The sequence below is a fragment of the Aeromonas sp. R7-4 genome, assembly GCF_040908055.1.
Lineage (GTDB): Bacteria > Pseudomonadota > Gammaproteobacteria > Enterobacterales > Aeromonadaceae > Aeromonas > Aeromonas sanarellii.
This window is the reverse complement of record NZ_JBFODA010000041.1, coordinates 1-54,143: the sequence shown is the minus strand read 5'-3', so window position 1 is coordinate 54,143 and position 54,143 is coordinate 1. Positions and strand designations below refer to the sequence as shown.

At 58.0% G+C, this 54,143-nt stretch carries 55 protein-coding genes, 1 other RNA gene and 5 pseudogenes; 22 read left to right on the top strand and 39 right to left on the bottom strand.

Going from position 1 to position 54,143, the window contains the following annotated elements:
- Nucleotides 1–760: 760 nt before the first annotated feature.
- Nucleotides 761–2,806, bottom strand: coding sequence for a ParB/RepB/Spo0J family partition protein (locus AB5Y72_RS11515; RefSeq protein ID WP_047337396.1), 2,046 nt, complete (start codon nucleotides 2,804–2,806; stop codon nucleotides 761–763).
- Between the two features lie 79 nt (nucleotides 2,807–2,885).
- Nucleotides 2,886–3,716 (bottom strand): DUF932 domain-containing protein, encoded by an 831-nt coding sequence (locus AB5Y72_RS11510; RefSeq protein ID WP_047337395.1) that lies wholly within the window; start codon nucleotides 3,714–3,716, stop codon nucleotides 2,886–2,888.
- A gap of 592 nt (nucleotides 3,717–4,308) precedes the next feature.
- On the opposite strand from AB5Y72_RS11510, the gene AB5Y72_RS11505 reads away from it, so the two are divergent.
- Nucleotides 4,309–5,118, top strand: a complete 810-nt coding sequence (locus AB5Y72_RS11505) for a hypothetical protein (protein WP_047337394.1) — start codon at nucleotides 4,309–4,311, stop codon at nucleotides 5,116–5,118.
- 70 nt (nucleotides 5,119–5,188) lie between these two features.
- On the opposite strand, the gene radC (AB5Y72_RS11500) is transcribed toward AB5Y72_RS11505, so the two are convergent.
- Nucleotides 5,189–5,695: a DNA repair protein RadC gene (radC, locus tag AB5Y72_RS11500; protein WP_047337393.1), complete on the bottom strand. Its 507-nt coding sequence runs from the start codon at nucleotides 5,693–5,695 to the stop codon at nucleotides 5,189–5,191.
- A 358-nt stretch (nucleotides 5,696–6,053) separates the two neighbouring features.
- Between radC (AB5Y72_RS11500) and AB5Y72_RS11495 the strand changes: the two genes are divergently transcribed.
- Complete coding sequence (locus tag AB5Y72_RS11495; RefSeq protein ID WP_047337392.1) at nucleotides 6,054–8,702, top strand: AAA family ATPase; 2,649 nt, start codon at nucleotides 6,054–6,056, stop codon at nucleotides 8,700–8,702.
- Here the strand turns inward: AB5Y72_RS11495 and AB5Y72_RS11490 are convergent.
- From AB5Y72_RS11490 to AB5Y72_RS11465, 6 genes are all read right to left on the bottom strand, one after another.
- Complete coding sequence (locus tag AB5Y72_RS11490) at nucleotides 8,665–9,375, bottom strand: hypothetical protein (RefSeq protein ID WP_047337391.1); 711 nt, start codon at nucleotides 9,373–9,375, stop codon at nucleotides 8,665–8,667. The two genes, AB5Y72_RS11495 and AB5Y72_RS11490, sit on opposite strands and share 38 nt — an antisense overlap.
- Before the next feature lie 7 nt (nucleotides 9,376–9,382).
- Nucleotides 9,383–10,666 carry a hypothetical protein gene (locus AB5Y72_RS11485; protein WP_058142533.1) on the bottom strand — a complete coding sequence of 428 codons (1,284 nt, stop codon included), beginning with the start codon at nucleotides 10,664–10,666 and terminating at the stop codon, nucleotides 9,383–9,385.
- A gap of 13 nt (nucleotides 10,667–10,679) precedes the next feature.
- The gene (locus AB5Y72_RS11480; protein ID WP_058142534.1) at nucleotides 10,680–11,498 is read right to left on the bottom strand and encodes a TIGR02391 family protein; all 819 of its coding nucleotides are present in this window, start codon (nucleotides 11,496–11,498) and stop codon (nucleotides 10,680–10,682) included.
- A 22-nt stretch (nucleotides 11,499–11,520) separates the two neighbouring features.
- Nucleotides 11,521–11,823, bottom strand: coding sequence for a DNA-binding transcriptional regulator (locus AB5Y72_RS11475; protein ID WP_047337388.1), 303 nt, complete (start codon nucleotides 11,821–11,823; stop codon nucleotides 11,521–11,523).
- Entirely contained in the window at nucleotides 11,807–12,190 is a 384-nt protein-coding gene (locus AB5Y72_RS11470; RefSeq protein ID WP_047337387.1) for a type II toxin-antitoxin system RelE/ParE family toxin, read from the bottom strand. The genes AB5Y72_RS11475 and AB5Y72_RS11470 overlap by 17 nt, the downstream gene beginning before the upstream one ends.
- Nucleotides 12,191–12,329: 139 nt before the next feature.
- Nucleotides 12,330–13,529, bottom strand: a complete 1,200-nt coding sequence (locus AB5Y72_RS11465) for a site-specific integrase (RefSeq protein WP_047337386.1) — start codon at nucleotides 13,527–13,529, stop codon at nucleotides 12,330–12,332.
- A gap of 173 nt (nucleotides 13,530–13,702) precedes the next feature.
- Here AB5Y72_RS11465 and AB5Y72_RS11460 point away from each other — a divergent pair.
- Both AB5Y72_RS11460 and AB5Y72_RS11455 read left to right on the top strand, forming a co-directional pair.
- Nucleotides 13,703–15,520: pseudogene (locus tag AB5Y72_RS11460) on the top strand (restriction endonuclease subunit R); the annotation flags it as partial.
- Nucleotides 15,520–16,233 (top strand): M48 family metallopeptidase, encoded by a 714-nt coding sequence (locus tag AB5Y72_RS11455; RefSeq protein ID WP_005331303.1) that lies wholly within the window; start codon nucleotides 15,520–15,522, stop codon nucleotides 16,231–16,233. The pseudogene AB5Y72_RS11460 and the gene AB5Y72_RS11455, both read left to right, overlap by 1 nt.
- An 18-nt stretch (nucleotides 16,234–16,251) precedes the next feature.
- On the opposite strand, the gene AB5Y72_RS11450 is transcribed toward AB5Y72_RS11455, so the two are convergent.
- The 15 genes from AB5Y72_RS11450 to AB5Y72_RS11380 form a co-directional block, all read right to left on the bottom strand.
- On the bottom strand, nucleotides 16,252–17,190 hold the full coding sequence (locus tag AB5Y72_RS11450; RefSeq protein ID WP_171269279.1) for a restriction endonuclease: 939 nt from the start codon (nucleotides 17,188–17,190) through the stop codon (nucleotides 16,252–16,254).
- A gap of 203 nt (nucleotides 17,191–17,393) precedes the next feature.
- Entirely contained in the window at nucleotides 17,394–17,798 is a 405-nt protein-coding gene (locus AB5Y72_RS11445) for a type IV toxin-antitoxin system YeeU family antitoxin (protein WP_080988641.1), read from the bottom strand.
- A gap of 2 nt (nucleotides 17,799–17,800) precedes the next feature.
- A complete protein-coding gene (locus AB5Y72_RS11440; protein ID WP_368199028.1) occupies nucleotides 17,801–18,115 on the bottom strand; it encodes a hypothetical protein in 315 nt (104 codons plus the stop codon).
- A gap of 89 nt (nucleotides 18,116–18,204) precedes the next feature.
- Nucleotides 18,205–18,501 carry a hypothetical protein gene (locus tag AB5Y72_RS11435; RefSeq protein WP_124240608.1) on the bottom strand — a complete coding sequence of 99 codons (297 nt, stop codon included), beginning with the start codon at nucleotides 18,499–18,501 and terminating at the stop codon, nucleotides 18,205–18,207.
- A 30-nt stretch (nucleotides 18,502–18,531) separates the two neighbouring features.
- Nucleotides 18,532–18,873: a hypothetical protein gene (locus tag AB5Y72_RS11430; RefSeq protein WP_124240609.1), complete on the bottom strand. Its 342-nt coding sequence runs from the start codon at nucleotides 18,871–18,873 to the stop codon at nucleotides 18,532–18,534.
- Between the two features lies 1 nt (nucleotide 18,874).
- Nucleotides 18,875–19,417, bottom strand: a complete 543-nt coding sequence (locus AB5Y72_RS11425) for a hypothetical protein (RefSeq protein ID WP_290019779.1) — start codon at nucleotides 19,415–19,417, stop codon at nucleotides 18,875–18,877.
- 79 nt (nucleotides 19,418–19,496) lie between these two features.
- Nucleotides 19,497–19,859, bottom strand: coding sequence for a hypothetical protein (locus tag AB5Y72_RS11420; RefSeq protein WP_043170869.1), 363 nt, complete (start codon nucleotides 19,857–19,859; stop codon nucleotides 19,497–19,499).
- The gene (locus AB5Y72_RS11415; RefSeq protein ID WP_029303599.1) at nucleotides 19,856–20,071 is read right to left on the bottom strand and encodes a hypothetical protein; all 216 of its coding nucleotides are present in this window, start codon (nucleotides 20,069–20,071) and stop codon (nucleotides 19,856–19,858) included. The genes AB5Y72_RS11420 and AB5Y72_RS11415 overlap by 4 nt, the downstream gene beginning before the upstream one ends.
- Nucleotides 20,071–20,565: a hypothetical protein gene (locus tag AB5Y72_RS11410; protein ID WP_016349978.1), complete on the bottom strand. Its 495-nt coding sequence runs from the start codon at nucleotides 20,563–20,565 to the stop codon at nucleotides 20,071–20,073. The genes AB5Y72_RS11415 and AB5Y72_RS11410 overlap by 1 nt, the downstream gene beginning before the upstream one ends.
- An 84-nt stretch (nucleotides 20,566–20,649) precedes the next feature.
- Nucleotides 20,650–20,841 (bottom strand): hypothetical protein, encoded by a 192-nt coding sequence (locus AB5Y72_RS11405; protein ID WP_043170870.1) that lies wholly within the window; start codon nucleotides 20,839–20,841, stop codon nucleotides 20,650–20,652.
- A complete protein-coding gene (gene radC / locus AB5Y72_RS11400; protein ID WP_368199027.1) occupies nucleotides 20,838–21,335 on the bottom strand; it encodes a DNA repair protein RadC in 498 nt (165 codons plus the stop codon). Before radC (AB5Y72_RS11400) ends, AB5Y72_RS11405 begins: the two co-directional genes overlap by 4 nt.
- A gap of 88 nt (nucleotides 21,336–21,423) precedes the next feature.
- Entirely contained in the window at nucleotides 21,424–21,723 is a 300-nt protein-coding gene (locus tag AB5Y72_RS11395) for a hypothetical protein (RefSeq protein ID WP_171276707.1), read from the bottom strand.
- A complete protein-coding gene (locus tag AB5Y72_RS11390; RefSeq protein ID WP_257119763.1) occupies nucleotides 21,698–22,126 on the bottom strand; it encodes a hypothetical protein in 429 nt (142 codons plus the stop codon). Before AB5Y72_RS11390 ends, AB5Y72_RS11395 begins: the two co-directional genes overlap by 26 nt.
- A gap of 10 nt (nucleotides 22,127–22,136) precedes the next feature.
- Nucleotides 22,137–22,562, bottom strand: a complete 426-nt coding sequence (locus AB5Y72_RS11385) for a DUF2787 domain-containing protein (protein ID WP_368199026.1) — start codon at nucleotides 22,560–22,562, stop codon at nucleotides 22,137–22,139.
- Nucleotides 22,563–22,601: 39 nt separating this feature from the next.
- Nucleotides 22,602–23,162, bottom strand: coding sequence for a lecithin retinol acyltransferase family protein (locus tag AB5Y72_RS11380; protein WP_029303605.1), 561 nt, complete (start codon nucleotides 23,160–23,162; stop codon nucleotides 22,602–22,604).
- A 96-nt stretch (nucleotides 23,163–23,258) separates the two neighbouring features.
- Between AB5Y72_RS11380 and AB5Y72_RS11375 the strand changes: the two are divergent.
- Nucleotides 23,259–23,372: pseudogene (locus tag AB5Y72_RS11375) on the top strand (transcriptional regulator); the annotation flags it as partial.
- 1 nt (nucleotide 23,373) lies between these two features.
- Here AB5Y72_RS11375 and AB5Y72_RS11370 read toward each other — a convergent pair.
- The 4 genes from AB5Y72_RS11370 to AB5Y72_RS11355 all read right to left on the bottom strand — a co-directional run bounded on the left by AB5Y72_RS11370 (nucleotide 23,374) and on the right by AB5Y72_RS11355 (nucleotide 28,871).
- Nucleotides 23,374–24,312, bottom strand: coding sequence for a hypothetical protein (locus AB5Y72_RS11370; RefSeq protein WP_099992308.1), 939 nt, complete (start codon nucleotides 24,310–24,312; stop codon nucleotides 23,374–23,376).
- Nucleotides 24,309–25,310 carry a YqaJ viral recombinase family protein gene (locus tag AB5Y72_RS11365; RefSeq protein ID WP_113738893.1) on the bottom strand — a complete coding sequence of 334 codons (1,002 nt, stop codon included), beginning with the start codon at nucleotides 25,308–25,310 and terminating at the stop codon, nucleotides 24,309–24,311. The genes AB5Y72_RS11370 and AB5Y72_RS11365 overlap by 4 nt, the downstream gene beginning before the upstream one ends.
- 96 nt (nucleotides 25,311–25,406) lie before the next feature.
- Complete coding sequence (locus tag AB5Y72_RS11360; RefSeq protein WP_029303612.1) at nucleotides 25,407–26,360, bottom strand: DUF932 domain-containing protein; 954 nt, start codon at nucleotides 26,358–26,360, stop codon at nucleotides 25,407–25,409.
- 471 nt (nucleotides 26,361–26,831) lie between these two features.
- Nucleotides 26,832–28,871 carry a hypothetical protein gene (locus tag AB5Y72_RS11355; protein ID WP_202007334.1) on the bottom strand — a complete coding sequence of 680 codons (2,040 nt, stop codon included), beginning with the start codon at nucleotides 28,869–28,871 and terminating at the stop codon, nucleotides 26,832–26,834.
- A 177-nt stretch (nucleotides 28,872–29,048) separates the two neighbouring features.
- Between AB5Y72_RS11355 and AB5Y72_RS11350 the strand changes: the two are divergent.
- From AB5Y72_RS11350 to AB5Y72_RS11325, 6 genes and pseudogenes are all read left to right on the top strand, one after another.
- Nucleotides 29,049–29,372 (top strand): annotated as a pseudogene (locus AB5Y72_RS11350) (transposase DNA-binding-containing protein); the annotation flags it as partial.
- 98 nt (nucleotides 29,373–29,470) lie between these two features.
- Complete coding sequence (locus AB5Y72_RS11345) at nucleotides 29,471–30,892, top strand: IS66-like element ISKpn15 family transposase (protein WP_032495448.1); 1,422 nt, start codon at nucleotides 29,471–29,473, stop codon at nucleotides 30,890–30,892.
- Between the two features lie 9 nt (nucleotides 30,893–30,901).
- Nucleotides 30,902–32,020, top strand: a pseudogene (locus tag AB5Y72_RS11340) (IS4-like element IS50R family transposase); the annotation flags it as partial.
- A gap of 476 nt (nucleotides 32,021–32,496) precedes the next feature.
- A complete protein-coding gene (locus AB5Y72_RS11335; protein WP_005329116.1) occupies nucleotides 32,497–33,237 on the top strand; it encodes a glycosyltransferase family 2 protein in 741 nt (246 codons plus the stop codon).
- Nucleotides 33,238–33,325: 88 nt separating this feature from the next.
- The gene (locus AB5Y72_RS11330; RefSeq protein ID WP_041206328.1) at nucleotides 33,326–33,691 is read left to right on the top strand and encodes a lipid-A-disaccharide synthase N-terminal domain-containing protein; all 366 of its coding nucleotides are present in this window, start codon (nucleotides 33,326–33,328) and stop codon (nucleotides 33,689–33,691) included.
- Nucleotides 33,681–35,369 carry a glycosyltransferase family 39 protein gene (locus tag AB5Y72_RS11325; protein WP_041206327.1) on the top strand — a complete coding sequence of 563 codons (1,689 nt, stop codon included), beginning with the start codon at nucleotides 33,681–33,683 and terminating at the stop codon, nucleotides 35,367–35,369. The genes AB5Y72_RS11330 and AB5Y72_RS11325 overlap by 11 nt, the downstream gene beginning before the upstream one ends.
- A gap of 83 nt (nucleotides 35,370–35,452) precedes the next feature.
- Here AB5Y72_RS11325 and AB5Y72_RS11320 read toward each other — a convergent pair whose 3' ends face one another.
- Nucleotides 35,453–36,451: an NAD-dependent epimerase gene (locus AB5Y72_RS11320; RefSeq protein WP_005329119.1), complete on the bottom strand. Its 999-nt coding sequence runs from the start codon at nucleotides 36,449–36,451 to the stop codon at nucleotides 35,453–35,455.
- Nucleotides 36,448–37,809 (bottom strand): UDP-glucose/GDP-mannose dehydrogenase family protein, encoded by a 1,362-nt coding sequence (locus AB5Y72_RS11315; protein WP_041206324.1) that lies wholly within the window; start codon nucleotides 37,807–37,809, stop codon nucleotides 36,448–36,450. Before AB5Y72_RS11315 ends, AB5Y72_RS11320 begins: the two co-directional genes overlap by 4 nt.
- Nucleotides 37,810–38,112: 303 nt before the next feature.
- On the opposite strand from AB5Y72_RS11315, the gene AB5Y72_RS11310 reads away from it, so the two are divergent.
- Nucleotides 38,113–38,721, top strand: coding sequence for a YitT family protein (locus AB5Y72_RS11310; RefSeq protein WP_005329125.1), 609 nt, complete (start codon nucleotides 38,113–38,115; stop codon nucleotides 38,719–38,721).
- 249 nt (nucleotides 38,722–38,970) lie between these two features.
- Here the strand turns inward: AB5Y72_RS11310 and AB5Y72_RS11305 are convergent, their stop codons facing one another.
- The gene (locus AB5Y72_RS11305) at nucleotides 38,971–39,771 is read right to left on the bottom strand and encodes a heme ABC transporter ATP-binding protein (RefSeq protein WP_041206322.1); all 801 of its coding nucleotides are present in this window, start codon (nucleotides 39,769–39,771) and stop codon (nucleotides 38,971–38,973) included.
- A gap of 265 nt (nucleotides 39,772–40,036) precedes the next feature.
- On the opposite strand from AB5Y72_RS11305, the gene AB5Y72_RS11300 reads away from it, so the two are divergent.
- From AB5Y72_RS11300 to AB5Y72_RS11280, 5 genes are all read left to right on the top strand, one after another.
- Nucleotides 40,037–40,288 (top strand): AlpA family transcriptional regulator, encoded by a 252-nt coding sequence (locus AB5Y72_RS11300; RefSeq protein WP_099994259.1) that lies wholly within the window; start codon nucleotides 40,037–40,039, stop codon nucleotides 40,286–40,288.
- The gene (locus tag AB5Y72_RS11295; protein WP_368199025.1) at nucleotides 40,266–41,846 is read left to right on the top strand and encodes a YfjI family protein; all 1,581 of its coding nucleotides are present in this window, start codon (nucleotides 40,266–40,268) and stop codon (nucleotides 41,844–41,846) included. The genes AB5Y72_RS11300 and AB5Y72_RS11295 overlap by 23 nt, the downstream gene beginning before the upstream one ends.
- Nucleotides 41,847–42,285: 439 nt before the next feature.
- A complete protein-coding gene (locus AB5Y72_RS11290) occupies nucleotides 42,286–42,972 on the top strand; it encodes an inovirus Gp2 family protein (RefSeq protein ID WP_111896691.1) in 687 nt (228 codons plus the stop codon).
- A complete protein-coding gene (locus AB5Y72_RS11285) occupies nucleotides 42,923–43,270 on the top strand; it encodes a hypothetical protein (RefSeq protein WP_162624614.1) in 348 nt (115 codons plus the stop codon). Before AB5Y72_RS11290 ends, AB5Y72_RS11285 begins: the two co-directional genes overlap by 50 nt.
- A 345-nt stretch (nucleotides 43,271–43,615) precedes the next feature.
- Nucleotides 43,616–44,020, top strand: a complete 405-nt coding sequence (locus AB5Y72_RS11280) for an H-NS family nucleoid-associated regulatory protein (RefSeq protein ID WP_010673971.1) — start codon at nucleotides 43,616–43,618, stop codon at nucleotides 44,018–44,020.
- Nucleotides 44,021–44,082: 62 nt separating this feature from the next.
- Here AB5Y72_RS11280 and AB5Y72_RS11275 read toward each other — a convergent pair whose 3' ends face one another.
- The 3 genes from AB5Y72_RS11275 to smpB form a co-directional block, all read right to left on the bottom strand.
- The gene (locus tag AB5Y72_RS11275; RefSeq protein WP_010673972.1) at nucleotides 44,083–45,321 is read right to left on the bottom strand and encodes an integrase domain-containing protein; all 1,239 of its coding nucleotides are present in this window, start codon (nucleotides 45,319–45,321) and stop codon (nucleotides 44,083–44,085) included.
- Nucleotides 45,322–45,485: 164 nt separating this feature from the next.
- Nucleotides 45,486–45,845, bottom strand: a transfer-messenger RNA (tmRNA) gene (gene ssrA, locus AB5Y72_RS11270).
- A gap of 106 nt (nucleotides 45,846–45,951) precedes the next feature.
- Nucleotides 45,952–46,440 carry an SsrA-binding protein SmpB gene (gene smpB, locus AB5Y72_RS11265; RefSeq protein ID WP_042076889.1) on the bottom strand — a complete coding sequence of 163 codons (489 nt, stop codon included), beginning with the start codon at nucleotides 46,438–46,440 and terminating at the stop codon, nucleotides 45,952–45,954.
- 169 nt (nucleotides 46,441–46,609) lie between these two features.
- On the opposite strand from smpB, the gene AB5Y72_RS11260 reads away from it, so the two are divergent.
- Both AB5Y72_RS11260 and AB5Y72_RS11255 read left to right on the top strand, forming a co-directional pair.
- Nucleotides 46,610–47,044 (top strand): SRPBCC family protein, encoded by a 435-nt coding sequence (locus tag AB5Y72_RS11260; protein WP_042076890.1) that lies wholly within the window; start codon nucleotides 46,610–46,612, stop codon nucleotides 47,042–47,044.
- Nucleotides 47,037–47,396 carry an RnfH family protein gene (locus tag AB5Y72_RS11255; RefSeq protein WP_325782519.1) on the top strand — a complete coding sequence of 120 codons (360 nt, stop codon included), beginning with the start codon at nucleotides 47,037–47,039 and terminating at the stop codon, nucleotides 47,394–47,396. The genes AB5Y72_RS11260 and AB5Y72_RS11255 overlap by 8 nt, the downstream gene beginning before the upstream one ends.
- A gap of 69 nt (nucleotides 47,397–47,465) precedes the next feature.
- Here AB5Y72_RS11255 and AB5Y72_RS11250 read toward each other — a convergent pair whose 3' ends face one another.
- The 4 genes and pseudogenes from AB5Y72_RS11250 to AB5Y72_RS11235 all read right to left on the bottom strand — a co-directional run bounded on the left by AB5Y72_RS11250 (nucleotide 47,466) and on the right by AB5Y72_RS11235 (nucleotide 50,118).
- Nucleotides 47,466–48,101 carry an NAD(P)H-binding protein gene (locus tag AB5Y72_RS11250; protein WP_325782518.1) on the bottom strand — a complete coding sequence of 212 codons (636 nt, stop codon included), beginning with the start codon at nucleotides 48,099–48,101 and terminating at the stop codon, nucleotides 47,466–47,468.
- Nucleotides 48,102–48,214: 113 nt separating this feature from the next.
- Complete coding sequence (locus tag AB5Y72_RS11245) at nucleotides 48,215–48,553, bottom strand: outer membrane protein assembly factor BamE (protein ID WP_005325779.1); 339 nt, start codon at nucleotides 48,551–48,553, stop codon at nucleotides 48,215–48,217.
- An 84-nt stretch (nucleotides 48,554–48,637) separates the two neighbouring features.
- Nucleotides 48,638–49,126 (bottom strand): annotated as a pseudogene (locus tag AB5Y72_RS11240) (iron-containing alcohol dehydrogenase); the annotation flags it as partial.
- Between the two features lie 137 nt (nucleotides 49,127–49,263).
- Nucleotides 49,264–50,118 (bottom strand): hypothetical protein, encoded by an 855-nt coding sequence (locus AB5Y72_RS11235; RefSeq protein WP_209793493.1) that lies wholly within the window; start codon nucleotides 50,116–50,118, stop codon nucleotides 49,264–49,266.
- Nucleotides 50,119–50,871: 753 nt separating this feature from the next.
- On the opposite strand from AB5Y72_RS11235, the gene udp reads away from it, so the two are divergent.
- Nucleotides 50,872–51,627 carry a uridine phosphorylase gene (gene udp / locus AB5Y72_RS11230; RefSeq protein WP_368199024.1) on the top strand — a complete coding sequence of 252 codons (756 nt, stop codon included), beginning with the start codon at nucleotides 50,872–50,874 and terminating at the stop codon, nucleotides 51,625–51,627.
- Between the two features lie 97 nt (nucleotides 51,628–51,724).
- On the opposite strand, the gene AB5Y72_RS11225 is transcribed toward udp, so the two are convergent.
- Nucleotides 51,725–52,489 carry an RluA family pseudouridine synthase gene (locus tag AB5Y72_RS11225; RefSeq protein ID WP_368199023.1) on the bottom strand — a complete coding sequence of 255 codons (765 nt, stop codon included), beginning with the start codon at nucleotides 52,487–52,489 and terminating at the stop codon, nucleotides 51,725–51,727.
- 159 nt (nucleotides 52,490–52,648) lie between these two features.
- Between AB5Y72_RS11225 and rihA the strand changes: the two genes are divergently transcribed.
- Nucleotides 52,649–53,584, top strand: a complete 936-nt coding sequence (gene rihA, locus AB5Y72_RS11220; protein ID WP_368199022.1) for a pyrimidine-specific ribonucleoside hydrolase RihA — start codon at nucleotides 52,649–52,651, stop codon at nucleotides 53,582–53,584.
- Nucleotides 53,585–53,613: 29 nt separating this feature from the next.
- Entirely contained in the window at nucleotides 53,614–54,090 is a 477-nt protein-coding gene (locus tag AB5Y72_RS11215) for a hypothetical protein (protein ID WP_042076899.1), read from the top strand.
- The last annotated feature ends 53 nt before the right edge of the window (nucleotides 54,091–54,143 follow it).

Sequence of the window (54,143 nt, the reverse complement as noted above, 5' to 3'; positions counted from 1 at the left end):
CCGCTTGCGGTCGAAGCGCAGCGGAGAGCCTGGAAGCGAAAAGAATTTGTCCCGCGAGGAATGCGCGCAGCGCAGGGGAAATTGTTTTCGCTGGAAGGTTGCGACCATCAAGCCCAAGGCGCAGCCGCGCCCCCGCCAGGATTCACAACAAGACAAGGACGTACAGGCCGACCGCCCCCGAATGGAGACATGGCCGACTCGGCATCCCCGCGCGACGGCTTCACCGGCTTGCGCCCTGACGCGGGCAAGGCCAACCACCAAGGACAAGGGCGAGAACGCGCCTGCCGTCGCAGGCGGCAACGTGCTTGAGGCGTGGCGTGGAAGCTCCATAGGCATGGCCGTGCGGCGTGTCGGTGAACCGTCCTTCGTGACGACCAGGCAGCGAACTGCCAGCGTCGGGGACGGCACGCTTTCGCACAACCTGCCGCAGCAAACCTGAGCGTAGCCCTACAAGCCTCGCCCATTGCAGCGGGGCGCTGTCTAAGCACCGGCGGCGCGATGCGCCGGCGCACTTGCCGGCTTCTTGGGTTTCTCGCGCACAAGGCTGCTTGTGCGCGGCCCCTTCGCCGCCTGCCCGAAGGCGGCGAAGGGGCGTTTTGGCTTGGGCCTTGAATCCGAGCGCGGCTACCGCCGCGCCCGGATTCTTGACCGCCAGCTCCAAGGCGGAACGGCCTGGAGCTGGTGCGAATGGGGGGAGTCCTTCGTTTCGACAGCATGAAGCGCCCCGGTCGGAACCGGAGCGCCTATCTGCGGTGCAGGGTCACGCGGCCAATGCCTCGGCCGGTTCATCCGCCACGGCGGCAGCTTCTCCCGTACCGTCCTGCTCCGTGCCTGCTTCCGGCATTACCTCTTGCGGGCCTTCGGTGCGGAAGATGGCGGGCATCCAGCCGGTGCCATCGGCCAGCCGTTCGGCTTCGCTGGCACTGTCGGCCTTCTTCAACTTCGCCAGCCGGGTCACATGCTCCGGTGCAAACTCGCCCACGGCTTCCAGAATCGCGGCTTTCGGCACATGCCGGAAATAACCCTCATTGGTGGGCTTCCACCATGCGGCTATGTCCAGCCCCACGGCCTGCGCTAGTTCCGCGCCGGGTTGCAGCGTGGTGGCGCGGAGCGTCACCACGTCTACCGTGGGTGCCACGCACACGGCCAGCAACCGCACCAGTTCATCCTGCGACTTCGCCAGCAGCACGGCGAACAGTTCGGCACTGTCCTCCGGCAAGGCGTCGCCTGCTACCTGTTGCAGTTCGCGCAGCGCGACGGCGGCGGGCGATTCTGGCCAGTCCGGGGCCATGCCTTCCAGTCGGTCTTGCACCTTCAGGCTCACGCCCAATGGCAGGTCGTGGCCGTAGTGGCTTTTCTGCAAGACGGTCTGCACCATGCCATGCACCAGCGCAGCCAGCGCCACTTGCGGACGCCGGGCGACTTCGATTTGCAGCACGGCGGTGCGGTGGGCGCTCAACCGCTGTGCCAGCCGGTCGGACATGGCGGCGGCCTTGGGCTGCTCGTCGTCCTCGGCTTTATCCTCGTTTTCAGCGTCTGCGCCACCGAAACCCTGCCGAAAGCGTTCCAGCGTGCGCAGCGCCTTGGCTTCGGCTTCGCGCATCAGGCCGCGATGAATCACGGCTTCGCCGCTGCGGTCGATGGTGACGATGGCACCGGCTGCGGCCTTCACGTTCGGGCTGTAGTCTTGCAAACTGTCCTCGATGGCCTGCAACTGTTCGCCCAAGGCTTCGCCTTTCTCCTGCAAGACACCGGCCTTTTCCTCGTCGTCGGCATCCAGCGCAGCATCCACGGCTTCTGCCAGGTCGTGCAGCTTGGCTTGCAGCTTCTCGATGCGGGCAGCTTCGCGCTTGTTCGCCGCAAGGCGTTCCCTCGGGACGCGTTGGAAGGCGTGCAAGTCGGCATGGGTCACGCTCGGCGTGGCATCCACCCATGCCCAGCCTTCGGCCTTCACCTCGGCGGCAATACCGGCCAGCTTGTCTTGCGCCAGCTTCTCCAGTAGCGCGGCATCGGTCAGATACACACCTGCATCATCATCCGCGAACAGGTCGCGGCGGATGCCGCCGCCTGCAGCTTCGTAGGCATCCAGCCCTACAAAGCGAACCAGTGGATGCCGATAGGCGTCAATCTCACGCTCGGTAAGGCGGTCGCGCAATTGGGACGGGTGCCGCTGCCACGTCGGCGCATCGTAGAAGGCGGTTTCCTGCGCGGCGTGATCGTCGGTGATGGCAAGGGCCATCAACTGGTCGAGCGTGACGGCATCGGCGCGATAGTCGGCCATCAGACGCGGCGATACGTTCGCCAGCTTCAAGCGGCGCTGCACCACCAACGGCGTAACGCTGAAATCCGCTGCAATGTCCTCGATGGGCCGGCCTTCGGCCACCAGCGCGGCAAAGGCTTCAAACTGGTCTGCCGGGTGCATGGCTTCGCGCTGCACGTTCTCGGTGAGGCTGGCCGTGCGGGCGGTGCCATCGGCCACCAGCAAGCAAGGCACTTCCCATTCTTTGCTGATGCGGTGCTTCTTCGCCAGCAGCTTCAACGCGGCAAGACGACGGCCACCGACGACGACTTCATAAGGTTCGTCGTCAGCGGTCGCGGTGACGATGAGGTTTTGCAGCAGGCCGACACGTTGGATGCTCGCGGCCAGCTCGGGGATGGACATGCGCGGGGTCTTGCGCACGTTGCGACCAGTCGGGCGCGACACCAGCCGCGACAGCGGAACCAGAATCAGGTTCTTGGTCGGGTCGACAGTTTCCAGCGCGGGGACTTGGATGGCGCGGGCTTCGCTTTGGGGGATGGCGTTCATGGTGATAACTCCTTGCGGTGAGGAATGCAGCAGCGAAAGAAGCGGCAAGGGCTGCTGCCGGCCCCTGCCGCGTGGGGATTCAGACTTTCAACTGGCGCAGGCCATCGGCCAGCATCCAGAGGGCGCGGTTCAGGCGCACATCGGAGTCAATGCCCTGCACCGGGCGGGTTTTCTGGCGGCGACCATTGGCGCTGCGGCCATGCAATCCGCCTTTGGTCAGGTTTTCTTGGGTGCGATTGAACACGCTCCACAAGTCCGGGCGGCGGTCGTCGAACCGGCGCGGCATCAGGATTTGCGATTCGGTGATGGGCGCGGGCTTGTTGCCGGTGGGGTCGTACTTGAGGGCCAGCGCGGCGCGGGCGAACACTTCGGCTTCGCCTTCATCCAGCGTGATCGCGCGCATGGCATCGCGGGATTCCTTCACCCGCTCGAAGCCCTGCAAGACTTCGTAAGCGCCTTCGATGACGGAACCGGCCACGTCGCCTTTGTGCGGCACGCGCACATCCGCCACGGTGTCGCCGCACACAAGGCCATTGCTGCACACGAACCGGAACATCCCGGCCAGCATCTGATAGCTGCTGGTGCCGTCGTGCGAGTTCAGCAGGATGATTTCATTGGCTTCCGCGCCGTTGATCTGGCTGGCGTGGCGCAAGCGCAGCATGTGCTTGGTGTGTTCGCGCTTGCCTTCGTCGCGCACGCGGGTTTGGCACGCCATGAACGGCTGAAAACCCTCTTTGCGCAGTTCGGCCAGCACGGCGGCGGTGGGAATATAGGCGTACCGCTGCGAACGGCTTTCGTGCGGGGCCTCCGCGAAGATGGACGGGGCCACGCGGTGAATCTGGTCATCGGTCAGCGGGTAGTCGCTGCGCAGCGACGGCGAACGGGAAGCAAAACGGGATGCGAGTTGCATGGTCTTTCTCCTGACGAAAAGGGTTTGCTGTTCAAACCGCACACCGGATTCCTAGATTCGGAGCCCAGCCTTTCGGCTGTTCTGTGCGGTCGGCACGAGGAACCCGGTTGGCCCTGTTGCCACCGTCTTTCCTGAGTTCATCGCCCGCGACGGTCAGGAGCACGCGGACGGGAGCCGTCAAGGAAACAAGCGCAGGGTTGGTGCGGCCCGCAGGCGCAGCCGAGGACACGGCCCTGCGCGCCTTGACGGCACACGGACGCGGGCTACAGTCGCGGACAAGGTGATGAGGTCAGGGAAGACGGCTGTACATGGCAACGGCCCCCCTCGTGTGCTGAACCGCACGAAAGCGAAGCGCGCAGGCCCGGATCGAGGAATCCGGGCCGGAGGCGTCAGCGATGGAAGCCCGAAGGGGGCGAGACTCGTGCAGCGAGGCTCGATGCGCAGCACGACAGCGCGACCGGCCGTTTCCTGGCCGGGGACGCCCGGATCGCATGAGGTACCTGAAAGTCAGCCGATAGACGAAGACTCGGGTACCGACAAGCCCGCCTTGGTTAAATACGCTGCAAAGCGTCTTCAACATCAGGAACGGAACATGAGTTCACCGCAGACGACAAGCCCGCAGCAAGCCTGCGAAGCCATCCTCATCGAAGGAAAGCGCTACAACATCGAGCACGGCATCCTGCCCAGCGAGAATGCCGTCGCCGACCGTCTGCTCGCCCGCGGCGTCGAGCTGAGGGAGGCCTACGGCGAGTTGTACGAAAAACTGCAGCCGCGTCCGCCGGCACTCAAGGTTTTCCTGGACCTTCTGCTGAGCACGGCAGCGTTCTGGAGCCCGGAGAAGATCGCCGAGGCGCGCGTCGCCCGCGACGAACTGGCCGGCGTCAACCGGCAGATCGCACGGAAGGCCGAGGAACTGGCGGAGCTGCTGGAGCGCCGCACCGAGTTGAACAACACCTCCGGCTTCAGCAGCGAAACGCACTATCACGTCTGCGACGTGATCGAAGCGGCATCCGAGCACAACTACTTGTTCAACTCCTGGGTCAAGGATCGCCTGGATGCCCTTCGCGGCCAGTTCGATCTGAAATACTGGCCATCGCTGGATCAGTTCCTGCGAGAACTGGCTGCCGATGCGGAGAACGCCGGCATGGAAGCCACAGATCCTTTGACTGCGGCGGCCACCGTGGCGTCGCGCCCGTCACGGGCCGACTTCTTCAAGGCCCTGTTCGCCGCCATCGAGGAAAACAGCGCACGAAACTACGGGCTGCTACCCACGGGCTTCAAGCTTACCGACGGCACCCTGGCCTCGTTGGCGAACTGCGCATTGGATCTTGGGCCAGACGAGCTGGCGGACAGCACCTATGTGAAGCGGCTTCGCCAGCGCGAACGCAACGGCGGCAAGTGACGACGTGCCGTCGCCAGCAAAACGCAATCTCCCCTGATGCGCAGCAAAAAGGGGGCCGAAGCCCCCTTCGTCACAGCCAGCCGAGTTCGGCGAATGCCGTCGTCTGGTCGCCTGCAACGATGATGTGATCCAGCGTGCGCACCTCAACCAGTGTCAGCGCCTCCTTGAGCCGCTGGGTCAGTGCCCGATCGGCCGCGCTCGGCTCGGGATTCCCGCTCGGGTGGTTGTGCGCCAAGATCACCGCCGCCGCATTGTGCTGCAGCGCTTCCTTGACCACCTCGCGCGGATACACCGATGCCTGGTCTATGGTGCCGCGGAACATCTCGACGTACTCGATCAGCCGATGGCGCGTGTCGAGGAACAGGATTGCGAAGACCTCGTGCTCGAAGCCTGCGAGCTTGGTGCGCAGGTACTCCTTGACCGTCGCCGGCGAACTAAACTCGGTACCGCGCTGCATCTTCTGGTCGATGACCCGACGCGCGGCATCCAGGATCTGGTCGGCCGACGCCGGCCGATAGCGGCCACGGCCGTCACGCACCAGCAGCGAGGCATCGGAAGAGAGGGAAAACTGCGACATGATCGTGCTCCGGTTGCTCGGGCGGAATTGCCCGGAACCGGCGCCAGCACGGCGCAGCGCAAGCAGTCAGGGGGCGAAGCCGGCCGCCAGGACGCCAGCGCGCAACGCGCGCGCCGCCCTTGACGGCGAGAACGCCGTGGTACGGTGAAGGGAAACAGCAAGACCGCTCCATGCCATACACGCCCCCCGGCAAGTGGAGCGCGCAGGCCCACCAGGGCCGGAGGCGTTAGGGATCAAAGCCGGATGGCCACAACTCGATACGAGGCGCGGGGCGTGACCCCCAAGCCCAACGGCGAAACGCAGAGACGCACAAAATGAAAAAATCGGGTAAAACTTGCAACAAAGACTGGAGGGGGCTATGTCGATACTGCAAGAAATTCTGGCTTGGACTCAGGGATTGCCAGCTTGGCAAAGCGATGCCGTCGCACGCCTGCTGGCGAAGCAGACATTGACGATGGATGACAACGAAGATCTATTCGCGCTGCTTAAGCTGGCACATGGAATTCCCGATCCGAAGGGCCGTCAGCCTAAACCCCTAACGGCCGACCAGATTCCTGCGCCCGTTGCGGTGGCGACGCACATCGAGCTGGTCGCAATGAAGAACATGAGAAACGTCAATGCGATTGCAGAGAATCAGCGCTTGCCTTTCAATGCAACAGGTATGACCGTCATCTACGGAGATAACGGTTCTGGCAAATCAGGATATTCGAGGGTGCTCAAGCGCGCCTGCCGCGCTCGCGACCGAACTGAAGCGATCCATCCCAATGCCCACCTCCCCGCTGGTCAAGCCGGCGTCCCAGAGGCGACCTTTGAAATCTTGGTGGACGGTGTTGCGAAGGACGTGCAATGGACGCATGGCAAGGTAGCTCCCCCTGAATTGTCGTCATTGGCAGTCTTCGACACGCGCTGTGCACGCGCCTATCTGGACAGTGAAGACGATTTCTCTTACGTACCTTACGGGCTCGATGTATTTGAGGCGTTGGCGAAAGTCTGCAAGCAGTTGAAGGCTATGGTCGAAGCTGAGCAGATGCAGTCCGCTGCCGACCTTACTGCATTTTCCCCGTTGCAGGGCGATACTCTGGTCGGCAAGCTGATTTCCTCACTGTCCGCAAAGACAACTCAGGCCCAGATCGACGCGCTAGCCAACTTGACCGCAGAAGAATTGGCGCAGCACGCCGAATTGGAAAAGAGCCTGCAAGAGAACAATCCGAAGGATAAGGCAGCTCAACTGCGCTTGCAGGCTCGCCGTGTCACAACCATCGCGACAAGCGCGACCAGCAAAGGCGCGCTGGTAGACCATCCCGTCGTCGAAAAGCTGCGCAGTTTGGCGGACAGCTATCGCACAGCGCAGGCAGCAGCCGCGCTTGCTGCCAAAGAATTCAAGGAAGGCGAAGATCTTCTGCCGGGCACCGGGGGAGAGGTTTGGCGCGAGCTGTTCGACGCCGCTCGCAAGTTTTCCGTCGAGTCACATCCGGACAAGGCGTTTCCCGACCTAGGCACAGATGCACCTTGTCCGCTATGCCAGCAGCCCTTGGCCGAAGGCGCTACTCGCTTGCTGCGTTTTGAGGCATTCATCCAGCAAGAAGCCGAGAAGACTTCACAGACACGTCGGGCCGCACTGTATGCAGAGTACAAGCCTTTCATCGCGCAGAACCTGACGTTGAATCTCGACGATGTGACCTATGGAGAGATTGAAGCGTTGGACCCGAAGTTGGCAGCGGACGTCAAGGCATTCGAGCCGCTGCTGGCAGCCCGCCAAGAGGCTATCAAGGCGGCTGTGCTCTCACACCAGTGGGAAGGCGTTGCTCAAGCCCTAGAAAATCCCGCGCCGCGACTTCAAGCGCTGGCCGACAAGCTGAACACTGCGGCAGAAACATTGGAAAAGGCCTCAGACGAGAAGGCCCGCGCTACCCTCCAGAAGCAGTTCATGGAGCTGAATGCACGGGTCAAGCTGCGAGAGGTCAGAGACGCGGTGGTCACGGCCGTGGGCAAGCTCAGCCATCAAGCGAAACTTGCGCAGTGCCTATCCGCTGTTAAGACCAATGCCATCTCGCTGAAGGCATCGGACATGGCCGAGAAGGTTGTTTCCAAGGAACTCGCCGAAGCGCTGAATCGCGAGTTCAAGGCATTGGGGGTTGGTGCGTTGAGCGTATCACTGCAGAGCCGCGCCGACAGAGGCAAGGCGTTGCACAAGCTGAAATTGGAACTTCCTCAAAGTCGAAGCCCCGGTGACATTCTGAGCGAGGGCGAACAGCGCGCCGTGGCGATCGGCTCCTTCTTGGCTGAAGTCGGGTTGAGCGGTGGCAAAGGCGGCATCGTCTTTGACGATCCTGTGTCATCGCTCGACCATCGCAGGCGAGAGCGCGTAGCAAAGCGCCTGGCCACCGAAGCCGCGTATCGTCAAGTTGTAGTGTTCACCCATGACATCTACTTCTTATGTCTCTTGGTGGAGGAGGCCAAAACTGCCGGCGTGGCGATTTCGACTCAAAGCCTGATTCGCCGCGCTGAGGGGTTTGGCGTCGCCGATCCAGAACTCCCGTTTGAAGGGAAGAATGCAAGTAAGCGGATCGGCGCGCTAAAGGCCCAACAGCAGTCCATCGCCAAGCTGCACAAGGATGGTGAGGAGCAAGAACACCGAAAGCAAACAATCGATGCCTATTTTCGTTTACGCATGGCGTGGGAGCGTGCTGTCGAAGAAGTCTTGCTGCGTGAAGTGATCCTCCGATTCCGTAAGGGCGTGGAAACGCAAAGGCTCGCTGGCGTCGTGGTCGATGACGACGACTATGCCCAAGTCAATGCAGGCATGACGAAATGCTCGAACTATGCACATGACAAGGCGCTGATGGGTGGAATCGCAGTCCCCGATCCCGATGAGCTTCTCGCCGACATCACAGCGCTGGAAATGTGGCGGGCGCAGATTGAGAAGCGCGGTGTGGAGACGGCTAAGAAGCGCAAGGCTGCTCCAACCGTTAGTGGGGCGCCCGCAGTGGCCGCAACACCTGGGTGAGTGGAGTTTCACGAAATTCCCACATGTGCGAATCGTCATGGATAAAGATGGTATCGAACACTGAAAAAGCGCCCATTTCAGCAAGAAGCGGGGCCAAATACGATGCCGCTTTGGAGCAGTTGATGGCTGGCAGCGGCCAGTTGTCATACACGATCAACCAGTTGGCGGGGTATCGAACGAAGCCGTCGGCCGTCGCCTTCGGCATCTTTTCTTTGACGTAGTGGGCCATCGCGGCGGCCCATTCGCGCTCCGGCGAATCGCCACACCACCCTGGGCCTGACTCGTCGGCCTCGATCTCACGGCGGAGTTCACCGGCCGTCTTTCTGGGTTCCCCAGGCAACACATGGGGAGTGAAGTAGACGTCCGGCCCCAAGCCCTCCTTTTCACGGAGAAAGTCAGCGCGGGCGATGTTCTCCGGCACAGCTTCAGTGTGCTCGATTCCCACATCGGCCCGGAACATCGCCAAAAGGAAATCCGGCTTGTCAGAATGGGTCAAGGTCAGCGGGAACGAGAGCTGTTCAACCGGTAGCGTCGCAAGCAGATGCGCGATGCAATAGCGCTCTGCATGGTGGTTCCGGCGCCCCTCCGACCGCGGGGGAACATCGATGTCCAACTCGGCTAGCCTGTCCTTTAGCTCCGCTGGAGTATTTGCCCGCAGGATGATTTCCGACATGGGATGGTCATGCCTCCTGGTTGGTTGCTGCGTGATTGCGATGCAGGTCCGACACCACTGCGATCAACCTGTTGATCGGTTCGGCCAGCCGCTTCGGCAATACGCGGTGCTGGGTATGAGTTTTCAGGTCGGCGATCCAGCGATGCGCAACCCACACATCTTCTTCGGGGTGGTTGTTGTTCACGCCATTGCAATACTTGTAGCCAACGAGCGCATCTGTGTGCGACAGCAGGATGCGCGCCATCGTCATGTGGAAGCGATGGGCCTGGATATCCGCTGGACCTTTGGGGCGCGGCACGGTCAACCGTAGGCATCGCTGGCTGTTGAACTCACTCCAGTCGGGGCCAACGACCTGTCCCGCGCGTTCCAGCATTTTGCGCGACTGTTCGTTCTTGCCATTGACCAGAGCAACGGCGACCGTACCTTTCGGGTACTCCAGCTTTTCGGCGAGCAAGTTCATCCAGCGCACCAGCTTATTCAGTGTCTCATCGTCGGCAAACACAAGGAACTGATGGCGTTGCTCGTCGTCCAGAAACGCCGGCAATTGCGCGTAGAGGGGGTACAGCAGGTCGTGGATATAGATGTAGGTCTGCCGGCGTCCTTGCTCGTGGCTCCGCGTGGTTGCGGTCAGTACCCGCTGTGCCCACTCAGGCGTAAGTTCGTCCAGCGTCATCTCGGTGATGTCGATGGAAATCAGCGGAAATCCGAGCGACTTCCCGATCAGCGCCTTGCGCCCGTCGAAGGCGTGGCCGAGTTCGATTTCAACGCCGCCCAGCACCATCGGCTCGACCTGGACCGGCGGCCCGAGCACAGCCACGTCGAGCCGGAATTTGCTGCCAAACGGCGTCTCCAGGGGATGCTCGGTTGCCACCCGGTCGGCGCCGAGCAACAAGTTGCCTTCCAGCGGATAATCCGACGCATCCGCATCCTTGAACGCCCACGGCATCGCAAGCCCGGCATTCAAGCGTCGGGAGAGTTCGGCCGCGACACGTTCTTTCGCCCGCCGGTGTTCGGGGCTTTCCTGCACGGCGCGCCACCGACTGGCTTCTTCATCGTCGAAGTGTGCTTTGGGGTTGAAGGTGTGCTGGGCAGGAAGCACCCGAAAATGGGATCGCCGACGCAGCTTTCCGCTTTCAAAGGAGGGGCTGACCCATGTCACCATCTGTCGTGATGCGTCTGGAGATACCAGGGGCCACAGTTTGCGCGCATGCTCCCGGCTGCGAACGTCGCGGGCGGCGATCGTGGTCTGAAAAATCCCTTTTCGAGAGAAGACAACGATCGCCTCGTCCATTCTTGGCCTTCCCTTATGGCGATACGGTCGCTAATTTCGTGGTGTCATCCAACTTGCGGTGAATCAGCGATACCAGCGTCAGGATGTCCAGTGCATCCTGTTCGGACATGGGCCAATTCGTCTTGGGTGCATGGGCCAGCGGATTGCGCACGGCGCCAAACAGGCCGATCAGAAGATTGGCAAAGCCTTTCTGCTCGCTCTTCTCGGACTCTGTGGTGAGCGGCCCCAAGGCCAGAACGGGCTGCTGGCCTGAGAATGCCTTGTTCACCAGCTCAGCGCCATCGCCGCTCAGGCCCGAAAGCAGGCGAATCCGCTCCGCAACGCCTTTCGTTGCCTCGAACACGGCATGGAAATAGTTTTCGTCCAGCAACTCCGCGCGGCAGTAGTTCAGCACTTCCGCGTGGACGACACGGCTTTCCAGAGCAGCCCTGAGTCGCCCCGCTCGGGCCCGCGCGGCATCGAGCGTCGTGGTCTTATCGGCGTGCGCGACCTTGCCATCTTCGCGCACGTAGAAACCGGAGAAGGCAAGCACGACGTTGAGTTCGTCGCGCCGCCAAGCGAACGTCGCAGGTTCGCGGGCGTAGTTCACAGGGTTCATCGCGCGATTGATGAACATGATGAGATGGTTACCGACCTGGTGCTGATTCTGTACGCCGGCCAGCGCATTGAACAATCGCTTCCACTTGGTCATGCCAGGCGACGTGTCGGCAACCTCGATTTCGTGCAGCAGGCGTTCTATCTGTGTGCCACTCAGGCCGCGCTCGGTATCGGCGAGCACGCGGCAAGCGGCTTCAAGATGCTGTGAGCTGAAAGGAGGAATTCGCGTCGCCACTGCCTGTCTCCGTTGTCAGGCATCAGATGATGGCCTGCAAGCCCTTATCGGCAATGATGTTCAGCAGTTTGAGTGCAGGTCCTGTGGGATGGGTCTCGCCTTGCTCCCACTTTCGCACGGTCGAAGCCGTGGTGTGCAAGTGAAGCGCGAACACCGGCTGGCTGAACTTCAAGGTTTCGCGCAGGCGTTTGATGTCGGCCGCGCCGAACTCCCGCACGGGAGGCGGGCAAATCGCGTCGAACTCGCGCATCGTCACCTTGCTGATCGCTCCCGCTTCATGAAGCGCAGCCAGGTCACCTCGCAGGGATTCAATGATCTTGCTCACAATGCACCTCCAATAACAGACCGGACTGCAACGCCATCGACAAGGCTTCGGCAGACAGTTCCATGAACACCTTGCCGGCGAATTGCAGTGCCTTCTTCTCGTCCTGTGTGACGTTCGCCTTATCGCTCTTGGAAAACCCGTGCAGGAACACATAGCGGCTACCTATCCTGGCTGACAGCAGCGTGCGGTAGCCGCCGCTCTTACCGCCACCGGGGCGAGCCACCCGCTTCTTGTAGAGGGAGCCGCCCAAGTCCGCATCGATCAGACCGTTTTCCATCTCCTGAACCGCTTTGCACAAGGCAGCATCGGGCAGCTTCTCACTCGCCTGCCACCGCGCGAAGTCCCTGCGCTTGAGGATGCTCGTCATGTCGACCTCCAAACTATACCCGTAACGGGCATGTTTTTCAAACCTTCGCCGTGAAGCCGCCCTGGAAGGGGGGGCCTGCCCGATTCTCGTGACACCAACACGACAATCGGAACAGGCAAGGCGGGGTGCTGGCCGCTGCTCATGCAGTGGCTTCCGCCGGGCGCGAGGCACCCGTGATCGCCAGCCGCCGGCTTGCCACCAGCTCGGCCGCGTCGCGCACCGGCTTGTCCTCGGTGTGGACGTAGTGCATGAACATCGCCACGGTCTTGTGACCCGTCAGCCTCATCCCCACCTTGGTCGGCACGCCCGAATTGGCAATGTCCGTCGTGGCGCGGTGGCGGATGCCGTGCGTGCCGACATGCGGCACGCCGGTAGCCTTGAGCACGCGCTTCCAACCTCCATAGTGCTCGCCAAAGGTCAGGTGTCGGGTCGGATCATTGGGTGACGGCAGGACATAGGGGCAACCCTCCCGGCGCGGCGCAGTCGAAAGCAGCCGATAGGCTTCCTCGCTCATAGGCTTGGAAACGCCTCCGGTCTTGCTGTCGGGCCAGACGACGCGGCGCTTCTCCAAATCTACCCAATCCCATTCCAACGGGCAGATTTCGGAGCGGCGAGCAGCGAATTCGAATTGCAGGCGGATCGCCAGCGGGATGACGTAATTCTCCAGCCCTTCCGCCTCCAAATGCTCCAAGTGACGGAAGATCCGTACCAGCTCATCGTCCACGATGAGCCGGGTTTCCTTGCCCGGCGGGTACATCGGGACGTGACGGCATGGATTCGTGCCGTCCGGGCGCAGGCCCCATACTTCGGCCAGATTGAACATCTTGCGCAGCACGCCGAAGGTGCGGTTGGCCTCGGCCGGCTTGTAGGCCAGCTTCTTCATCAACGCGGCCACGTCCGGGCGCTTCACGTCCTGCACCTTCATCCGGCCCATGATGGGGATGATGCAGCGGTCGATGACCCCCTGGTAGCCTCGCTGCGTGCTGGGCTTATTGCGCTGCCTGGAGTAGTCCTCCATGAAGGTGTGGCAAAACTCCTTCATGGTCGGAGCCTTACGGGCAGCGTTCTTGGCCGCGCTGGGGTCGCCGCCCTTGCGCACCTCGGCCAGCCACTCCTGAGCCATCGTGCGTGCCTGATCGACTGTCAGCTCGCCGTACTGCCCCAGGGCGGGTTTGCGGCGTTCGCCGGCGTTCGTGCGGTACTGGAGCATGAATACCTTGCGGCCAGCAGGGGTGATCTTGCATAGGAAGCCGGGCACCACGGTATCCCGGAGCTCGATGGCCTTGGATTGAGGTTGTGCCGAGTCGACTACGGACTTGGTGAGCTTGATTTTCGCCATGATGACTCCTCGGAAAGCCCGGTTTCCAAGAGCCGCATGGGAGCCACGCGAGGGGAAGCCGGGTCAAATTTCGGAAAGCACCGGCATATGTTGAACTCGCTTAAGTGGTTGATAAACCTGCTGTATCTAGCCCTGGCGTAGTCCAGCGAATTGCGATGCTGGAGTCATCGTGAAACAAAAAAAAGTCCATCGAGGTCTTTGGCCCCTACATTCACACCTACAAGTTCAACGAGGCGGTGAGTGATGGCGTGGTGCTGGATCTGCGCTACGAGGCGCGGGATATCGATCAGCGGGTCAAATCCCAGAAAAAAGTGGATGAGTGGTTCGATACCAAGACCAAGGATCTCTCGCGGCTGGGCAAGCAGCAGCTTAAACAGAAGTGGGCCTCAATGCAGAAGCTGCTCTCCAGTCGTTCGCGGCTGGAGCAGATAGTGGCCGATATTCTGCTCGACTTCGAGCGCAAGCCCCGGCTGGCCGATGGTCGTGGCAATGCCATGCTGGTCTGCGCCAGCGTCTATCAAGCCTGCAAAAGTTACGAGATGTTCAGCCAGGCCGGTTTTGCTGGCAAGTGCGCCATCGTCACCAGTTACCAACCCAATGCCAGCGAGATCAAGGGCGAGGAGACGGGCGAGGGGCTGACGGAGAAGCTGGCCAAGTACAACATCTATCGCAAGATGCTGGCCGACTATTTCGAGCAGCCGGAGGATGAGGCGGCTAAGCGGGTCGAAGAGTTTGAAAAACTGGTCAAGCAGCGTTTTATCAAAGAGCCGGGCCAGATGCGGCTGCTCATTGTCGTGGATAAGCTGCTGACCGGTTTTGATGCCCCCTCTGCCACCTACCTCTATATCGACAAGAAGATGGCTGATCACAACCTGTTCCAAGCCATCTGTCGGGTGAATCGGCTGGATGGTGACGACAAGGAGTACGGCTACATCATCGATTACAAAGACCTGTTCAAGTCGCTGGAGAAGACGGTCAACGACTATACGGCCGAGGCCTTCGCGGGTTATGACAAGGAGGATGTGGCCGGGCTGCTCAAGGATCGACTGGCCCAGGCCAAAGAGGATCTGGATAACGCTCTGGAAGCCGTCCGTGCCTTGTGTGAGCCGGTGAAGGCGCCCAAGTCGCAACTCGATTATCAGCATTATTTCTGTTGTGAGCCGGGAGCCGATGAAGAGACCCTGAGCGAGAAAGAGGCATTGCGGCTGACCCTCTATCAGTTGGTGGCCAAGTTGATCCGCGCCTTTACCAATCTGGCGGGTGAGCTGGAGGAGGCGGGTTACAGCGCCTCGCAGGCCGCCTCGATCAAGCAGGAGGTCGAACACTTCGCCAAGGTCCGGGATGAGATCAAGCTGGCCAGTGGTGATCTGGTGGATATGAAGCAGTTCGAGCCGGGCATGCGCCAGATGCTGGATCTGTGGGTGGATGCCGACCCCAGCGAGACGCTGATGGACTTTGAGGAGCTGGGGCTGCTGGAGCTCATTATCCAGCGCGGCCCCGAGGCGCTGGATGGGTTGCCCAAGGAGATGCGCGACAATCAGGAGTCGATGGCCGAGGCGATTGAAAACAACGTGCGCCGGACCATCGTCGATGAGAACCCGGTCAACCCCAAATACTACGAGAGGATGTCGGTGCTGCTCGATGAGCTGATCGATCTGCGCCGCCAGCAGGCCATCTCCTATCAGGAGTATCTGGAAAAGGTCCGCGAGCTGGCCAAGCAGGTGAAATATCCACAGAGCCATAGCCAGAGCGCCTACCCAGAGAGCATAGACACGGCAGCCAAACGGGCACTCTATGACAATCTGGGCAAGGATGAGCTGCTGGTGGCCAGGATTGATACCGCCGTGCGTTATACCAAGAAGGCCGATTGGTATGGCGATCGCTTCAAGGAGCGGGAGATCGCGTTTGCCATTGCCGAAGAAACCAAGGGATACGATGTGACCGTTGCCGAGGTGATGGAGCTGGTGAAAGCGCAGCAGGAGTACCACTGATGCCCCTGATCACCATTGGTGAGCTCACGCTGGAGTTGCAGCATAAGGGGATCAAGAACCTGCACATCAATGTGCTGCCCCCTGATGGTCGCGTGCGCGTCTCGGCCCCGGCGTCGCTGTCACAGACGGCCATCAGAATGGCCGTGGTCAGACGCTTGCCGTGGATCCGGCAGCAACAGGCCCACTTTCAGGCGCAGCCACGTCAGAGCGAGCGCCAGATGTGCAGCGGCGAGACGCACTACCTTTGGGGACGGGGCTATCGATTGGAGGTGATCCCGGTTGAGGGAGCGCACAGCGTCAAGCTACAAGGGGGGTGGATCCGGATGCGGGTTCCCGCTCATTATGACGCCGCGAAGCGAGAAGCCTTGCTACTGGGCTGGTATCGCCAATTGCTACGCCAGCGGCTGCCGATATTGATGGCCAAGTGGCAGGCCTTGCTCAACGTCACCCCTTCGTTTGTCGGTATCAAACGGATGAAGACCATGTGGGGGAGCTGCAAAACAGATACATCCCGCATCTGGATCAACCTCGAATTAGTCAAGAAGCCCCCTGAATGCCTGGAATTTATTGTGGTGCACGAGCTGGTTCACCTGTTAGAGCGCAAACATAACCAGCGATTTATCACACTGATGGATACCCATCTGCCCAACTGGCGCGAGCATCGCGAGAAGCTCAACAAGATGCCGCTGGCATTTAATCGGTGGGGGTATTAGGGCTGGTTTAGCCACGATTTATTCTTCCAAAAAGTAATCTGAATCCAGGGTTTTAATGGTGAGGGTCTGGCGGGTAGTGACGCCGACGCCGTATTCGATCATCAGGGCGGCAAGACGGGCACCGTCGATCAGCACGATGCGCTTCTCAATCAGTCCGACATACTCCTGCGCCTCACGGCTAAAGCTGGAGGTGGTGATAAAGACCCCCTTGCGGGCCTTGTGCAGATCCAGCGCCCCCGCGAAGGACTGGATCTCGGGACGCCCCACGGTTTTGTCGGTGTAGCGCTTTGCCTGCAGGTAGATGGAGTCGAGCCCCAACCGGTCTTCCTTGATGATGCCATCGATGCCGCCATCGCTTTGGTAACGGGTGGTGCGGGCGGCATCCTGCTGGCTGCCGCCATAGCCCATGGCCACCATCAGATCGACCACCAGCTGTTCAAAGAAACGAGGGGAAAGGCCCAAGATCTCGGCAAGCAGGTCATCGGCAAGGGAGCGATTGATGGCAGATAGTGCCTGCTCAATCTGCTCTTGAGGGGTGCTGGCCTGCTCTGGTGTTGGCGTGTCTGTCGGGATCGCTATGGCTTGTTGCGTATTGCCTGCGCTCTCACTGGAGGCCAGGGTAAACGCCACGAACTCGTTGAATTGGGCCAGATAGCGGTTGTCGATAGTATGTCCCGAGACTAGCGCCGCCTTACCCCGTTCGGTGATAAGGCAAATGCCCCGCTTGGGTTGCTCGATGAGTCCTGCCTTGACCAGATAGGTCTTGGCCCAGCCAACCCGGCTGCGCAGCGTGGTTTGGCGACCACTGGGCAAGGTGTCAGCCAACTGCTCCGGAGTAAAGGCGTAGTGCTGGCAAACCCGCTCGAATACCTCACGTAGAGAGCGGGCGACACCATCGGCCAATACCTTGAGCACGGCAGGCATCATGGCTTCATAGCTGGGCAGGGTTTCTTTCATCGGGCAACCAGATCGAGATAAAACAGGGGCTTATCTTGTCACAGCGACCTACTTGGGGCCAGTTGGTATCGAAGTCACTGGGAGCAACCTCAAAAAAACAGCGTCACCAAAAAAAGGGAAGGTCATGAATTGGCCTTCCCCAAGACCCACCCACTTATCACGGACGAGTAGGTTTAAAAATGTTACCACAAGCGGATGTGTGGTCACGCCTTGCGGTCAGGATTGGCGTCCATGCTCGCCGCAGGGTAAATACAGATATAGACATAGCCATGGCTACCGAGGGTGTCGGCTTCGCAGGTAAAGCCGCCGTGCTGGATAGTGATGCAGTGCTGACGTTGAGCATCCAGCTCGCCGGTTAGCAGCTTGGCTTCCAGAGCCTTGATGATCTCCGGGAAAGCCAGGTCGAGCTTGGCTATCTGCGTCTCACTCCATTCACCGATCAGACTGGCCCGATCGGATAGAAAATCGAGCCGGTAGCGACTCTGTATCAGACGAGCGCCAAAGCGTGGCGTCACGGTATGGGGCAAACCCCACTGTGCAAAAATCCGAGTGGGGTGGTCTGGCGCTACGGGGTGTTGGTTGTTGGTGTGGGTGGTTGTCGTGGTCATGATTAGCGATACCTCAGTTGAATGTCGATGCAGGTGCCGGGCACGTTGTGGCGCTGGCGTAGTCTGGTCAGGTGCTCAGGGAGTTCGGTCAGGTTTGTCAGCCGCCCCCGGTAGAGCCGAGAAAGATTGATGTAGTCGGGATGGCTCACGGTGATGGTCACCTGATGCCCCGGCTGCCAGCGGCCAAGCAGGCGTGCCTTGGCTTCCTTGATGGTGGTGATGCCGGGGGCGGGTAACGTCTGCCGGTTGCGCAGATGCAGTTTGTTGAGCTCGGGGGCGTAGCGATGCACCTCGAGCCCGGTGATAAGACGGGTCATGTTCGGTGACTCCAATGATGCAAAGGGCCAGCCTGTGATGGCTGGCCCTTTATGTTGTTTGTTGATGAGCGATGAGATGTTCGCGGTGGCTAGCCGTTGTAAAACAGGATGTAGTTCACACCAGCTTGCTGGGCGGCAGTGAGCAAGGGTTGCAGTGCTGGTGGAATGGCATCGAGCTCCATGGCCAGGTTCAGGGTGAACTCATAGGCGGAGTCATCTTTCACACCGACATGTTCATGGGAGGCCCTTTGCTTGACCCATTGCCATTCCGGCACCAGATCTGCGTCATCGTAATCGCCGATGATGGAACTCATGGCGACATCCAGCATCTGCATCACCGAATGGCCTGCCAGTGGGTTCGTTGTTGCAGGTAGGAGGTTAGTCATTGAGCGGTTCCTTGTTGTCTGGGCTGTGGGTTACATCTGATTGATAACCGGCTTGCAATTAAGGCGGTCAAGCAGGTGCAGTGAGCCGTATTGGGCTACCAGTCGGTCTATGGCCATTTGGGCGCAGTCTGTTCTGCTGGGCTTATTCTCGGGTATGGCGTAACGCGCAGTGAGCCAGCCACCGAGCAGCGCAATGCGATAGCCGCTCGGGATGTGGGTGAGTGAGGTGCCGATGCCCCTCCCGTGAATGAGGAAGGGCACGGCTTGGCCACCGATGTCGATATCCATGCGCTGGCCCTTGAGTTCGAAGGTGGTGAGCTCGCCGGTTTGCGGATGTTTGCCGGGCACCTTGATAGTGATGTGTTTGGCCATTTCACACCTCCGGTTTGGCTTCAAAATGGCGGGTCACCACACCCGCCTCCGGGTCGATGCTGATAAACGCCGGGGCTTGTGGGTGGTACTGGTAGAGCCGCGCCAGTTCGGCTCGAAACGCCTCGACATTCGGCGCAATCACATGACTAGTATCCCCTTCGGCATAGGTAAAGGTCTCGAGCTTCTCGGTGTGAATCCAGATACCGAAGTACCACGCATCTTCTTCGGTATCGTATTGCTGCCAACCTTGAGCCAGTAGTGTGCGGTCGTAGTAGTAACGGTCAGCCTGATGGCTGCCCCGGTCGATGCGGCAACCCGTCACGGTGAGCTCGAACGGGATACGCCCTGCCTTCAGAGCCTTCTTGACCCGGCGCAGCAGCTTGAGGGCTTTGGCTCTACTACGGCCATTACCGAGTGGTTGCTGCTGCCTGGCCCGCAATCCCAGGTGGGTCATTATCTTCGGCGCGGTGTTGTGGTTGAGCTGACCGATGGCAGTGGTGATCTGCCGAGCGGTCAGGGTCTTGTAATCACGCAGGTCGTGCATGGTTGGGCTTCCTTCAAATGCATACAGCCCCTCGGAGTGAGGGGCTGTATGGGGTCTTGTGTGTGCTGGTGGCCGTGGCTCAGGTGTGACTACTCCAATCCGGCTTGTCATTACTACCGTGGTTGACGTAGGCCCCGACAATTACCCGTTGCCACTCACCGACCGGCTGACCCGCTGCATTACAGGCGCAGCGAAAGCGGGCGAAGTTAATCTCTCGTGGCAGGTGCTCACGCATATCCCGTGGACTGACAAAGAGCGTGGTCTTGTGCAACACAGGGTTGGGGGCCACCAGCGGGCCACCAATACGTCGCCCCTCCACATCGTGGGCATAGGCAAAGCCCGGCAGCATCAACTGCTGACTGATGAGCTTGGCAAGCCCTGAGTGAGCACACATGGCCTCCGCTACGGAGGCCTGGCTAAAGCTGTCGTTGAATTCGATCATGGGTGTTTCTCCTTTTCCTCCGGTGAACGGTAAGCAGCTGCCAGCAGCGCAAACTGTTCGACCAGATAGCTGATACTGATGCCCAGTTCATCGCTCACCCCATCCCCTAGACGGTGATGCAGGTGTGCCATGTCATCGGCGACACGTTGGGCTAGGTGGGCCATTGAACTCGGTGGCGAGCTTGCCACTGTCAGGGTGATGTAGAGATCCATCACATCTCTCCCCAGGGTGCTTGCTCCCACAGTGACAGCCGGGTCAGCACGTCTTGTGCGAGAGCCTGTTGCAACTGCTGTAGTACCTTCACAAGCCGTGGGGCCTGCTCAGGGCTCCCGGTCCATTCGCTCGATTGGTACAGGGCGCAGCAGGTGAACTTGTAGAGGGCCACCAGCTCGCTATCGGTGAGTGGAGCCTGGTGGTAACGGTGGGCAGGTTTAAGCGGACTCAGCTTGGTAGAGCGGTGCTGAAGTGGTTGATGACGCCCCAGCTGATAGCGATGCCAGACTGCACGCCGGTTGGCGAGCATCATCAGTCGCACTAACCGATCTACCCGCCACGTCCAGGTACTGGTCGTGTCTGCTGGCGGCAGCCACCAGAGGGTGCGCAGTAGCTCCAGGGTGTAGTGCGGTGGCAACGGGCCATTGCAAAAGCGGTGTAACTGCACGGCAAAGGTCAGGTAGTCCTGGCGATCGATCATGAAGGCAGACATGGGCTAGCTCCTTGAAATGCAAAAGGCCACCTGCAGTGAGGTGGCCTTGTGGGTGATGGTGTTGGACCTGATGATCCGGATTGGCTAATCGCGCAGCTGATGTAGCAGCACATCAATGACCTCGATGCAGTCAGCCTGGGTGAGCTGGTAGCCGTTAGGCAGGTGGGCCACGATGGCGGGATCTGCCTGCATCTCGACGTTGTCTGCCAGCCAAAAGCGCAATTCGAGGAGGATATCGAGGGCGGTGAGGTGTGATGTGCCTGGGACCAAGTTCATAGCTGACCTCTCTCTTTCAGGGATACCACACCCTCAGCACCGACCACCAGATGGTCAAGCAACCGGACATCCACCAGCGCCAAGGCCTCTTTGAGGGCTTGGGTAAAGACCCGGTCAGAGTAGCTGGGTTCCGGGTTACCACTGGGGTGATTGTGGACCGCGATAATGGCCCCGCTGTTAAGCAGCAAGGCCCGCTTGACCACTTCCCGTGGGTAGATGCTGGCACTGTCCAAGGTGCCACGAAACAGCTCCTCAAAAGCCAGTACGCGATGCTGGGAGTCGAGGAACAGTGCCCCAAACACTTCATGCTCCCGGTCCTGCAGCAGGGTTTGCAGCCGCTCGGCGGCCTCAGTGGTACTGGTAATGGCAGTGCCTTTGGCCAGGCGTTTACGGGCAATCTGATTGGCAATACGCAACATGTCTTGCTCGGTCACCGGTTCGGTGACGACATAAGTGCCGGGGCATTCTCCGGCTTTGAGTTTGTGGTAACGCATATTGGGTCTCCAAATAAGCAAAACCCCGGCACGCAGGAAGCATGTCGGGGTCAAAGATAGAAAGGTTGTTGGTTCTCTTTGAGGGGGGTCAGTTGACCGTGGTGGGGCCTGTTGTAGCTGTGGGCTCTCGCTTCACCGGCATCAGCGATTCGGGGACCAGCATGGTGAGCGGGACGGCCAGCGCCAGGCTCAAGCGCTCTGCCAGTTCGTAAGCTGGGCCGATAGTGTCGTAGTCAGCTACCCAGGTAGCCAGTGCCAGCCCGCTGGTCTCTACCGCCCGTAGGTAGACGCTGTAGCCTTGAACTGTCAGGCCACTGTCGCGCACCACCTGCGTCTCGCCATCTCGATTAATCGCTTCAAGCTCAACGGCGATCGGTTGGTTGGGCATCGTGTGTCTCCTCTTGGGGTAAGGGGTCACTCTCTACTCGATAACCGTGATGAGTGCAGGTACGCTGCAGGTCAGCCAGGAAACTTGCCAACACACGGGGTTGCTCGCTGAGAGAAACCGGTCCTGCTTGGCTGCGCCAGAAACAACGACGCTTAGGGTCAACGCAGATTTCATCCACGGGATGGCTCATGGTGCGCCAGTCCTCGGCATTGGTGAGGGAGAGCAGTTGCCACTGCCCCCCATACCAGCGCAGGTGCAGTGTAACGGTGCGAGCGTTTGGGCTACCAGGAGTCAGATGCAGCAACCAGCGCTCGCCCTGGTGAGTCGGCTGCAGTTTGGCTTTGGCCGCGACCAGGCCCAACCACTGACGTGAGGTATGGGAGAGCGGCAGTTCGTTAGTCATCACACACCTCCTAATCGCCGCTAACCGTGACGCTGAAGCATTCCAACCGGCAGTAGGCAATGAAGTTGCTCTGCCAGATATCGAACAACTCCCGGGCTTCAGCCAGCCGTAGCGGCCCCCAGCCCAACATGGTGTGTTCCCCGTCGAGGAAGTTGAAATCAAGCTCCTTGCAGAGCTCGGCATCCTGGCCCAGTCCCTGGTAACTGAAATCGGTGACGTAATCGACCAGCCAGTCGTCAAGACCACGTACCAAGCGGATCTCGACCGGGTGGACGCCACCCTGTTCAGCGCTGTAACCGGGGTTACGGAAGTTGAAGGTCAGCTGGGTGCAGCGCCCCAGATCGAGATCGGTACGTTCGGCTTCTTGGCTGAGCAGGGCCAGTAGAGCCTGACAAACGGGCAGGGCAAAGCCGTCCCGGTAGAAGGGAATAGTCATAGGTTGTGCTCCTTGAAAGTGTGAGGTAGCGGCAGTGGCTCAGTCGGTGAGCCAGGACCAGAGGCGGCTGACTGCGTGAACGGCTAATGCGCCGGTTGCCAGGGGGACCCAGCTTGGCGATGTCGCGAGGGTGGTCAGGGTGATAGCAGAGGTGGCGAGCGTTATGTAATCAGACGTTGTGCGCTCGCGGCTCAACACAGTCATAGCTGGGGGAATGATAGTAGTCTGTGGAGTACGAAGGGCCGCTTTCGCCACCGCCGTTGCTACCTGACTAACCTGTGTCGAGTGGTGGATACCGTGGATGCACCACATCACGAAGTGTTCACAGTTACTGAACAACACATCGTATCGATGCTCGCCCAGCCGTGTACGGGCACGTTTGAGGCTCGCTGTTCGGTCATACCGCCTGACAGGGCAAAATTTGCACCAGACCGGCTTACCATCGGAAAACGCATCCAGAGAGGTCATCACGATTTCACCGGGTAGGCCGAGATTAGGCCCCTGGTAGTGGATAACGAGGTCGCCCCCGACATAGAGGCCGTGGTGGGTATAACCGAGGCGAGCGGTCACCAGATGATCGCCTGGGGTGAATCGAGACATGAAGTTAACTCCTTGTGGTCAGGCATAAAAACGAAACAGGGCACCTTGTGGGTGCCCTGGAGTCGGTGTGAAAAGATGTATGCGACCCATCCGCGCCCAACCGAGCAGGGTTGAGTCTTGGGGCAGAAGCTAGCCCGGCTGGACAGTGCCGACCGGGTATTGCTGCTTGAGACGTTTGAGCTATTGGTCGAGCGTTTGGCCAAATCCTGAGTTAGAGCGCACCGGGTGCCTGTGCCGCGCCTTTACCCAATTTGTTGGTTAACGGGGATGCCCGAGTTCGCGAACCCTGTGGTCTGGTCTCCGCTTGCGGTGCCGGTTCGGCTGTCGAATGTTCCCCTTCCTCCACCTGAGGGTAAAACTCTTCCAATAGCATTGGCACTTCTTCATCCACGTCCTCGAACTGACCATTACGCAGCAAGGCTCGCGCCACCGCTTCCATCTCGCTGATTGTCAGTCCCGCCTCCTCATCCAGCATCGCTTCCTGCCGTGCCTGACCGACCGCCTCCGTCAGAGTCAGCTCGTCCCGCAGAGTCAAATCCACGTAGTAGACCGGGGTGCGGTAGGACTGGGTGGTGCTCTTGGCCCGTAGCCGTAAGGTCAGCGGCAGATAACGGGTCAGGCCGCCACTCACCGCCTCGAAGTACTTGAGGCGTGCCGCCAGGGTCCGTACCGAGTTATAGCCTGTGGTACGAAAGATAAAGCTGCCGAGCTCATCCCCCTGCCCCTCCACAAATAGGTTCAGTCGTCCGTACAACTTGCAGCCCTGTTGCTGGCCGTAGGGACAGCGCTCCGGACCGGGGCAACTGACTTCCTCCATCCCTTGCGCCCCCACCCGTTTTGCCACCTCTCCATTGCCGACACAAAGCGGCCGTCCGGTTTGGCGGTCAAAGGCGCTGTACTCCGCCCTCAGGTTCAGATCGCTGTCATTGAACAGCACCCGCACCGGAATGGCGCGGATCTTGGCCTGCTCATGCCCTTGAGCGAACTGCTGATGCAAGGGATGGAGCAACCATCCCCCTTTCTGCTGTACCTGGGTGGTGAGGGTGAAACTATCGTCCTTCTCAGGCACCCATTTCCCCTCTTTCTGTACCAGCCTGCCGATACAGATCCGCCCGATCACGGGTGGGGTAATCGCCAGTCCTTTGATCATGGTGTGTGTCTCCTGGCCGCGTGAGCTGCCTGAATGGTGAAACGGCGTGAGCCGGGCACCGGTTTGACGTAGTGGCTGAGCAGGTCGGGATGATCCTGCCCGAGCCGTTCCAAGTCCGGGGCCAGCCGATCCTTGCTGCGTTTCCAAGTGATCTTGCCGTCGGCAAAGAGTCCTGCCGTAGCCTCTCCCAGCGTGGCCTGTAGCCGCTGCTTGATCTGTGATTCGCGTAGCTCCACTTCCTCCTTGTGTTCGCGCAGATGCAGCAACTCCCCGAACAGCTGGTTGAACTCGGGTGAATCGGAGAGATCGACGGTTTCCCCGTCATCGCGGGGGAAGAGCCAAGCCAGCGCCGAGCCTGCATCTTCGGAGCCATCGGGCTCGGGCTGCTGGTCGTGGGTGACCTGATGCCAGAATTGCGCTTCCCGCTCGGTGAGATCCCGGATCTTTTCCTCGTCGCGTTCGATGCGGTAAATCCGAAAATCTTGACCACCGATTAGTACCGCCACTTCCGCCCAGGCATGACCGGTGACGGCGAGCTGATGCAGTACCTGACACTGGTAGGCGACCGGTACGCCCTCCTCCCATTGGGGGGCACTGTGATAGCTGGCAGTCTTGATTTCGAGGATGCCGGGGCCGTCGGGGTGGCCCACCACCTCCCGGTCGAGATTGGCGAGCATAAACAGGTGCTCGGGGTGCTGTAGTACCGCATTGACCCGGCGCACCCGATAACCGGTGCGCTTGGCGTAGACCTGCGCCAACACCGGTTCGAGCTCGATACCCCACAGCACAGCTTCTTTGTGGGAGATATCTTCCGGCTCCTTACGCCCGGTCTTTTCCAGCCACAGTGACAGCGGGCATTTATAGGGTGAGAGGCCCACCGCAACGGCGGCATCGGATGAACCTAGCCCAAGCTTGCGGATCGCCAACCACTGCTTGCGAGAGAGGTCGGTGGTGGAGGCTAAGCGAATAGCCTGACCGTATTTGGCTTTTGCTTTCATCATTACTCCTTGTCAGCGGCATAAACGTCCCCGCCCGGCCTGATGGCTGGGTAGGGGTCTATGACGGGTAAATGAAATAAATCGGTAGAGCGGGGATTACTGCAGCAGAGTAAGGGCCTGATTGAGGGCCTGAGACTTTAGCTGAGCACCCTGACCAAACCAGGCAGAGTCCAGGCGATAGTCCTGACTTCGGGCACGGCGATGATGGTCCACATATTCCGTCACCGCATTGACCAGCCCCCAGGCGGTATTCTGGGAGCTGGCCAACTCCGAGCCCATACCGGCGCCTTGATATAGCTCGTGGAGCTGTTGGACTGGTCGGGTGAGGATAATTTGATTGTCGGCATCCAATGGCTGGTCCAGCAGGACGCTAAAGAAACGTAGCGCCTCTTCTGGGGCAACAGGACGGGCAGCCAATGCTTTGGTCTGGGTTTTGAATTCATCCCAATGAGCAAGTCCCAACCCTAATTCCTCTTTGACAATAGCCGGGTCAAATGTCGTCGAGTGAGAGACTTTGACTGCCCCAGTGCTATTACGCAACGCCATCTGCAGGGTGTTATTACAGACCACTCGCAATGAGGTAAATTGCGCCGTGGTGCAGAGCGTGCCGTCGCAGCTGGTTGCCAGCAGCAGATAGGACTTCACCAAGTCATTGCCTTTGAGTTTCAAGTCTTGGCCGGTACGGGCCAGCGCCCACAATTTACGGCCGCCCTTAAGTGAGCCAGCGGTTTCTAATTCAAAGCCGCCGATTTCCACTAAATCCTGATAGAAGTGCAGCACCTCATGGGGCTGTACCACGTTATAGCGTTGGGAGACGACCGACAGGGGTTCGAGCGTGTCGGATCGGTAAAGCACCTTGCTGTCTTTATAGGGGCGAATATGCAAGGCATCGGTAGCAACGTTAAACATCACATTGCTCTGCTCGATGGTCCAGTCCATTCCGGCAGCTTTAAGCCAGATCTCCAAGGATTGTCGTGGGGGTAAGATATTTCCGAGGCCGTGCCAGGGTGTTTGGCCAGTGTAGGCCATGGTATCGATGAGATGAGCCATATATCAATCTCCAATGAAAAAGGGGCTGGCAAAGCAGCTCCAGAGGTAGGTTCATAGAGAGAATATATATCTGAAATTTATTTGATTGAAGGTAATCGGAATGCAAGGTGACAGCACAGCACCATAAAATCAGACGGTGCTATATGAAAATGCCAGACGGCCGCCAGTAATGTTTTGGGGTTCATTTGTAGCTGATATTTTTGATATTCCAGATATTTTTGATATTCGTATCTGAAAGTATCTGGAGGGGCATGCTTGATGGGGTGCAGGGACTTTTACATCAGAGGGAGGAGAAGCGACCAGCGTACCAAGATCGACGCTTTAGGTCGTGGTTGCACGAAAGTGCATTAACCTACGCTTTGGCAACTTGCTCCATTTCTGAAAACAATACTCTACAATATAAATATATACAATCTATTCTCGCAGGTATAATTGGCATTGATGTGCATCAAGATGTGCTCATTCATTAGGCTAAGGGTGATGATACCTGAACAGTGATTGCACAACTTTAGTTTTTTTACCCAACTCAATGATGTTTTCAACATCATCTCCAGGGGCAGATAAAAACATCATGATAGCTGAATGGTCCAAAAGGCAAACGCCGAGAGAAGAACCTGTAATACAATGAATTAGATTTTTAGATAAATCATCTGATAAGACGAATCCTGCTTCAATTAATTCTTCTACAAATGATGTATGTTCTACATCTGTGTTGATTTTATCTAGTCCAGTCAATATTTTCCCTGAGATTTCATTAAGTTTATCAAGTAGGCCGTGGTTAATAAATTCGGAGAAGTGATTAAGATTTAAACCATTATTTATAGATGTTTGTCTTGAATGTGCAACTTTTTCCTGAACGTGCGAAGTTGTGTGTCGTGCAATGGTATAATTATAAGCGTAGATAGCTTGTGCTATGATCGTATTATACGTATTTCCGCCAGATATAATAGAGTGTTTTATATATTCATCTTTAGAAAGCCATGAGTCATTGCTGTTTCCTATAACGTGCTGAGATGCACGTGTAGGGACAAAAACGATGCCTTGATGGTTTATAATGTCATTAACCTGTTGCATTAAAGAACCATTCTTAATCGCCTTCCACTTTAAATTGTACATTAATCCAATTTTTAGCACAGCTAGCGCATGTTTAATAAACCCGAATGTAGATAGATTTTCTCTATCTACACTATCGATTATGTCTAAAGCCATTGCTGGGTCTTCATTTTTAATGCAATCAAGTGCGTCTATTAGCACGATATATTGAGAGAGATATTTTTGGTATCGATTGGCTACTTGTTTCGTTAGCGTGATGATTTTAGTGACATTATTTTTGTTAAATTCAACCACTCTCTGATAGTGGTCTTCCGCTTTAATTTCTTGATAATCAAGGATATTTGAACTGTAATTTAAGTGGTTAGCTATAGGTGGCAGAGATACCATATTTGATAGATAAATTAATTGTTCTTCAAGTTGATATAATAATTTATTGTCGTTGTCAAATCGATACACTGCTGGGGTTTCAAAAAATGAAATAATTATTTCAACGATCCCATCTAAGTACAGAGTTTTACGTTCATTCAAATCATCAAGGTGCAATGATATAATGGCGGCAGGCATACCAAGCCTTGCAGCTTTAATATGTGCTTTTTCATTTTTAAGATCAAGTAAAGTGCAGATGTGTTGTGCAAGCAGGTTAAGCTTTTCGTTACCAAGGGTGAGTTTCCTATAGATGTTATAAAAATGGCCAAACATACCTGTTTTGTTATCTATATCTTGGAGGATGATTATAGCGGTGTAAGCAGCGGCTATAGGTCTAATGCTAAAAACAGAATTATCAACCTTTGCAGCAGAAAATTTGTGGTTGCAAATTTTAATGATTTGATTCAATTTTGTACAGGTTTGATTTTTTGATCCTGTTAAATAATAAAGGTATTTTAATAAGTCATTAATTAACGACTTATCGCCTTTTAAATTATACTTAATAAGTATGTCTTTATGTATGTCAAAGTAGTTTTGAATATAATTATGCATGTATTGTTTTGCAGCTTCCCTTCCAAATCGCCTCTGTCCGTTATCTTGTATCATTACATTTTCTAATCTTAGAATCTTGTCAAGATGATAATATATAGACATTTCACTTGCTTGTTGCTTAAAAATAGAAATGTCTACGCACATCAACGGAATTAATGCATTTTTAATATAAAGCTTAATTGTATCCTCGGCTGATTCTTTAAGAATATATTCCCTTCGAGCTAATGCAATATACACACTTTCTAATACATCAACATGGTTTGAAATCATGTCGGGCGATAAATTACAGCCAATATGTAAGAGTTCACATATCTCTTCTAGTCTTGGCAGGAGATCATCTTTGTCAGTTTTATTCTGAAAGTGTTCACGGTGCGCATCGAAAGGGCGTTTACTGGTTTGCTCTGTTTTCCGAGCCTCATGCCAAAGGCCAAGGGTGTCTTCTACAGAGTAGATAAATTCAGCAAAAGGATGTGTCTTCATGATTTGTCTGTTGGGTTCGTTGCAGAGTGGTTGTATGTGCATTTTTTGAACACTCAAGATGTGTTTTGTACGAACACAGTTGGATCTGACTCTTATACACAAGTAGCGTCCTGAACGGAACCTTTCCCGTTTTCCAGGATCTGATCTTCCATGTGACCTCCTAACATGGTAACGTTCATGATAACTTCTGCTCTTCATCGTGCGGCCGACTGGGCTAAATCTGTGTTCTCTTCGGCGGCGCTGGGTGATCCTCGCCGTACTGCCCGCTTGGTTAACGTCGCCGCCCAATTGGCAAAATATTCTGGTAAATCAATAACCATCTCATCAGAGGGTAGTGAAGCCATGCAGGAAGGCGCTTACCGATTTATCCGCAATCCCAACGTTTCTGCCGAGGCGATCAGAAAGGCTGGCGCCATGCAAACAGTCAAGTTGGCTCAGGAGTTTCCCGAACTGCTGGCCATTGAGGACACCACCTCTTTGAGTTATCGCCACCAGGTAAGTATTCACCGGAACAGTATTGACACAGGAAAAATGAGACGATCGTCTCTTGATCCCACTTTCCTGCTTGCTTGATCCTGCTCCTTAGATACGCTCCCCCCATGAGCAAAAACACCATGCATTCCGCGGGAATGCCCACCACTCTGGAGCAGGCCAACGAGCTGATTTATAAGCTCCTCGACCGCATCGCCGAGCTGGAGGACCGCCTCAATCAGCACAGCGGCAACTCCTCCAAGCCGCCTTCCAGCGACGGCCCCGGTGCACCGCCGCCGGCCCGCAAGCGTCCGGCGTCCGGCAAGCAACGGGGGGCGCAGCCCGGTCACAAGGGACATCGCCGCGAGCGGCATCCGCTTGATGCCCGCCTGACCCTGGTCCCGCATTACCCTGCCGCCGATTGCGCTTGCTGTGGCGGGGACATGGTGGCCCATGCCAAACCCTATCAGGTTCATCAGGTGTTCGAGCTGCCCGAGGTGAGCTATCTCGTCACCGAACACCAACTGTATCGTGCGACCTGCTCACGGTGTATCGGCACGACCCAGGCCGCACTGCCAGACAACGTCAGCAGCAGCCAGATGGGGGCCAATCTGCTCAGCTACATCGCGCTGCAAAGCGGCCAGTTTCACCAGAGCGTCAGCCAGATACAGCAGCAGCTCAAACAGCATTTCGGCCTGAGTTTTAGCCGGGGCGCCATCAGTGAGGCGCAGGGGCGGGTGAGTGCCATGCTCACCCCGACCTACCAGGCCATCAAGCAGCAGGTGCAGACGGCCACCCACGTTCATGCCGATGAGACCCGGCATCAGCGGGGTGGAGAGCGCCGCTGGATGTGGCTGGCGCTGAGCAAGATAGCCGTCTGCTTCATGACGGCCTATGGCCGTGGTCAGGAGGCGGCCAAGCGGCTGCTGGGCGCCGAGTTTGACGGGGTGCTGGTGACCGACCAGTACGCCGGCTACCGGTTTATCGACGCCGACCAGCGGCAACTGTGCTGGGCCCACGTGGCCCGCAATCTCGTGGCCATCGCCGAGAGTAGCGAGCAGTGCAACCAGCCCATCGGTGCCCGGTTGGTCTTGCTGGCGGATGCGGTGTTTCGTACCCGGCACCGTTGGGAAAGCGGTGCGTTGAGCAAGCAGAAATACCTGCGCAGGCTCGCGCGTTACCGGCAAAGCTGGCGAAGCCAGTTGGAGCGCGGCGCCCTGTTGTGCAGCAAACGCTACCGTGGACGATGCCAGTTGCTGCTGCGGGATGACGAGATGCTGTGGCGGTTTATGACTGACGACGAAATAGCGCTGACCAACAACGAGGCGGAGCGGGCGCTGCGTGGCTATGTGCTCTGGCGCAAGGGTAGCTACGGCGTGTGGTCTCACCGGGGCGAGCTGTTTCGCCAGCGCATCCTGTCGTTGGTGGAGACCGGCAAGCGATTGGGCCGCTGCCCACAGGAGTGGTTGAGGGCCGTGGTCAGGGCGTGCATCGAGAAGACAGATTATCCCATCCCGGCAGAACTGATGCCGTCAACCCCGTCCTGGTGAATAGATACCCACCAGGTCGCCGAAGAGCTTGGCAAGCTGGGCTCTATTCAGGATAAATCCCGCGGATGGTGGGTTCACTCCGTTCTCTTGCTCGAGGCCACCACATTCCGCACCGTAGGATTACTGCATCAGGAGTGGTGGATGCGCCCGGATGACCCTGCCGATGCGGATGAAAAGGAGAGTGGCAAATGGCTGGCAGCGGCCGCAACTAGCCGGTTACGCATGGGCAGCATGATGAGCAACGTGATTGCGGTCTGTGACCGCGAAGCCGATATTCATGCTTATCTGCAGGACAAACTGGCGCATAACGAGCGCTTCGTGGTGCGCTCCAAGCACCCACGCAAGGACGTAGAGTCTGGGTTGTATCTGTACGACCATCTGAAGAACCAACCGGAGTTGGGTGGCTATCAGATCAGCATTCCGCAAAAGGGCGTGGTGGATAAACGCGGTAAACGTAAAAATCGACCAGCCCGCAAGGCGAGCTTGAGCCTGCGCAGTGGGCGCATCACGCTAAAACAGGGGAATATCACGCTCAACGCGGTGCTGGCCGAGGAGATTAACCCGCCCAAGGGTGAGACCCCGTTGAAATGGTTGTTGCTGACCAGCGAACCGGTCGAGTCGCTAGCCCAAGCCTTGCGCGTCATCGACATTTATACCCATCGCTGGCGGATCGAGGAGTTCCATAAGGCATGGAAAACCGGAGCAGGAGCCGAGAGGCAACGCATGGAGGAGCCGGATAATCTGGAGCGGATGGTCTCGATCCTCTCGTTTGTTGCGGTCAGGCTGTTACAGCTCAGAGAAAGCTTCACGCTGCCGCAAGCACTCAGGGCGCAAGGGCTGCTAAAGGAAGCGGAACACGTAGAAAGCCAGTCCGCAGAAACGGTGCTGACCCCGGATGAATGTCAGCTACTGGGCTATCTGGACAAGGGAAAACGCAAGCGCAAAGAGAAAGCAGGTAGCTTGCAGTGGGCTTACATGGCGATAGCTAGACTGGGCGGTTTTATGGACAGCAAGCGAACCGGAATTGCCAGCTGGGGCGCCCTCTGGGAAGGTTGGGAAGCCCTGCAAAGTAAACTGGATGGCTTTCTTGCCGCCAAGGATCTGATGGCGCAGGGGATCAAGATCTGATCAAGAGACAGGCCCTGACGCAGGGCGCTCATCGCCTTCGGGGCCTGGCGAAAGGCATCGGCATGGGAGGATGGTGTGACAAGCAGTAGCAGGAGTCCCCAGCTCCAGGTGCAGAGTCTCTGCATGATGGATACCTCGTCTTTCGTATCCGCAAGATATAGGTGCGATATGGGGGGGTTGCCAGCCAGGAGATGGAACATCTGGTTATGTGTTCGGCCATCAGAGATGAAAACGGTATGGAACTTTTGGCAGAGAAGGAAAAGACTCTGGCGACGAACGCCAGGTGGCTGCACTTCGCGATCCTCTTCTCCATGGCACAATTCAAATTGATAGATTTATTATTTTTGTGGCAATAGACTGCCGATCTTGCTGCCTAACGCCTTGTATTTGCATGATGTTAGTCAGCTTGTCGATAAAATAGAAATGGGGGGCGCAATCGAACCGATTGCATCCTTCGTCATGATTGGGAAGCGCATATGGTTGATTCAATCGAGGTCTCTGTCGTGGTGCCCGCCAAGGATGAGCGGGACAATCTGGCCCCCCTCATCGGCGAGATCGATGCCGCGTTGGCGGGGAAATACAGCTACGAGCTGATCTATGTGGACGATGGCAGCGAGGATGACAGCTACGCCCTGCTCTGCGGTCTGAAGGCGCAATTCCCCGCGCTGCAGGTGGTGCGTCATGCGAGGGCCGTCGGCCAGAGCATGGCGGTACTGAGTGGCGTGCGCCACGGCCGCGGTGACTGGCTGGTGGTGCTGGATGGCGATGGTCAGAACGATCCGGCCGACATTCCCGCCATGCTGGAGGAGGCCAGGCGTCGCTTCGCCTCGGACAAGCACCAGGTCGGGCTCATCGGCCATCGCGTCAATCGGCGCGATGACTGGGTGAAGCGCCTCTCGTCCAAACTCGCGAACGGTTTTCGCGATCTGCTGCTGCGGGATGGCATCCCGGATACCGGCTGCGGCCTCAAGGTGGTGCGCCGTGACTGGTATCTGCGCCTGCCCGGCTTCAACCATATGCACCGCTACATCCCGGCCCTGATCCAGGCCCAGGGTGGCCGCATGTCCCCCTGGCCGGTCAACCACAGACCCAGGCAGGCGGGTGTCTCCAAATATGGCGTCTGGAACCGGCTCTGGGTCGGGTTGGTGGACGTGGTCGGCGTCTGGTGGTTGCAGCGCCGCTCCAAGGTGGTCGAGATCAGGGAGACATTGGAGTGATCGATGCCCTGCTTTCGATGCCGTCGATCTGGCTGGACCGGGATGAGCTTGCCCTGCATGTCGGCGGGTTGCACCTGGGAGGATGGCGATGATCGATGCCCTGCTCTCCATGGAGCTGACCTGGTTCGACTGGACTGGCCTGCATGTGACGGGCTGGAAGATCATCGGCTACACAGGGGCGCTGATGTTCGGCGGCCGCTGGCTGGTGCAGTTCGTCGCCTCCAAGCGCGCCGGCAAGCCGGTGATCCCGCGCCTGTTCTGGTACATGAGCGTGCTCGGCAGCCTGATGACCCTGAGCTACTTCGTCTTCTCGCCCAAACAGGACTCGGTCGGCGTGTTGCAGAACCTCTTCCCCACCTTTACCGCGCTCTACAGCCTCTATCTGGATATCCAGCACAGAGGCTGGAAGCGGGACAAGGTCGTCAACGACTATGAGGCTCGTCATGGTAAATGACCGTTTCCTGCTCAATCAAAGATCTCTCGGCTGGCTGCTGCTGATCGCGTTGGTGGTGCTGGGGGCCGGCCTCGGGCTGCGGGATCCCTGGCCCGCCGACGAGCCGCGCTTCGCCCTGATCGCCAAGGAGATGGTGGAGAGCGGGCAATGGCTCTTCCCCATGCGCGGTGGCGAGATCTACCCGGACAAACCCCCCATGTTTATGTGGGGGATAGCACTGGGGTATCTGCTGACCGGTTCCATCAAGGTGGCGTTTCTGCTGCCCTCCCTGCTGGCGGGTCTGCTGACCATCACGCTGGTGTGGGACATGGGCCGCCGCCTGTGGAACCCCTCGGTGGGCTTCCTGGCAGGGCTGTTGCTGCTGTTTACCCTCCAGTTCACCCTGCAGGCCAAGACGGCGCAGATCGATGCGCTGGTCACCTTCTTCATCACCCTCGGCGTCTACGGCTTCGTCCGCTTCCTGCTCTGCGGTGGCGGCTGGCGCTGGTACTGGCTCGGCTGGTTCGCCGCCGGGCTTGGCATCATCACCAAGGGGGTGGGGCTGCTGGCCTTGCTAATCCTGATCCCTGCGATCTGGACCCACCGCGAGAAGATCCGTGCCGCCTCCAGGAGCGACTGGCTCAAGGGGCTGGCGGGGCCGCTGTTCATGCTGCTGGCCATCGGCCTGTGGCTGGTGCCCATGTTGCTCGCCGTGGCCCAGAGCGGCGATCCCGTGCTGCAGGCCTACCGGGACAACATACTGCTGCGCCAGACGGTGACCCGCTATGCCAACGCCTGGCATCACGTCAAACCGTTCTGGTACTACCTCACCTCGGTGATCCCGCCGTTCTGGCTGCCGGTCTCCCTGCTGCTGCCCTGGCTGGTGGTGGCGTGGCGCAAGGCCATCCTGGGGCAGGACAAGCGCATCATCCTGCTGCTCGGCTACCTGGTGCTGGTGATCGTCTTCTTCTCGGTGTCGCCGGGCAAGCGCGGCGTCTATGTCACGCCGGGCACGCCGGCGCTGGCCCTGCTGACGGCTCCCTTCGTCGCCGAGCTGCTGGCGCGGGTCTGGCCCGCGCGCCTGCTGGGCGGGCTCGGCTGGCTGCTGGGGATCATCTGTTTGGGCGGGGCGGGGGCGCTGGCATTCAGCGCCAAGCTGGCGAGCAAGCTGGGGGATCTGGGCCCGGCGCCCTGGCTGCCCCTGCTGGCGATGGGGGCGGCGTTGCTGCTGCTCAACGCCTTGCTGCGCCGGGCACCGCTCACAGCCATCTTCTGCTCGCTGGCGGTGGGCTGGCTGATCTACTCCAGCTGGATCTGCGTGAAGCTCAACGACATGCGCACCCCGGAGGGGGTGATGGCGCTGGCGGCGCAGCAGGTGCCTGTGGGCGACGAGCTGTTGCTGGCCGGCTTCAAGGAGCAGCACCTGCTGTTCGCTCTACAACCCGTGCGCCATTATCCTTACCTGCTGGGGGACGGGGAGCAGGCCCGGGAGGCGGCGGCCTGGGTGGCGGCCGGGCCCAGGCGCCATGTGCTGGGCTCGGCCGACATCATGACGGTGTGTTTCGATGCGGTGCGGATGACGAACCTCGGCAACCGTCATCGCACCGACTGGCTGCTGGCTGGCGCGGATGCCCTCAAGCCGGAGTGCCGCGGTCTCAGTCCACAGATAGAGCCCTTCAGCTATACCCCCGGGCCCTGAGCCCGGACAGCAGACGGATAAGTCGGATAAACAGAGGGGCTGCCATTGGCAGCCCCTCTTCATCGTCAGATCTCTCGGCGCGGTCAGACTTGGTAATACGCCTTGTACCAAGCGACGAAGCTCTCTACCCCTTCTTGCAGCGCCATCTTGGGTTTATAACCGGTCGCCTCGAACAGCGCCTCGGTGTCGGCCCAGGTGGCGAGCACGTCGCCGGGCTGCATGGGCAGCAGGTTGCGGATCGCCGGCTTGCCGAGCGCAGTCTCGATGGCCTCCACGAAGTCCAGCAGCCGCACCGGGCTGCCGTTGCCGATGTTGAAGAGGCGGTAGGGGGCCGGGCTGGTATCGGTCTGCCCCTGCCAGTTCGGGTCGCCGACCGGCGGCCGGTCCGCGATGCGCACTATGCCCTCCACTATGTCGTCGATATGGGTGAAGTCCCGACTGAGCTGGCCCTGATTGTAGATATCGATGGGCTCCCCCTTGAGGATGGCGCGCACGAACTTGAACAGCGCCATGTCGGGCCGACCCCAGGGGCCGTAGACGGTGAAGAAGCGCAGACCCGTGGTGGGCAGGCCGTAGAGGTGGGAGTAGGAGTGGGCCATCAGCTCGTTAGCCTTCTTGCTCGCCGCGTAGAGGGAGACAGGGTGATCCACCCCGTCCGAGGTCTTGAACGGCATCTGCTCGTTCAGGCCGTACACCGAGCTCGAGGAGGCGTAGACCAGATGCTTGACCCCGTGATGGTGGCATCCCTCCAACACAGTGAGAGTGCCGGTGAGGTTGCTGTCGGCGTAGGCGAAGGGGTTGTCGAGGGAATAGCGCACCCCGGCCTGAGCACCCAGGTGGATCACCCGCTCGAACCGCTCGCGCGCGAACAGCTCGGCCATGGCGACCCGATCGGCGAGATCCAAGCGCTCGAAGCGAAAGCCGGGCAGGGGGCTGAGCCGTGCGAGGCGTGCCTCCTTCAGGCTCACCTCGTAGTAGTCGTTGAGATTGTCGATGCCGACCACCTGATGACCGTCGTGGCAGAGCCTCTGCGCCACATGGAAGCCGATGAATCCGGCGGCACCGGTGACCAGATATTTCATTGCCGTTGCTCCTTGTGCAGTCCGGTGGCCAGACTGTCGCCCCGGCCGATGGCGTAGTAGGTAAAGCCGCGCTGGTGCAGGCGGGCCGGATCATAGAGGTTGCGACCGTCGATGATGACGGCCTGTTTCAAGGTACGCTGTATCAGCTCGAAGTCCGGGGCGCGGAACTGCTGCCATTCGGTGCAGATGAGCAGGGCGTCGGCTCCCTTGAGGGCCGCTTCCTGAGTACCGCACAGAGTCAGATCGTCCCGCAGGCCATAGAGACGCTGGGCCTCGGTCATTGCCTCGGGATCGAACGCCTGCACCTTGCCGCCAGCGGCCCAGATCGCCTCCATCAGCACCCGGCTCGGTGCCTCGCGCATGTCGTCGGTGTTGGGCTTGAAGGCCAGGCCCCAGAGGGCGAAGGTCCGTCCCGTCAGATCGCTGCCGAAGTGCTGCTGCAGGCGGGCCATGAGCTTGTGCTTCTGGCCGTCGTTGACCCGTTCCACCGCATGCAGCAGGGGGGCATCGCAGCCTGCCTCGCTGGCAGTGTGGATCAGCGCCTTGACGTCCTTGGGGAAGCAGGAGCCGCCATAGCCGCAGCCGGGATAGATGAAGTGGTGGCCGATGCGCGGGTCGGCGCCTATGCCCTTGCGTACTTCTTCGATGTCGGCGCCGAGCTTCTCCGCCAGGGTGGCCATCTCGTTCATGAAGGAGATCTTGGTGGCCAGCATGGCGTTGGCGGCATACTTGGTCAGCTCGGCGCTGCGGGCGTCCATCTGGATGATGCGATCCCGATTGCGGTTGAAGGGGGCATAGAGCTCCTCAAGCAGAGACATGGCGTGGGCCGAGCCGGTGCCGATGATGATGCGATCCGGCCGCAGGCAGTCGGCCACCGCGGCCCCCTCCTTGAGAAACTCCGGGTTGGAGACCACCTCGAGGGGGAGGTCGACCCCGCGCTCTGCAAGGATGGCGGCGATATGCTGGTGCACCCGGTTGGCGGTGCCGACCGGCACTGTGCTCTTGTTGATCACCACCTTGCCGCTCTGCATCAGTCGACCTATGGTACCGGCCACCGCCAGCACGTGCTTGAGATCGGCTGAGCCATCTTCATCCGGCGGGGTGCCGACCGCGATGAAGATGAGTTCGGCAAAACCCACCCCCTCGGCCACATCCGTGGTGAACAGCAGACGGCCTGCCTGGTGGTTGGTCTGTACCAGGGGGGCGAGGCCGGGCTCGAAGATGGGGATGATACCCGCTCTCAGCCGCTCGACTTTGGCTGCGTCCACATCCACACAGGTCACCCTGTGGCCCATCTCGGCCAGTACGGCGGCCTGAACCAGTCCCACATAACCTATTCCGAATACGCTGACTCTCATCTGCTGTCGCTCCGCAGCCAGTGGCAAGGGGGTCATTTTAGAACGATTCTGACTCGCTGACAGCGAGATACCCTGGGTTTTTCAGGTTATCTTCAGGCTGGGAGGGGAGAGGGCATGACATATTTTGGTGCAAGGGTTGTAACGCGGCGCTGACGCGCACCATTTCGGCGCATTCGGTCCCGTACTTGTGATCCGGGTCACTCAAAATGGACACTGTGACCATAACGAAGTCCCGACTCACGGGGCTCGCGCCCGTCATCGGGCCTCAGACACTCTTTTCACTTCGCTACTGGACATAAGGTTATGGACAACACCCCCCGTTCGGCCCATCCGCTCTATGAGGATGTGCTCGCCCTGCTGACCGCGGCAGGCTTCGTTTCCCTCGGCATCTTCCTGTTTCATCAGGTCGGTCTGCTCACCGGCGGCACCGCCGGATTGGCGCTGCTGTTGCAGCAGGTCACAGGCCTGAGCTTCGGCCTGCTGTTCTTCACCATGAACCTGCCGTTCTACGCCCTGGCCTGGCTCAGGATGGGGCCGCGCTTCACCCTCAATACCTTCGCCGCCGTGGCCACCGTCTCCTTCATGACGGATCACCTCAACGCCGTGCTGCAGATAGGCAAGATAGAGCCCGTCTATGCGGCCCTGATCGGTGGCACCCTGATCGGCATGGGGCTGCTCATCATGTTTCGCCACAAGGCGAGCCTGGGGGGCTTCAACATCCTGGCGCTGTTTATTCAGGACAAGTTCGGCGTCCGTGCTGGCAAGCTGCAAATGGGGCTTGATTGCGCCATCGTCATCGCCTCCTTCTTCGTGGTCTCCCCCTGGCTGCTGGCGCTCTCCGTGGTCGCGGCCATCATCTGTAACCTGGTGTTGACACTCAATCACAAGCCGGGCCGCTACCAGATAGCCTGAGTCACCCGTCACTTTGCAAACAAACAGAGCGCCCGAGGGCGCTCTGTTTGTTTGTTAATCTCATCAATATGCCGGCCAGTCACACCACCATGGGCTGCCCCGTCTCGGGGTGGTGAATGACTTGGGCGGGGTAGTCGTGAAGAGGGAGGGCGATGCGCCTGGCATCACACCACCATGGGCTGCCCCGTCTCGGGGTGGTGAATGACTTGGGCGGGATAGTCGTGGATAGGAAGGACGATGCGCCCGGCATCACACCACCATGGGCTGCCCCGTCTCGGGGTGGTGGATGACCTGGGCGGGATAATCGTAGAGACGGGCGATGAGCGCCGGCGTGAGCACCTCGCTCGGGGAGCCGTCCGCCATCAGGCGCCCTTGCTCCAGCATCACCAGCCGATCGGCGTAGCGCGCCGCCAGGTTGAGGTCGTGCAGCACCACCAGCACGGCGGTATTGCGGGTGGCCAGGGCGCGGGCCATGGTGAGCAGCTGGTGCTGGTACTTGAGATCGAGGGCCGAGGTGGGCTCGTCGAGCAGCAGCAGCCGCGGCTGCTCGGGATCGGGCAGCCGTCCCGGCGACGGCTCCTGCCAGATCTGGGCCAGTACCCGGGCGAACTGCACCCGCTGGCGCTCCCCGCCGGAGAGGCCGGGGTAGAGGCGACCCGCCAGGTGCTCGACCCCGGCATGGGTCATGGCGGCCCGCACTATCTGGTCGCGGCGGCTGGCGGGCTCGCTGTGGGGCAGCCGCCCCATGGCCACCACCTCCTCGCACAGGAAGGGGAAGCTCAAGGACGAGCTCTGGGGCAGCACCCCGACCCTGTGGGCCAGGGCGTCGCCGGCCCAGCCCTGCCGCTCGCGGCCGAACAGGGAAATGCTGCCTTCATAGGCCAGCTCGCCGGTCAGGCACTTGAGCAGCGAGCTCTTGCCCGCCCCGTTCGGGCCGAGCAGGGCAGTCAGGCTGCCCCCATGCAGGTCGAGATCCAGGTTGTCCAGGATGAGGCGATTGCCCCGGGTGAGGTTGAGCCCGCGGCAAGCGAGCAGGGGGGATCCGGGCAAGGTGGCGTTCTCCTGTTACAGCGTCCGGCGACTCTTGATCAAGAGCCAGCAGTTGGATATGGGCGATTAACAATTGATTGGCGCAATTGAGAGTTGGCATGGGTGAGTACGAATCGCTCAATTTGTGCTCGCTTTATGGTTTTTTTGCTCAAAAAATGCTCACAAACTTGCCCTGGAATTGGGGCCGTAGTTTGTCTCCTTTTAACCTACACCATGGTCTCGTCATAATGCGAGCTCATTCAATCAGACGTTAGAAGGATTTCACATGACGCTAGAGACAGTAGATCGCATCATTAGGATGACTGAGCTCACAAAGATGATTAGCCTCGCTAGATCAACAATTTATGACAAGCTGAACGCCAGGTCTTCCCGGCATGATCCCAGCTTTCCCAAGGCGATAAAACTTGGCAAGTCAGCGATCGGCTGGCGTCAGAGCGAGGTCAATCAATGGATCGCAACCAGGTCACAAAGTAGTCAAACAATGGAGGTCAAAAATGAATCAACACAGAGCCATTGAAGCTGTCATTGAGCGGTTAGATCAGTCCCTTTGGGATACACTGGATGTCGTCGCCTATAAAACAAAGGCCCCGAGATTTATGATCTTGACTCAAATGTTGTCTGTAATGGCTATCGCATCGCAGCAGTTGGTAGATATTAGCCCAAAAAGTGAGATGAAAATACCGGCATCACTTTACACTCTAATTCTAGCTGCTTCTGGCGAGAGAAAAAGCACGGTCGATAAGCTACTGATGAAACCAGTTCGTGAATTTGAAAAATGCTTAGCTGAGCAGGTAGATGCTGCACAGCAGAAATATCAGATCGAACTGGAATTGTGGAATATAAAGAAAAAAGTGTTAAGGAAGGAATTAGATGAGATGCATAAAAAAGGTGATGAGCAGCCCATTATAATAGAGGCATGGCACACTCATCATTCAAATATGCCTATAGCTCCGGTAGTTAAGAGGATTTTAGCTGAGGATATAACAGTCGCAAAACTGAAGTCGATGTTAGCTGAGAAGAATACGTCATTAGCTCTGGTGTCCGATGAAGCTGGGACACTACTGTCGAGTGACTTGATGAAAGATAATGCATTGTTTAACTCACTATGGTCAGGTCAAACTATACGTGTTGACAGAGCCAATGCCCCTGAAGTTCATATTGAAGGTGCTCGTTTGACTTTGAGCATGCAAATCCAGCCTGATATATATAGAATATTCAGAGATAGTAATGGTGATGCGATGAGAAGCTCTGGATTAGACGCTCGAATTCTACTGTGTGAGCCTGAGTCAGAGATTGGCTATCGTCAAGAAGATAGGGATGATAGCGCATCACTAGATGATAAAATTAAATTAGGTAGATTTAGCTCAAGGATTGATGCATTACTGCAAGAAGGGCTCGAGATGAGAGCACAAGGCAAGGAACGTCATTGCCTGAATTTAACAGAGAGTGCTAAGAAAATTTGGAATGACAAGTTTAATGACATTGAATACGCAATGAGGGGCGGGGAATATTTGGAACACTATAAAGATTTTGGTTCAAAGTTTATGGAGCAGGCGTCAAGAATTGCGGCGGCACTTCATGTATTTACAAACATAAACTACAGAAACACGCTTGTGACTCATGAAACTATGCAGACAGCCATTGCACTGGCTGAAATATATTTGCATCAAGCATTGATAATATTTAGATCGCCCGAGGCTAGGGAGTTCGTGGACGAGACACATGTTAATAAGCTACTGGAGTGGATTATTCATAACTGGAATAATGAGCTGTTTTTGAAAGGTGACATTAGACGAAGTGGCCCACATTGTGTTCGTAATTCGAATAAGCTAGAAGATGCAATAGAAGTTCTTATTGCTCGAGGAGATATCATTTGCTTTAAAAAGAAACAGTCAATCTATATTTCTTTATCTTGGAAGAAATACCCTAGGCTTGTTAGGCGCTCTTCAGTACGTACTCACGATAGGATTTATGTTAACGAACTTGTAGAGTATCGTGGAAGACGCCATTTAGGGATACCATCAGTTGAACTTTTTGAAAGACCGTTGATGGACATGAGGAGTCAATTGCGATGATAAGAGTATGCCCCATACTCATGCAGTAAGATGCAGCATTAACGATTTCGATACCTCGCCTTAAGTAACTTAAGAGTGTTGTTATATATGGATGTATCATTATTGCATCTGAATTAGGAACCCTATATTGATATTTTAGTGTATATATCGATTTGATTGAGTTGTGAGTTAGGTTATTTAAATGAGACATAGTGCGGTATATGTATTATATATAACAATACATACACTCTTATATACATCTATCGCCATGCACACTACTAACGATGCATATACGCTATGCAATCTAACGATGAGAGGAGCATGAAGACTACATGCCTCTAAGCATGTACCACTATGGATAGCATCCAGAGCATGGTGTATTTACTTAAGCAAAAAGCACATCTATTTATTTAATTCAATAACTATACCTCCGTGTCTATTCACCAAGGTAGGGACTCCTATGTTGAATCACTTAAAAAATTCAGTATTGAAGATGAAAGCACTTACTAGATTATACACAGATAGTTACGGCCCCATGAATTGCACCTATTTGAGACGTAGTCTGGATGTTGTTTCCGATACCCTTGCCAGGTATCCCCGTGTTTATGCGCTGCGGGTAGACCTGCGCTTTGCTGTTGAGTCACCTGAAGATGATGCTGACACGCTGACCTGCCTACAGCGGGCTGACCCGTCAGTGATTACTCGCTTTATGGAGTCCCTGAAAAGCCAACTACGTGCGGACCACTATCGTCAGAAACGACGTGGTACTCCGTCTCTACCGGCCTTTATCTGGTGCCGTGAGCAGGATACCTCGGCATCACCCCATTACCACCTGATGCTGCTCTTTAACAAAGACGTCTATGCCTTTCTGGGAGACTATCGGGACTATGACGCTAACAATATGGGAACCAGGATCCAGAAGGCGTGGTGCAGCGCCCTGAGCCTCCCTTATCCTGATAACGCGACGTTAGTGAATTTTCCTGATAATCCGCAGTACCGGTTTGATCGCCAGTCAGCCCGAGAGCTAGATGACAACTTCGAAGCATTTTTGTTTCGTATGGCGTACCTGAGTAAAAAGAATACGAAGAGCGGCGGTGATGGCTACCGCAACTTTGGTACTAGCCAACTACTTCGGGCTGAGCATTGATTTATTAGGGTGGCAAATGAAGCTTGCATCAAGTGTGTTTACAGATACCCGATCGTTACGGTCGGCATTAAAGGGATTGTCATCGGAGGATTTGTTAGCACTGAATGCTGAAATCGAGGCGATAGCGCTGGAGCGCATTGAGGAAGAGGAGGCTGCGAGGGTAAGAGCACATGAGCGGCAGCAGGTGATCGCTGACATTAAAGAATTGCTCGCTTTAGAGCGTATTAATCCTGAAGAGCTGTTAGCGTTCACCAGATGCCCTGTAAGCTCGTCTAAGCGAAGCCGGAAACTTGGGTAGTATAAACAACAGCTGCTTCTGTATGAACGTTCTAGTAGCATTTACGGAGATGACTAGTCTGTTAAGCACAGCGAGGGGACCAATCCCCTCGTTTTTATGTGTTGCGTATAAATACAACAAATTCAAATGGACACTGATGACGACAGAATGCTAAAACGATAATTAATGGCATTTGCATCGATGAGGTGTAATAGCGTAAAATTCAACACTGTTATTACTACCTGAATCGTGCTGTTCACTATTCAGACCAGTCACCAGAACGATCCAGATTGAAAGACCTATATCACCAGAGTCAGTAGCTATCCATGTGGCTGACGGTGTGCCCCTTATTGAGAGATCTTAATCATGACTGAATTTCTGAAAGTGTTGCTGAATATCCGTAGCTTGCGGGCTGCATTGCGTGAGCTCTCCTTTGAACAGTTGCAAGAAGCGAATGAGAAGTTCTCCTCGATTTATAACGAGCGGGTTGCTGAGATAGAAAAGACCCGCGCAGCCGATGCCGAGCGTTTGGCCAAGCTGGCCGAATTCCAAGCAATGCTTGCTGATGCTGGCATTGACCCTACTGAGCTCGTACAGGGTGTCCCAGCTGGGAAAGCTCAACGTGATGGCACGAAACGTGCTCCGCGTCCGCCGAAGTATCGTTATATGGCAAATGGTGAAGAGCGCACCTGGACCGGCCAGGGACGCACTCCTAAAGCGTTGGCCGCCATGCTGGAGCAAGGCAGGCAGTTGGAAGAATTCCTGATTTGATGTCAAAAGGACTGGCTAACCAGTCCTTTTTCTATTGCGTTGTTGAGTTATTGAAACTTAGCTCAGCTGACATTTGACGATGGCAACCACGTCAGTGCTGAACCGACTCTGGATGCTGCATCGATATATTCTGACCACCAGACCATCATTTCTCGGCGACGTTCCAGATAATCCGTGCGGTTGTATGCGCTACGGACTTCATCTTTGTCAGAGTGCGCCAAGGCAGCTTCTATAACGTCTCGATCAAATCCTCTCTCGTTCAGGGTGGTGCTGCCCAAGGCTCGCAGGCCGTGAGCGACCAAGGTCCCTTCATATCCCATTCTTTTCAAGGCCGCATTGGCTGTTTGCTCGTTGGTGTGCGTTTTAGGATTACGGATACCAGGGAAGATAAATTCACGATGGCCGCTGATCGGTCGCATGAGGTCCAGGTAGGCAAGTGTCTGCGGCGTCAAGGGCACGTCATGACCTCTGCGCTTCTTCATTCTCTCTGGTGGGATCCGCCAGAGTTTCTTTTCCATATCGATCTCTGCCCACCTTGCTCCGGCCGCCTCGCTGGGGCGAGCCAAGGTATGCAGGCTCCATTCGATGAGGCAGCGGGTCTGCAAATTGATGCTGGCCTTCGATAGCCTGTTCATCAGTTCTGGTAACTGGTTGGGGTTAATGCTGGGCATGTGCTGTTTGGCTGGCCGCTGAAACACCTTGCTGATCCCCGAGCAAGGGTTGGCGTCGATCAGACCAGAGTTAACAGCAAAGGTCATGATCTCGTTCACCCGTTGCGTGAGGCGACGCACGGTTTCGAGTTTTCCAGCAGCAGCGATGGGCTCGATGATCTTGATGGCTCGCTGTGCCTTTATTTCCATAACGGGCACTGTGCCTATCTCGGGGAACAGGTACATTTCGAGAGAACGCCAGAGATCCTCGGCATATGCCGGGGTGACGGAAGGGCGCTTAACATCAAACCAGCGCTTGGCGACGGCTTCAAAGGTGTGCTCGCTCTGTGATAACGCAGCGGATGCCTGCTCATCACGATGGTGTTGGGGATCGATGTTTTGTTGCAGCAACGTTTTGGCTTCGGAGCGTTTCTCTCTCGCTTCAGCCAACGACATCTCCGGCCAGGAGCCAAAGCTGATCATGTTTCTCTGTTTAGTTAGGGGGCGGTAGTAACGCAGGCGCCACAACTTGGAGCCATTGGGCTTGATGACGAGCTCCAGACCAGCCCCGTCGCAGAGGGTGTATTCCTTCTCTTTGGGCTTGGCTGCTTTGATCTCGGTTGGGGATAAGGGACGGGTGATACGAGGCATAGGCATACGCTCCGGAAGGCATACAAAACGATATGCCTAACGATATGCCTAAAAGGGCTGGATGGCAACGCACCCCATTGGACAGCATAAGACAACAAAAAACCCGCAAAGCCTTATGCTATGCGGGTTTCTTGGACTTCGTTGGTCACTGTTGGACCGGTATTTGGTGGAGCTGGGGGGATTTGAACCCCCGTCCAAAATTACTACATCCTTGGCACTACATGCTTAGTCACTCTTTACATTCGCCAACCCGCTGCGGAGAGACACGCCACGAATTGACTAGCTCGATTGGTTTTAATGCTTCCGCCCCGAGCAGGACTTCCACACGATCCTGTGAAGGATGACCTTCCATTTCCCTAGGACACAGGCAAGCTAGGGGAGAAGGGCTCAGCGCAGGTTATTAAGCTGCGAGTGCGTAGTTTTCGTCGTTTGCGACTATTTTTTTGCGGTTTATTAACGAGGCCTACCGCACCTCGGCATGCACCTTGGGTTTCGTGAATCTTGTCGAATCCAGAATCAGCCCCAAGTTGTTAAGAGGGATTGTACGCAAAAAACCTGCCATGGCAAGGCGTTGATGGCAATCGACCGGCCTGGGCCGGTCGATTGCTGGTTTATTGGGCGTCTGGCGCATCAGCCGCGGTGCTTGTTCTTCATGATGCGGGCCTTCTCCCTATCCCATTCGCGGGCCTTGGTGTCCTCGCGCTTGTCGTGTTCCTTCTTGCCCTTCACCAGGCCGATCTCGACCTTGACCCAGCACTGCTTCCAGTAGAGGGCGAGCGGCACCACAGTGTAGCCCTGGCGGGCGATCAGGCTCTCGAGCTTGTCGAGCTCGCGGCGGCTCAGCAGCAGTTTGCGGGTGCGGGTCGGGTCGCACACCACGTGGCTGGAGGCTGCCTGCAGCGGCAGGAAGCTGGATCCGAACAGATAGGCTTCGCCATCGCGGAAGATGACGTAGGCTTCGCTGATGTTGGCCTTGCCCGCCCGCAGGGATTTGACTTCCCACCCTTGCAGGGACAGGCCCGCTTCGATCTTCTCTTCGATGAAGTACTCGTGGCGCGCGGTTCTGTTGAGTGCAATGGTGTTGGACCCGGCTTTGTTTTTGCTGTTTTTTTTGCTCATGACGGGCGATTTCCGGCAATGACTGGGAGGTTCGTATTATACGTAGGCAGGGACGGCTGTAAAACGCGCAGCGGCTCGAGTGGCGGCTTTGTGAGCAGTTTGACCGAGGTTTTACCTCCACAAGCCGAAACATGGTGATAAAATCGCGGCGATTGGATGAGGAAAACCCATGCCCCGTATTACTCGCAGTGCCCTGGTGATGTTCAGCGCGGAACAGATGTTCCGGCTGGTCAATGATGTTCACGCTTATCCCGAGTTTCTGCCCGGCTGCGTCGGCAGCCGCGTTCACGAGTCGGGAGAGGACTACATGATGGCGTCGGTCGATGTGGCCAAGGCGGGGATTGCCAAGACCTTTACCACGCGCAACCGGCTCGATGCCAACCGCGCCATCAAGATGGAGCTGGTGGAGGGCCCCTTCAGCAAGCTGGCAGGCTGGTGGACCTTTACCCCCCTCGACGAGGATGCCTGCAAGGTGGAGTTCGATCTCGACTTCGAGTTCACCTCCAAGCTGATCGAACTGGCGTTCGGCCAGATCTTCCGTGAACTGGTGAGCTCCATGGTGCTCGCCTTCTCCAATCGTGCCAAGGTGGTGTACGGTGTCTGAACTGCTCAGTATCGAAGTGGCCTATGCCTTACCCGAGCGGCAAACCGTGCTCATCCTGCGCGTCGCCCCGGGTACCAGCGTGCTGGCGGCCATCGAGGCGTCCGGCATAGTGCAGAAGCACCCGGAGATCGATCTGGCGGTCAACAAGTTCGGCGTCTACAGTCGCCCGGTCAAGGGGAGCGAGCCGGTGCAGGACGGGGATCGCATCGAGATTTACCGCCCCCTCATCGCCGATCCCAAGGAGATGCGCAAGAAGCGGGCGGAGAAGGCCAAGGAAGAGGGGCGGGCCGATGTGGTCACCGGCGGGCGACCCGACGTCCACCGCAAGCGGGACGACGGCGAATCGGCCTGACGAAGGATGCAATGACAAGGGGCGCTGCGGCGCCCCTTGTTGATCCCGCACTCTGATGCCGAAGGCCGCTTACAGCGTGAGCAGGCGCTCGTTCTCCACCGTCTCGATGCCGCGCTCCTGCCGGGCGAGCATCGCCATTGCGTGGGCTACCTGGCTGGCCTCTATGGCCCGCCAGCGCCTGAGAGGGCCGCGCAGCAGGGGCTTTATCAGCGGATAGACAGCCTGGGCTAGCTGCTCAGACAGGCGAGGTGGCTGGCGATGGCCGAGCAGCATGGCGGGGCGCAGGATGACGAGTCGCTGCCACTCCTGTGCCAGCAGGGCCTGCTCCATCTCCCCCTTGGTGCGGGGATAGAGGGCGGGAGTGCGCGGATTGGCCCCCAGGCTGGAGATCACCAGCAGGCGTTGGCAGCCGTGGCGGCGGGCCAGATCGGCAAAGGCCAGCACATAGTCGAGGTCGACCCGGCGAAATCCTTGCGCCGAGCCGGCCTCCTTGCGGGTGGTGCCGAGGCAGCAGAAGGCGAGATCGATGGGGGTGGGCAGCGCGACCTCGTCGAGGTGCTCGAAGTCTACCGGCTGCCAGTGTCGACCGGGGGCCGGCTCGCCCGGCTTGCGGCAGAGCAGGGTCAGCGAGTGCGCCGGGCTCAACTCGCGGACCAGGGCCTGGCCAATCAGACCGGTTGCCCCCGCGATCAGGATCTGGCTCATGATGATCTCCTTGGTGGGTCCTGTGTCTTTGAGCATGGCCCGGCGGGGGCGCCTTGGTCGTTTTCCCGGTCCTGACAAGACAAAACCGGCCTTGGCCGGTTTTGTGATGCAATCTAGAGCGGTGTGGTGAAGGCGGCAGGTAGGGGGAAATCGCCCGTGGCGGTGGCCAGCCTGTCCCCCACGAAGTTCAGGGTCAGCTCCTTGCGCTCCTTGTCGCCCCGACCGGGCTGGAACTCGTAGAGGTAGTACCAGGTGTTGGGGTCGAAGCCGTCGCGCAGCATGGGGGAGCCCAGCACGAACTCGACCTGTTCGCGGGTCATGCCCTGGCGCAGCTTGTCGACCTGCTTTTGTTCCACGTAGTTGCCCTGGGGAATATCGATGCGATAGACCAGGCTGCAACCGGACAGGGTGAGGGCGGTCAGGGCCGCGGCAATCAGGTGTTTCATCCGCATATCGGGTTCAGATCATCCATACAGTCTTTTTAGCTCGGCAAATCATACCCACTCCCCGGGCGGAAGTAAAAAGCCATTGATCCATCAGCCAATAAAAAGGGCCGCACGGCGGTCCTGGCAACGCCGTGCCCGTCGCATGGCGGCGCGGAAGATGGCGACGATCTCGGCGTGGCTCGCCTGCTTGGGGTTGGTGAAGCCGCAGGCATCTTTCAGGGCGTTCTCGGCCAGCACGTCGAAGTCATCGGCCCAGATCCCGAGCTGCGCCAGCCCGACCGGGATCGCCACGTCACGGGTCAGCTGCCGGATGGCGGCAATGGCGGCGGCCCCTTGCTCGTCGTTCATGGCGCTCACCTGGGTGTTGTAGGCCTGGACATGGGGCTGCGGCACGGCGTTGCAGACCCCGTGGGGCAGGTCGTAGAAGCCGCCGAGCTGGTGCGCCATGGCGTGCACGTAACCCAGGCTCGCGTTGTTGAAGGTCATGCCGGCCAGGAACTGGGCGTAGGCCATCTGCTCGCGGGCGTGCAGATCATCCCCCCGGTCGACGGCGGTACGCAGGTGTCTGGCAATCAGCTGGTTCACCCGGAGACGGCGTGACGGGTGGGGAAGGGAATGGAAGACGGCGGGAAAATCCGCGGCTTTTCATATATCGTGACCGTCTTATTATGCTTCGTTAATCTAAACGACGGCCCTATCAGTCCGTGGGGGTTAGATTAGGTTTTTTCGGTGTGAAAAGAATAGAGGTCCATTAGTTTAACTGCTCTGGGTTTTGAATAATAAAATCCCTGGATTGCCCAACTGCCGCTGGACAGAGCAATATCGTGTTGTTTTTTTGTCTCAATTTTACTGATGATAGTTGTTAGGCTGTACTTTTCCTGAAGTGATAGCACGCAATCTTTGAAATCATTTATCTCTTGCTGCGATGATGGAGGCGCGCCAAATTTAACGCAATTGAATATCCCACTTGAAAGATACCGTTTACGCCAATCCCCCCCTTGCCACAAGAAGTTATCGACAGCCAAATTAATGTCATGCTCTTTGAGCCTCACCAAGCTATTAATGGTGATGTTGTTGTCAATAATCGGACAGTGGCTTATCTCAATGTATAAAGAAATATTATATGAAGAGAAAATGTTGGAGAAATAAATTAGAGCCTCTTCTACAGCGTGTAGTATTCGGTATTCAACTTTAAAGAAAAACATGGTGACTTTTTCTTTTAAAGCATTAATAAGTGCGTCACTTAACTGTAGAAGAGTTAACTCAATAAGTGATATTGAGTCACATGAATTATAAAAACTGGTGGGGGGGACAGCCTCCTGTGGTCGATATAAAATCTCCAATAGCCGTGGCTGACCTTCAATGGCGATGGACGGGAGATTGACTTGGCGTGATCTAAATATTGATGCTATATGAATGTCCTGAACCACAGGCTGGAAAAGATTTATGATAGTAGGGTTAAATGATAGCTTGCGTTTGCTGTTGAATGATTCAATACGTTCAATCCCGATCATTCGGTAGGTTAAAATATCAACACCATGATCTTTTAGCTGCTTAAACAGACCAGTCATACCACGTTCCTTATGTGTACTGGTGATCGATGCGTTAAAGTATGGCAGCGTTCAATAAAAAGACTCCATTGGCACTTTATCATCGAGAGGTTTCGGTGTCACGGAGAAGATGTAGCACACCATCCCCCCGGCCCTCTGAAGGGATTGCAGAAGATGTTTCAAGATCGGCAGCCCATGGATCCTTTGGTGCCCTCTACACTGCCTGCCAGAAAGCCCCGAGTGTAGCGGTCACCTGGGGCTGGGAAAGTCATGACTTACTGGTTGATTTGGGCAACAGCGTCCATTTTACCCACCACTGTTTTTCATTTTTCGCGGCGGGCTACAGCTTGATAGCGGGAATGTAGAACTTGAATGTGGCCATGATGGACTCCGGTTGATTAGCCATTAAGTGGCATGCGGGCGCCAACATAACAGCGCCGGAGGGGATGAGAAGGGGTCGATGGTATCTTGTTGGCAACTTTGTGGGCTCGATCGAGATCCAGTTATGCGGGGCTGAGTGGGGTTTGACAAGGGGGAGGGGTGGCAAAAGAACGTAAAAACGTTTTTCAATAAATTCATCACGTTAGCAAACGTTTCGCGCCGTTTTTGTCATCTTGGAAGCACAGAAGTGTGAGGCGCATCAAGGAATTGGAAAGCGCTTTCGACCATAGTTGGCGCCTCCCCGGACGAGGGGGTACAGGCTTGAAAGTACCATAAAGAATCACCTTAACTGCACTCGGCTGCCAGGCGGCGGGGCGCAACCAGGAGTCCACTATGTCTGATGTATTTCACTTGGGTTTGAAGAAAGCGGATCTGCAAGGCGCCACCCTGGCGATCGTTCCCGGTGACCCCGAGCGCGTGAAGCGCATCGCAGAGCTGTTGGACAACCCGGTGCACCTGGCCACCCATCGTGAGTTCACCACCTGGCGCGGCGAGATGGACGGCAAGGCCGTGATCATCTGCTCCACCGGCATCGGCGGCCCGTCCACTTCCATCGCGGTGGAAGAGCTGGCCCAGCTGGGCATCCGCACCTTCCTGCGCATCGGCACCACGGGGGCCATCCAGCCGCACCTGAACGTGGGCGACGTCATCGTCACCACCGGCTCCGTGCGCCTCGACGGTGCCAGCCTGCACTTCGCGCCGATGGAGTTCCCGGCCGTGGCTGACTTCGAGTGCACCACCGCCCTGGTGAACACCGCCAAGGAGCTGGGCTCCAGGCTGCACGTGGGCGTGACTGCCTCCTCCGATACCTTCTACCCGGGTCAGGAGCGCTACGACACCGTCTCCGGCCGCGTGGTGCAGCGCTTCCAGGGGTCCATGAAAGAGTGGCAAGCCATGGGCGTGCTGAACTACGAGATGGAGTCCGCCACCCTGCTGACCATGTGCACCAGCCAGGGCCTGCGCGCCGGCATGGTGGCTGGCGTTATCGTCAACCGTACCCAGCAGGAAATCCCGAACGCCGAGACCATGGCGAAAACCGAATCTGATGCCATCAAGATCGTGCTGGGCGCCGCCCGCAAGCTGATCTGATAGCACCACACCGAGTGGGGGGTGGGGGCCGTTGCGAAAGCGCGGCCCCTATCTTTATCCGCCGCTTACCGCCCTGCTCACTCTCCCTCGACCCGCCTTATTCCTGCTGCCCCGTCATGGCCGCCAACGCCTCCCCAAAGGGGGCCTCGCATCGGATCTGCATGGGCTCACCGCTCACCGGATGGACAAAATCCAGGGCGCTGGCGTGCAGCATCAGCCGTGGCGCCCGCGCGCAGCCGGGCAGCCGCAGGCCACCATAGAGATCGCAGCCCAGGATGGGGTGGCCCAGCCATTGGCTGTGGATGCGCAGCTGGTGGGTGCGGCCGGTCTCGGGCACCAGCCGTACGCGGGTCAATGGCACCGGCTGGCCTTGCACCTCCCGTGTCAGCCGCTCCACTACCCGGTAGCGGGAGCGGGCGGGCTTGCCGCTGGCGGCGCAGATGCTCATCAGCGGGAAGAGGGCCGGATCCTTGGCGATGGGGGCGTCGATCACCCCCTCGTCCGCTGCCAGATGGCCGCACAGCAGGGCATCGTAGGCCTTGTCGACCGCCCGCAGGCTGAACTGCTGGCAGAGCCGGGCGTTGATGGCCTTGTTCCTGGCCACCACCATGATGCCGGAGGTGCCGAAGTCGAGGCGATGAACCAGGGTGCAGCCGGGGTAACCCTGTACCAGGCGGTAATGGACCGAATCGAGGTTCTGCGGGTTCTTGCCCGAGAGGCTCAGCAGGCCGCTCGGCTTGTTGATGAGCAGCAGGTGCTCATCCTCGAACAGGATCCCGATGCCGGCCTCGCAGGGCGGGGCAACGAAGGTATCGACGATGACGGACATAGGGCACCCGAGCTGAGAAGGGGGAGGGATCATACCCGAATGACCGGACAGAGGCGACCACACGACGCGCTACCGACATGGGGCGGCAAGTGATTGATCTGGCGGGTGAAGCCGTTTTGTGACTCCCTCCAGAGTTCATCCGGCCGCGGCTTGCTAAGGTAGGGGGCCTGTCAGGTTGCACGGAGTCTGTCCATGGCGTTGCCCGTTATTCTCGATTGCGATCCCGGCCACGACGATGCCATCGCCCTCATCCTGGCGCTGGCGAGCCCCGAACTCAGGGTGCTGGCGGTCACCACCAGCGCCGGCAACCAGACGCCGGACAAGACCCTCAACAACGCCCTGCGCATCCTCACCCTGCTCGGTCGCCACGACATTCCGGTGGCGGCGGGGGCGCCCAGGCCCCTGGCCCGGGAGCTAATCATCGCGGACAAGGTGCACGGGGAGTCGGGCCTCGACGGCCCCAGTCTGCCGGATCCCGCCTTTGCCCCCCAGGCCCTGACGGCGCTGGAGCTGATGGCCCAATGCCTGCGCGAGAGCCCGGAGCCGGTCACCCTGGTGCCGACCGGCCCCCTCACCAACATCGCCCTGCTGCTGGCGGCCCACCCCGAGCTCAAGCAGAAGATCGCCCGCATCGTGCTGATGGGCGGCGCCGCAGGGGCGGGCAACTGGACCCCGGCGGCGGAATTCAATATTTATGTGGACCCGGAAGCGGCCGATATGGTGTTCAAGTCGGGGCTGCCCATCACCATGTGCGGGCTCGACGTGACCCACCAGGCCCAGGTGATGGACGAGGATATCGAGCGGGTGCGCGCCATCCCGAACCCGGTGGCGCAGTGCGTGGCACAGCTGCTCGACTTCTTCATGATCTATCATCGGGATCCCAAGTGGGGATTTGCTGGCGCACCGCTCCACGACCCCTGTACCATCGCCTGGTTGCTGGCACCCTCCCTGTTTCATGGGGTGGAGTGCCGGGTCGACATCGAAACCTGCGGTACCCATACCCTGGGCATGACGGTGGTGGATCGCTACGATCTGACCGGCAGGCCCGCCAATGCCCTGGTGCTGCTGGGGCTGGACAGGGTCGGCTTCATCGAACTGCTGGTGCAGCGGTTGCAAACATTTGGCTAACATCTCGGACATCGGATAAGGGGTTGGGAATGTGGAAAGGGACGTTGGCGCTGCTGACATGCATGCAACTGGCGGGTTGTGCCACCCCGTTCGAGAAGATGTGGCAGGGGCTGGCGACCTGCGAGCTGGACTCCCTCCATCTCGACAGCGAGACGGGGCGCCCGGCGAATCCACAGCTTGCCATCTACACCCCCGACAAGGTGAGCGACGGCTTTGCCTGGTACAAGCTGCATGAGGAGCTGCACGGCCTGCCCATCGTCGGTTTTCTCGTCCCCGCCTCCACCTTCGAGGTACACGCCCTCTTCGTGGACACCCCCATCGCCAACGCGCGCAGGCTGACCCACAACGCCTATGGCAGCGAGTTTGCCGACGAGCAGCTGCACGATGAGGGGATGGCCCCCCTGCTGCTGCGCGATCCCAACAACCCCAAGCGCTCCATCATCGATTGCACCCGGGGCGAGTCGGCGGAGCCGCTTCCGGAAGAGTCCTTTGACGAAGGGGATTAAGCGCCCGGCGCTCGCAGAAGGGTGACCCGGCCAGACAAGAAAGGGGCCAGCCG

Excerpts from the sequence above, each read along its gene's own strand:
- AB5Y72_RS11515 (WP_047337396.1), bottom strand. The coding sequence starts at position 2,806 with ATGAACGCCATCCCCCAAAGCGAAGCCCGCGCCATCCAAGTCCCCGCG.
- AB5Y72_RS11510 (WP_047337395.1), bottom strand. The coding sequence starts at position 3,716 with ATGCAACTCGCATCCCGTTTTGCTTCCCGTTCGCCGTCGCTGCGCAGC.
- AB5Y72_RS11505 (WP_047337394.1), top strand. The coding sequence starts at position 4,309 with ATGAGTTCACCGCAGACGACAAGCCCGCAGCAAGCCTGCGAAGCCATC.
- radC (WP_047337393.1), bottom strand. The coding sequence starts at position 5,695 with ATGTCGCAGTTTTCCCTCTCTTCCGATGCCTCGCTGCTGGTGCGTGAC.
- AB5Y72_RS11495 (WP_047337392.1), top strand. The coding sequence starts at position 6,054 with ATGTCGATACTGCAAGAAATTCTGGCTTGGACTCAGGGATTGCCAGCT.
- AB5Y72_RS11490 (WP_047337391.1), bottom strand. The coding sequence starts at position 9,375 with ATGTCGGAAATCATCCTGCGGGCAAATACTCCAGCGGAGCTAAAGGAC.
- AB5Y72_RS11485 (WP_058142533.1), bottom strand. The coding sequence starts at position 10,666 with ATGGACGAGGCGATCGTTGTCTTCTCTCGAAAAGGGATTTTTCAGACC.
- AB5Y72_RS11470 (WP_047337387.1), bottom strand. The coding sequence starts at position 12,190 with ATGACGAGCATCCTCAAGCGCAGGGACTTCGCGCGGTGGCAGGCGAGT.
- AB5Y72_RS11465 (WP_047337386.1), bottom strand. The coding sequence starts at position 13,529 with ATGGCGAAAATCAAGCTCACCAAGTCCGTAGTCGACTCGGCACAACCT.
- AB5Y72_RS11455 (WP_005331303.1), top strand. The coding sequence starts at position 15,520 with ATGCCCCTGATCACCATTGGTGAGCTCACGCTGGAGTTGCAGCATAAG.
- AB5Y72_RS11450 (WP_171269279.1), bottom strand. The coding sequence starts at position 17,190 with ATGAAAGAAACCCTGCCCAGCTATGAAGCCATGATGCCTGCCGTGCTC.
- AB5Y72_RS11445 (WP_080988641.1), bottom strand. The coding sequence starts at position 17,798 with ATGACCACGACAACCACCCACACCAACAACCAACACCCCGTAGCGCCA.
- AB5Y72_RS11440 (WP_368199028.1), bottom strand. The coding sequence starts at position 18,115 with ATGACCCGTCTTATCACCGGGCTCGAGGTGCATCGCTACGCCCCCGAG.
- AB5Y72_RS11435 (WP_124240608.1), bottom strand. The coding sequence starts at position 18,501 with ATGACTAACCTCCTACCTGCAACAACGAACCCACTGGCAGGCCATTCG.
- AB5Y72_RS11430 (WP_124240609.1), bottom strand. The coding sequence starts at position 18,873 with ATGGCCAAACACATCACTATCAAGGTGCCCGGCAAACATCCGCAAACC.
- AB5Y72_RS11425 (WP_290019779.1), bottom strand. The coding sequence starts at position 19,417 with ATGCACGACCTGCGTGATTACAAGACCCTGACCGCTCGGCAGATCACC.
- AB5Y72_RS11420 (WP_043170869.1), bottom strand. The coding sequence starts at position 19,859 with ATGATCGAATTCAACGACAGCTTTAGCCAGGCCTCCGTAGCGGAGGCC.
- AB5Y72_RS11415 (WP_029303599.1), bottom strand. The coding sequence starts at position 20,071 with ATGGATCTCTACATCACCCTGACAGTGGCAAGCTCGCCACCGAGTTCA.
- AB5Y72_RS11410 (WP_016349978.1), bottom strand. The coding sequence starts at position 20,565 with ATGTCTGCCTTCATGATCGATCGCCAGGACTACCTGACCTTTGCCGTG.
- AB5Y72_RS11405 (WP_043170870.1), bottom strand. The coding sequence starts at position 20,841 with ATGAACTTGGTCCCAGGCACATCACACCTCACCGCCCTCGATATCCTC.
- radC (WP_368199027.1), bottom strand. The coding sequence starts at position 21,335 with ATGCGTTACCACAAACTCAAAGCCGGAGAATGCCCCGGCACTTATGTC.
- AB5Y72_RS11395 (WP_171276707.1), bottom strand. The coding sequence starts at position 21,723 with ATGCCCAACCAACCGATCGCCGTTGAGCTTGAAGCGATTAATCGAGAT.
- AB5Y72_RS11390 (WP_257119763.1), bottom strand. The coding sequence starts at position 22,126 with ATGACTAACGAACTGCCGCTCTCCCATACCTCACGTCAGTGGTTGGGC.
- AB5Y72_RS11385 (WP_368199026.1), bottom strand. The coding sequence starts at position 22,562 with ATGACTATTCCCTTCTACCGGGACGGCTTTGCCCTGCCCGTTTGTCAG.
- AB5Y72_RS11380 (WP_029303605.1), bottom strand. The coding sequence starts at position 23,162 with ATGTCTCGATTCACCCCAGGCGATCATCTGGTGACCGCTCGCCTCGGT.
- AB5Y72_RS11370 (WP_099992308.1), bottom strand. The coding sequence starts at position 24,312 with ATGATCAAAGGACTGGCGATTACCCCACCCGTGATCGGGCGGATCTGT.
- AB5Y72_RS11365 (WP_113738893.1), bottom strand. The coding sequence starts at position 25,310 with ATGAAAGCAAAAGCCAAATACGGTCAGGCTATTCGCTTAGCCTCCACC.
- AB5Y72_RS11360 (WP_029303612.1), bottom strand. The coding sequence starts at position 26,360 with ATGGCTCATCTCATCGATACCATGGCCTACACTGGCCAAACACCCTGG.
- AB5Y72_RS11355 (WP_202007334.1), bottom strand. The coding sequence starts at position 28,871 with ATGAAGACACATCCTTTTGCTGAATTTATCTACTCTGTAGAAGACACC.
- AB5Y72_RS11345 (WP_032495448.1), top strand. The coding sequence starts at position 29,471 with ATGAGCAAAAACACCATGCATTCCGCGGGAATGCCCACCACTCTGGAG.
- AB5Y72_RS11335 (WP_005329116.1), top strand. The coding sequence starts at position 32,497 with ATGGTTGATTCAATCGAGGTCTCTGTCGTGGTGCCCGCCAAGGATGAG.
- AB5Y72_RS11330 (WP_041206328.1), top strand. The coding sequence starts at position 33,326 with ATGATCGATGCCCTGCTCTCCATGGAGCTGACCTGGTTCGACTGGACT.
- AB5Y72_RS11325 (WP_041206327.1), top strand. The coding sequence starts at position 33,681 with ATGGTAAATGACCGTTTCCTGCTCAATCAAAGATCTCTCGGCTGGCTG.
- AB5Y72_RS11320 (WP_005329119.1), bottom strand. The coding sequence starts at position 36,451 with ATGAAATATCTGGTCACCGGTGCCGCCGGATTCATCGGCTTCCATGTG.
- AB5Y72_RS11315 (WP_041206324.1), bottom strand. The coding sequence starts at position 37,809 with ATGAGAGTCAGCGTATTCGGAATAGGTTATGTGGGACTGGTTCAGGCC.
- AB5Y72_RS11310 (WP_005329125.1), top strand. The coding sequence starts at position 38,113 with ATGGACAACACCCCCCGTTCGGCCCATCCGCTCTATGAGGATGTGCTC.
- AB5Y72_RS11300 (WP_099994259.1), top strand. The coding sequence starts at position 40,037 with ATGACGCTAGAGACAGTAGATCGCATCATTAGGATGACTGAGCTCACA.
- AB5Y72_RS11295 (WP_368199025.1), top strand. The coding sequence starts at position 40,266 with ATGAATCAACACAGAGCCATTGAAGCTGTCATTGAGCGGTTAGATCAG.
- AB5Y72_RS11290 (WP_111896691.1), top strand. The coding sequence starts at position 42,286 with ATGTTGAATCACTTAAAAAATTCAGTATTGAAGATGAAAGCACTTACT.
- AB5Y72_RS11285 (WP_162624614.1), top strand. The coding sequence starts at position 42,923 with ATGGCTACCGCAACTTTGGTACTAGCCAACTACTTCGGGCTGAGCATT.
- AB5Y72_RS11280 (WP_010673971.1), top strand. The coding sequence starts at position 43,616 with ATGACTGAATTTCTGAAAGTGTTGCTGAATATCCGTAGCTTGCGGGCT.
- AB5Y72_RS11275 (WP_010673972.1), bottom strand. The coding sequence starts at position 45,321 with ATGCCTCGTATCACCCGTCCCTTATCCCCAACCGAGATCAAAGCAGCC.
- smpB (WP_042076889.1), bottom strand. The coding sequence starts at position 46,440 with ATGAGCAAAAAAAACAGCAAAAACAAAGCCGGGTCCAACACCATTGCA.
- AB5Y72_RS11260 (WP_042076890.1), top strand. The coding sequence starts at position 46,610 with ATGCCCCGTATTACTCGCAGTGCCCTGGTGATGTTCAGCGCGGAACAG.
- AB5Y72_RS11250 (WP_325782518.1), bottom strand. The coding sequence starts at position 48,101 with ATGAGCCAGATCCTGATCGCGGGGGCAACCGGTCTGATTGGCCAGGCC.
- AB5Y72_RS11245 (WP_005325779.1), bottom strand. The coding sequence starts at position 48,553 with ATGCGGATGAAACACCTGATTGCCGCGGCCCTGACCGCCCTCACCCTG.
- AB5Y72_RS11235 (WP_209793493.1), bottom strand. The coding sequence starts at position 50,118 with ATGACTGGTCTGTTTAAGCAGCTAAAAGATCATGGTGTTGATATTTTA.
- udp (WP_368199024.1), top strand. The coding sequence starts at position 50,872 with ATGTCTGATGTATTTCACTTGGGTTTGAAGAAAGCGGATCTGCAAGGC.
- AB5Y72_RS11225 (WP_368199023.1), bottom strand. The coding sequence starts at position 52,489 with ATGATCCCTCCCCCTTCTCAGCTCGGGTGCCCTATGTCCGTCATCGTC.
- rihA (WP_368199022.1), top strand. The coding sequence starts at position 52,649 with ATGGCGTTGCCCGTTATTCTCGATTGCGATCCCGGCCACGACGATGCC.
- AB5Y72_RS11215 (WP_042076899.1), top strand. The coding sequence starts at position 53,614 with ATGTGGAAAGGGACGTTGGCGCTGCTGACATGCATGCAACTGGCGGGT.